At 42.9% G+C, this 56,683-nt stretch carries 62 protein-coding genes and 16 pseudogenes (2 of these 78 running past the window's edge); 2 read left to right on the top strand and 76 right to left on the bottom strand.

The genetic code is table 11. The features are described 5' to 3' along the window. On the top strand, positions 1-583 hold the 3' portion of the coding sequence (locus JCM19055_RS27215; protein WP_052366047.1) for a hypothetical protein. 47 nt of this gene lie to the left of the window's left edge; only the last 583 of its 630 coding nucleotides appear in the window; its start codon lies off the left edge, out of view; it ends in the stop codon at positions 581-583. Between the two features lie 200 nt (positions 584-783). Here the strand turns inward: JCM19055_RS27215 and JCM19055_RS07345 are convergent, their stop codons facing one another. The 24 genes and pseudogenes from JCM19055_RS07345 to JCM19055_RS25255 form a co-directional block, all read right to left on the bottom strand. Then, on the bottom strand, positions 784-1,170 hold the full coding sequence (locus JCM19055_RS07345) for a hypothetical protein (protein WP_042359216.1): 387 nt from the start codon (positions 1,168-1,170) through the stop codon (positions 784-786). Between the two features lie 233 nt (positions 1,171-1,403). After that, positions 1,404-1,976 carry a dynamin family protein gene (locus tag JCM19055_RS07340; RefSeq protein ID WP_081833520.1) on the bottom strand — a complete coding sequence of 191 codons (573 nt, stop codon included), beginning with the start codon at positions 1,974-1,976 and terminating at the stop codon, positions 1,404-1,406. A gap of 10 nt (positions 1,977-1,986) precedes the next feature. Next, positions 1,987-2,937 (bottom strand): dynamin family protein, encoded by a 951-nt coding sequence (locus JCM19055_RS07335; RefSeq protein WP_042359211.1) that lies wholly within the window; start codon positions 2,935-2,937, stop codon positions 1,987-1,989. A 37-nt stretch (positions 2,938-2,974) separates the two neighbouring features. After that, positions 2,975-3,157, bottom strand: coding sequence for a hypothetical protein (locus tag JCM19055_RS07330; RefSeq protein WP_042359210.1), 183 nt, complete (start codon positions 3,155-3,157; stop codon positions 2,975-2,977). Positions 3,158-3,194: 37 nt separating this feature from the next. Beyond that, positions 3,195-3,449 carry a hypothetical protein gene (locus tag JCM19055_RS07325; protein WP_042359209.1) on the bottom strand — a complete coding sequence of 85 codons (255 nt, stop codon included), beginning with the start codon at positions 3,447-3,449 and terminating at the stop codon, positions 3,195-3,197. Between the two features lie 29 nt (positions 3,450-3,478). Further along, positions 3,479-4,210, bottom strand: a complete 732-nt coding sequence (locus JCM19055_RS25265; protein WP_081833523.1) for a dynamin family protein — start codon at positions 4,208-4,210, stop codon at positions 3,479-3,481. 9 nt (positions 4,211-4,219) lie between these two features. Next, positions 4,220-4,814 (bottom strand): annotated as a pseudogene (gene nth, locus JCM19055_RS07320) (endonuclease III); the annotation flags it as partial. A 71-nt stretch (positions 4,815-4,885) separates the two neighbouring features. Further along, the gene (locus tag JCM19055_RS26280) at positions 4,886-5,281 is read right to left on the bottom strand and encodes a DnaD domain-containing protein (protein WP_052366046.1); all 396 of its coding nucleotides are present in this window, start codon (positions 5,279-5,281) and stop codon (positions 4,886-4,888) included. After that, positions 5,250-5,585 carry a MarR family transcriptional regulator gene (locus JCM19055_RS26275; RefSeq protein ID WP_052366045.1) on the bottom strand — a complete coding sequence of 112 codons (336 nt, stop codon included), beginning with the start codon at positions 5,583-5,585 and terminating at the stop codon, positions 5,250-5,252. Before JCM19055_RS26275 ends, JCM19055_RS26280 begins: the two co-directional genes overlap by 32 nt. A gap of 74 nt (positions 5,586-5,659) precedes the next feature. Then, positions 5,660-6,948 (bottom strand): annotated as a pseudogene (asnS, locus tag JCM19055_RS07310) (asparagine--tRNA ligase). Positions 6,949-7,039: 91 nt separating this feature from the next. Next, positions 7,040-7,516: a hypothetical protein gene (locus JCM19055_RS07305; RefSeq protein ID WP_042359208.1), complete on the bottom strand. Its 477-nt coding sequence runs from the start codon at positions 7,514-7,516 to the stop codon at positions 7,040-7,042. A 15-nt stretch (positions 7,517-7,531) separates the two neighbouring features. Further along, the gene (locus tag JCM19055_RS07300) at positions 7,532-8,848 is read right to left on the bottom strand and encodes an amidohydrolase (RefSeq protein ID WP_042359206.1); all 1,317 of its coding nucleotides are present in this window, start codon (positions 8,846-8,848) and stop codon (positions 7,532-7,534) included. A gap of 13 nt (positions 8,849-8,861) precedes the next feature. Further along, positions 8,862-9,998 (bottom strand): helicase C-terminal domain-containing protein, encoded by a 1,137-nt coding sequence (locus JCM19055_RS07295; RefSeq protein ID WP_193745347.1) that lies wholly within the window; start codon positions 9,996-9,998, stop codon positions 8,862-8,864. Beyond that, on the bottom strand, positions 9,946-10,980 hold the full coding sequence (locus JCM19055_RS23120; protein WP_052366043.1) for a DEAD/DEAH box helicase: 1,035 nt from the start codon (positions 10,978-10,980) through the stop codon (positions 9,946-9,948). The genes JCM19055_RS07295 and JCM19055_RS23120 overlap by 53 nt, the downstream gene beginning before the upstream one ends. Beyond that, positions 10,952-11,641, bottom strand: a complete 690-nt coding sequence (locus JCM19055_RS23115; RefSeq protein WP_052366042.1) for an exonuclease domain-containing protein — start codon at positions 11,639-11,641, stop codon at positions 10,952-10,954. Before JCM19055_RS23115 ends, JCM19055_RS23120 begins: the two co-directional genes overlap by 29 nt. Before the next feature lie 15 nt (positions 11,642-11,656). Then, positions 11,657-11,875, bottom strand: a complete 219-nt coding sequence (locus tag JCM19055_RS26270) for a pantoate--beta-alanine ligase (RefSeq protein ID WP_152549795.1) — start codon at positions 11,873-11,875, stop codon at positions 11,657-11,659. Further along, positions 11,808-12,506: a pantoate--beta-alanine ligase gene (panC, locus tag JCM19055_RS07285; protein WP_052366041.1), complete on the bottom strand. Its 699-nt coding sequence runs from the start codon at positions 12,504-12,506 to the stop codon at positions 11,808-11,810. Before panC ends, JCM19055_RS26270 begins: the two co-directional genes overlap by 68 nt. Further along, positions 12,503-13,326, bottom strand: a pseudogene (gene panB, locus JCM19055_RS07280) (3-methyl-2-oxobutanoate hydroxymethyltransferase). The gene panC and the pseudogene panB overlap by 4 nt, the downstream one beginning before the upstream one ends. Before the next feature lie 201 nt (positions 13,327-13,527). Further along, the gene (locus tag JCM19055_RS07275) at positions 13,528-14,490 is read right to left on the bottom strand and encodes a biotin--[acetyl-CoA-carboxylase] ligase (protein ID WP_042359204.1); all 963 of its coding nucleotides are present in this window, start codon (positions 14,488-14,490) and stop codon (positions 13,528-13,530) included. Further along, on the bottom strand, positions 14,471-15,598 hold the full coding sequence (locus JCM19055_RS07270) for a hypothetical protein (RefSeq protein WP_042359202.1): 1,128 nt from the start codon (positions 15,596-15,598) through the stop codon (positions 14,471-14,473). Before JCM19055_RS07270 ends, JCM19055_RS07275 begins: the two co-directional genes overlap by 20 nt. Further along, a pseudogene (bshA, locus tag JCM19055_RS07265) lies at positions 15,595-16,727 on the bottom strand (N-acetyl-alpha-D-glucosaminyl L-malate synthase BshA). Before bshA ends, JCM19055_RS07270 begins: the two are co-directional and overlap by 4 nt. Further along, positions 16,727-17,135, bottom strand: a pseudogene (mgsA, locus tag JCM19055_RS07260) (methylglyoxal synthase). The pseudogenes bshA and mgsA overlap by 1 nt, the downstream one beginning before the upstream one ends. Before the next feature lie 12 nt (positions 17,136-17,147). Beyond that, entirely contained in the window at positions 17,148-17,930 is a 783-nt protein-coding gene (gene dapB, locus JCM19055_RS07255; RefSeq protein WP_042359200.1) for a 4-hydroxy-tetrahydrodipicolinate reductase, read from the bottom strand. Further along, positions 17,930-18,258, bottom strand: a pseudogene (locus tag JCM19055_RS25255) (nucleotide pyrophosphohydrolase). Before JCM19055_RS25255 ends, dapB begins: the two are co-directional and overlap by 1 nt. 138 nt (positions 18,259-18,396) lie before the next feature. On the opposite strand from JCM19055_RS25255, the pseudogene JCM19055_RS07245 reads away from it, so the two are divergent. Next, positions 18,397-19,255: pseudogene (locus JCM19055_RS07245) on the top strand (YitT family protein). A 38-nt stretch (positions 19,256-19,293) separates the two neighbouring features. Here the strand turns inward: JCM19055_RS07245 and JCM19055_RS07240 are convergent. The 52 genes and pseudogenes from JCM19055_RS07240 to JCM19055_RS07030 form a co-directional block, all read right to left on the bottom strand. Beyond that, on the bottom strand, positions 19,294-19,983 hold the full coding sequence (locus JCM19055_RS07240) for a zinc metallopeptidase (RefSeq protein WP_042359196.1): 690 nt from the start codon (positions 19,981-19,983) through the stop codon (positions 19,294-19,296). A 65-nt stretch (positions 19,984-20,048) separates the two neighbouring features. Continuing rightward, positions 20,049-20,177, bottom strand: a complete 129-nt coding sequence (locus JCM19055_RS25250; RefSeq protein WP_265181916.1) for a sporulation protein YpjB — start codon at positions 20,175-20,177, stop codon at positions 20,049-20,051. Positions 20,178-20,196: 19 nt separating this feature from the next. After that, positions 20,197-20,838: a sporulation protein YpjB gene (locus JCM19055_RS07235; protein ID WP_152549794.1), complete on the bottom strand. Its 642-nt coding sequence runs from the start codon at positions 20,836-20,838 to the stop codon at positions 20,197-20,199. A gap of 69 nt (positions 20,839-20,907) precedes the next feature. Next, a pseudogene (locus JCM19055_RS07230) lies at positions 20,908-21,512 on the bottom strand (DUF1405 domain-containing protein). Between the two features lie 73 nt (positions 21,513-21,585). Continuing rightward, complete coding sequence (locus tag JCM19055_RS07225) at positions 21,586-22,452, bottom strand: menaquinol-cytochrome c reductase cytochrome b/c subunit (RefSeq protein ID WP_042359192.1); 867 nt, start codon at positions 22,450-22,452, stop codon at positions 21,586-21,588. Positions 22,453-22,498: 46 nt separating this feature from the next. Next, positions 22,499-23,171 (bottom strand): annotated as a pseudogene (gene qcrB / locus JCM19055_RS07220) (menaquinol-cytochrome c reductase cytochrome b subunit). A 14-nt stretch (positions 23,172-23,185) separates the two neighbouring features. After that, a complete protein-coding gene (locus JCM19055_RS07215; protein ID WP_042359260.1) occupies positions 23,186-23,632 on the bottom strand; it encodes a ubiquinol-cytochrome c reductase iron-sulfur subunit in 447 nt (148 codons plus the stop codon). A gap of 249 nt (positions 23,633-23,881) precedes the next feature. Then, positions 23,882-24,061 (bottom strand): DUF2487 family protein, encoded by a 180-nt coding sequence (locus JCM19055_RS23110; protein WP_052366040.1) that lies wholly within the window; start codon positions 24,059-24,061, stop codon positions 23,882-23,884. Next, positions 24,051-24,353 carry a DUF2487 family protein gene (locus tag JCM19055_RS23105; protein ID WP_052366039.1) on the bottom strand — a complete coding sequence of 101 codons (303 nt, stop codon included), beginning with the start codon at positions 24,351-24,353 and terminating at the stop codon, positions 24,051-24,053. Before JCM19055_RS23105 ends, JCM19055_RS23110 begins: the two co-directional genes overlap by 11 nt. 1 nt (position 24,354) lies before the next feature. Continuing rightward, positions 24,355-24,951, bottom strand: a complete 597-nt coding sequence (locus JCM19055_RS07205) for a lipopolysaccharide assembly protein LapB (protein ID WP_042359191.1) — start codon at positions 24,949-24,951, stop codon at positions 24,355-24,357. Next, complete coding sequence (locus JCM19055_RS07200; RefSeq protein ID WP_042359189.1) at positions 24,887-25,459, bottom strand: lipopolysaccharide assembly protein LapB; 573 nt, start codon at positions 25,457-25,459, stop codon at positions 24,887-24,889. Before JCM19055_RS07200 ends, JCM19055_RS07205 begins: the two co-directional genes overlap by 65 nt. Beyond that, positions 25,452-25,622 (bottom strand): hypothetical protein, encoded by a 171-nt coding sequence (locus tag JCM19055_RS27210; RefSeq protein WP_193745345.1) that lies wholly within the window; start codon positions 25,620-25,622, stop codon positions 25,452-25,454. Before JCM19055_RS27210 ends, JCM19055_RS07200 begins: the two co-directional genes overlap by 8 nt. Before the next feature lie 342 nt (positions 25,623-25,964). Beyond that, the gene (gene aroA / locus JCM19055_RS07195; protein WP_042359187.1) at positions 25,965-27,299 is read right to left on the bottom strand and encodes a 3-phosphoshikimate 1-carboxyvinyltransferase; all 1,335 of its coding nucleotides are present in this window, start codon (positions 27,297-27,299) and stop codon (positions 25,965-25,967) included. A gap of 12 nt (positions 27,300-27,311) precedes the next feature. Next, positions 27,312-28,421, bottom strand: coding sequence for a prephenate dehydrogenase (locus JCM19055_RS07190; protein ID WP_081833512.1), 1,110 nt, complete (start codon positions 28,419-28,421; stop codon positions 27,312-27,314). A gap of 51 nt (positions 28,422-28,472) precedes the next feature. Then, positions 28,473-29,554 (bottom strand): annotated as a pseudogene (gene hisC / locus JCM19055_RS07185) (histidinol-phosphate transaminase). Between the two features lie 81 nt (positions 29,555-29,635). Next, complete coding sequence (gene trpA / locus JCM19055_RS07180) at positions 29,636-30,436, bottom strand: tryptophan synthase subunit alpha (protein ID WP_265181915.1); 801 nt, start codon at positions 30,434-30,436, stop codon at positions 29,636-29,638. Beyond that, a pseudogene (gene trpB / locus JCM19055_RS07175) lies at positions 30,433-31,626 on the bottom strand (tryptophan synthase subunit beta). The gene trpA and the pseudogene trpB overlap by 4 nt, the downstream one beginning before the upstream one ends. Before the next feature lie 35 nt (positions 31,627-31,661). After that, positions 31,662-31,913: a hypothetical protein gene (locus JCM19055_RS23100; protein ID WP_052366038.1), complete on the bottom strand. Its 252-nt coding sequence runs from the start codon at positions 31,911-31,913 to the stop codon at positions 31,662-31,664. Continuing rightward, positions 31,888-32,154: pseudogene (locus tag JCM19055_RS23095) on the bottom strand (hypothetical protein); the annotation flags it as partial. The pseudogene JCM19055_RS23095 and the gene JCM19055_RS23100, both read right to left, overlap by 26 nt. A 90-nt stretch (positions 32,155-32,244) precedes the next feature. Next, positions 32,245-32,715, bottom strand: a complete 471-nt coding sequence (locus tag JCM19055_RS28885; RefSeq protein WP_265181922.1) for an indole-3-glycerol-phosphate synthase — start codon at positions 32,713-32,715, stop codon at positions 32,245-32,247. A 43-nt stretch (positions 32,716-32,758) separates the two neighbouring features. Continuing rightward, positions 32,759-33,028, bottom strand: a complete 270-nt coding sequence (locus JCM19055_RS28880) for a hypothetical protein (protein ID WP_052366035.1) — start codon at positions 33,026-33,028, stop codon at positions 32,759-32,761. Continuing rightward, positions 33,021-34,040 (bottom strand): anthranilate phosphoribosyltransferase, encoded by a 1,020-nt coding sequence (trpD, locus tag JCM19055_RS07160; RefSeq protein ID WP_042359185.1) that lies wholly within the window; start codon positions 34,038-34,040, stop codon positions 33,021-33,023. Before trpD ends, JCM19055_RS28880 begins: the two co-directional genes overlap by 8 nt. Next, positions 34,033-35,529 carry an anthranilate synthase component I gene (trpE, locus tag JCM19055_RS07155; protein WP_042359183.1) on the bottom strand — a complete coding sequence of 499 codons (1,497 nt, stop codon included), beginning with the start codon at positions 35,527-35,529 and terminating at the stop codon, positions 34,033-34,035. Before trpE ends, trpD begins: the two co-directional genes overlap by 8 nt. Before the next feature lie 248 nt (positions 35,530-35,777). Beyond that, complete coding sequence (aroH, locus tag JCM19055_RS07150) at positions 35,778-36,149, bottom strand: chorismate mutase (RefSeq protein ID WP_042359256.1); 372 nt, start codon at positions 36,147-36,149, stop codon at positions 35,778-35,780. Next, positions 36,149-36,301: a hypothetical protein gene (locus tag JCM19055_RS28875; protein WP_265181914.1), complete on the bottom strand. Its 153-nt coding sequence runs from the start codon at positions 36,299-36,301 to the stop codon at positions 36,149-36,151. The genes aroH and JCM19055_RS28875 overlap by 1 nt, the downstream gene beginning before the upstream one ends. Then, positions 36,276-37,076, bottom strand: a complete 801-nt coding sequence (aroB, locus tag JCM19055_RS07145) for a 3-dehydroquinate synthase (RefSeq protein WP_052366034.1) — start codon at positions 37,074-37,076, stop codon at positions 36,276-36,278. The genes JCM19055_RS28875 and aroB overlap by 26 nt, the downstream gene beginning before the upstream one ends. Next, entirely contained in the window at positions 37,058-37,225 is a 168-nt protein-coding gene (locus tag JCM19055_RS27205) for a hypothetical protein (RefSeq protein ID WP_193745344.1), read from the bottom strand. The genes aroB and JCM19055_RS27205 overlap by 19 nt, the downstream gene beginning before the upstream one ends. Continuing rightward, entirely contained in the window at positions 37,225-38,397 is a 1,173-nt protein-coding gene (gene aroC / locus JCM19055_RS07140) for a chorismate synthase (RefSeq protein WP_042359181.1), read from the bottom strand. The genes JCM19055_RS27205 and aroC overlap by 1 nt, the downstream gene beginning before the upstream one ends. A 121-nt stretch (positions 38,398-38,518) precedes the next feature. Then, the gene (locus JCM19055_RS07135; protein WP_370543042.1) at positions 38,519-39,259 is read right to left on the bottom strand and encodes a protein-glutamate O-methyltransferase CheR; all 741 of its coding nucleotides are present in this window, start codon (positions 39,257-39,259) and stop codon (positions 38,519-38,521) included. A 53-nt stretch (positions 39,260-39,312) separates the two neighbouring features. Then, positions 39,313-39,714 (bottom strand): nucleoside-diphosphate kinase, encoded by a 402-nt coding sequence (gene ndk / locus JCM19055_RS07130; protein WP_042359179.1) that lies wholly within the window; start codon positions 39,712-39,714, stop codon positions 39,313-39,315. A gap of 92 nt (positions 39,715-39,806) precedes the next feature. Continuing rightward, entirely contained in the window at positions 39,807-40,778 is a 972-nt protein-coding gene (hepT, locus tag JCM19055_RS07125; protein ID WP_042359253.1) for a heptaprenyl diphosphate synthase component II, read from the bottom strand. 16 nt (positions 40,779-40,794) lie between these two features. After that, positions 40,795-41,484, bottom strand: coding sequence for a menaquinone biosynthetic enzyme MqnA/MqnD family protein (locus tag JCM19055_RS07120; protein WP_081833511.1), 690 nt, complete (start codon positions 41,482-41,484; stop codon positions 40,795-40,797). After that, the gene (locus JCM19055_RS31490; RefSeq protein ID WP_052366032.1) at positions 41,384-41,653 is read right to left on the bottom strand and encodes an MqnA/MqnD/SBP family protein; all 270 of its coding nucleotides are present in this window, start codon (positions 41,651-41,653) and stop codon (positions 41,384-41,386) included. The genes JCM19055_RS07120 and JCM19055_RS31490 overlap by 101 nt, the downstream gene beginning before the upstream one ends. Beyond that, on the bottom strand, positions 41,650-42,252 hold the full coding sequence (locus JCM19055_RS07115; RefSeq protein ID WP_042359177.1) for a UbiX family flavin prenyltransferase: 603 nt from the start codon (positions 42,250-42,252) through the stop codon (positions 41,650-41,652). Before JCM19055_RS07115 ends, JCM19055_RS31490 begins: the two co-directional genes overlap by 4 nt. Continuing rightward, positions 42,249-43,111, bottom strand: a pseudogene (locus JCM19055_RS07110) (UbiA-like polyprenyltransferase). Before JCM19055_RS07110 ends, JCM19055_RS07115 begins: the two are co-directional and overlap by 4 nt. Beyond that, entirely contained in the window at positions 43,108-43,833 is a 726-nt protein-coding gene (locus JCM19055_RS07105; RefSeq protein ID WP_042359175.1) for a demethylmenaquinone methyltransferase, read from the bottom strand. Before JCM19055_RS07105 ends, JCM19055_RS07110 begins: the two are co-directional and overlap by 4 nt. Before the next feature lie 29 nt (positions 43,834-43,862). After that, a complete protein-coding gene (locus tag JCM19055_RS07100) occupies positions 43,863-44,630 on the bottom strand; it encodes a heptaprenyl diphosphate synthase component 1 (RefSeq protein ID WP_265181913.1) in 768 nt (255 codons plus the stop codon). Positions 44,631-44,752: 122 nt separating this feature from the next. Continuing rightward, a complete protein-coding gene (gene mtrB / locus JCM19055_RS07095; RefSeq protein ID WP_042359171.1) occupies positions 44,753-44,974 on the bottom strand; it encodes a trp RNA-binding attenuation protein MtrB in 222 nt (73 codons plus the stop codon). A 13-nt stretch (positions 44,975-44,987) separates the two neighbouring features. Next, positions 44,988-45,553 (bottom strand): annotated as a pseudogene (folE, locus tag JCM19055_RS07090) (GTP cyclohydrolase I FolE). A 306-nt stretch (positions 45,554-45,859) separates the two neighbouring features. Beyond that, a pseudogene (gene spoIVA, locus JCM19055_RS07085) lies at positions 45,860-47,341 on the bottom strand (stage IV sporulation protein A). A gap of 183 nt (positions 47,342-47,524) precedes the next feature. Further along, positions 47,525-48,220, bottom strand: coding sequence for a hypothetical protein (locus tag JCM19055_RS07080; RefSeq protein WP_052366031.1), 696 nt, complete (start codon positions 48,218-48,220; stop codon positions 47,525-47,527). 55 nt (positions 48,221-48,275) lie between these two features. Beyond that, on the bottom strand, positions 48,276-48,476 hold the full coding sequence (locus JCM19055_RS07075) for a DUF2768 domain-containing protein (RefSeq protein WP_042359168.1): 201 nt from the start codon (positions 48,474-48,476) through the stop codon (positions 48,276-48,278). 233 nt (positions 48,477-48,709) lie between these two features. Next, positions 48,710-48,967: a stage VI sporulation protein F gene (locus JCM19055_RS07070; protein WP_042359167.1), complete on the bottom strand. Its 258-nt coding sequence runs from the start codon at positions 48,965-48,967 to the stop codon at positions 48,710-48,712. Positions 48,968-49,032: 65 nt separating this feature from the next. Then, entirely contained in the window at positions 49,033-50,064 is a 1,032-nt protein-coding gene (locus tag JCM19055_RS07065) for an NAD(P)H-dependent glycerol-3-phosphate dehydrogenase (RefSeq protein WP_042359166.1), read from the bottom strand. An 11-nt stretch (positions 50,065-50,075) separates the two neighbouring features. After that, positions 50,076-50,720, bottom strand: coding sequence for a glycerol-3-phosphate 1-O-acyltransferase PlsY (plsY, locus tag JCM19055_RS07060; RefSeq protein ID WP_042359165.1), 645 nt, complete (start codon positions 50,718-50,720; stop codon positions 50,076-50,078). Between the two features lie 40 nt (positions 50,721-50,760). Further along, complete coding sequence (gene der, locus JCM19055_RS07055) at positions 50,761-52,077, bottom strand: ribosome biogenesis GTPase Der (protein WP_042359164.1); 1,317 nt, start codon at positions 52,075-52,077, stop codon at positions 50,761-50,763. A gap of 99 nt (positions 52,078-52,176) precedes the next feature. Beyond that, a complete protein-coding gene (locus JCM19055_RS07050; RefSeq protein WP_042359163.1) occupies positions 52,177-52,725 on the bottom strand; it encodes a hypothetical protein in 549 nt (182 codons plus the stop codon). 111 nt (positions 52,726-52,836) lie between these two features. Next, complete coding sequence (rpsA, locus tag JCM19055_RS07045) at positions 52,837-53,991, bottom strand: 30S ribosomal protein S1 (protein WP_042359161.1); 1,155 nt, start codon at positions 53,989-53,991, stop codon at positions 52,837-52,839. 115 nt (positions 53,992-54,106) lie between these two features. Next, the gene (locus tag JCM19055_RS31485) at positions 54,107-54,259 is read right to left on the bottom strand and encodes a hypothetical protein (protein ID WP_370543041.1); all 153 of its coding nucleotides are present in this window, start codon (positions 54,257-54,259) and stop codon (positions 54,107-54,109) included. 28 nt (positions 54,260-54,287) lie between these two features. Further along, on the bottom strand, positions 54,288-54,674 hold the full coding sequence (locus tag JCM19055_RS07040; protein WP_370543040.1) for a lysophospholipid acyltransferase family protein: 387 nt from the start codon (positions 54,672-54,674) through the stop codon (positions 54,288-54,290). Positions 54,675-54,676: 2 nt separating this feature from the next. Further along, positions 54,677-55,354, bottom strand: coding sequence for a (d)CMP kinase (gene cmk, locus JCM19055_RS07035; protein WP_370543039.1), 678 nt, complete (start codon positions 55,352-55,354; stop codon positions 54,677-54,679). A 162-nt stretch (positions 55,355-55,516) separates the two neighbouring features. Then, a pseudogene (locus JCM19055_RS07030) lies at positions 55,517-56,683 on the bottom strand (YeeE/YedE family protein) (it continues 82 nt past the right edge of the window).

The raw sequence follows: 56,683 nt of genomic DNA, 5'->3' as shown, positions 1-56,683 counted from the left end.
TGGCGAACTCTACATTTGTGGTAACACACCAGATACACCACCTGAGCCTGAAGTAGAAGCAGCGATCTCAGACTTAACAGCAGGATTTGATGAAGACAACAATCAAATCATCGTAAGCTGGAGCTTCCCTGAAGAAGAAATGGAAGGTGTTACCTTCACAGTACGTCACGGCGTTAACGGTGAACAAATGAGCGAAGTTCAATCGAGCAGTGATCAACAATTCATTCTCGCAGATCCCGCTCGTGAAAGCACCCATAATTTCGAAGTCGTCGCGACTCGCAACGGTCAACCGCTCGACACCGCACAAACGAGCGTCGAAATAGCCGAAGCCGTTGAAGAAGAAGAGCCTGAGGAAGAGGAAGAAGAGGAAGAGGAAATCGATGAAGACCTTGTCGATGAAGAAGATTCTACCTCCCCTGAAGATGGCGATTCTGACTCACCAGACGAACCATCTCCACCAACAGACGGCGATGAGTCCGGTGATGGTAATGATGGTGATGGCAACGATAGTGATGATGACGAAACAGACGATACACCTGAACCACCAGAAGATGATGATTCAGACGATGATAATGACGAATAAAAGTTAAAATGACAACGCCACTCTCCAAAGTAACTTTTTTTGGAGAGTGGCTTTTTTATTTTCGTGAATATAAAAAAGCAGCATAGACATCGCCTACGCTGCTGTTCACTTATTTATTTACGTGCGTTAGAATGGCACTTCGTTCTTGTTCGATACTTTCTGTTGGTGGTGTATCGAGCAGCCATTTTTGAAGTTGCTGTTCATTTTCTTGCTTTTTTTCTCTTGATTTCGTTTTCTGATGTTTCTACATAACTCGTAACGAGGGTGTTCCATTCGCCACGTACTCGTTCACTATACGCTTCTAGTGTAGCTTTTAATTGCTTAGAAAGCGCTTCGGTCAGTTGACTTAACCATTGGCTTGATTTCTCATCCGTTAAGAAGTTCTTTTTCACTTTAACTTCTTTTAAGCGATTGGTTAACTTTAACGTTTTTGCTGCTTGTAACTCGACAGTCGTGTTAACAGTTACGTTTTGTAGCTGTGTCACGTGCTCATGGAAGAGTGATTGTAGACGTTTGTTCTCTTGTACGATGTTTTCTTGCCAAGACTTTGACACGTCTTCTAGCCACTTCTCAAGCTCCTCTCGCAAGCTTTCTTCACGTTCTTGAGCTTGATCGCTTTGAAAGACTGCTGGTGTAAGTCGTTTTTTTCAATTCATCCGTCCATTGTAGTACGAGACGTTTGTGACTATAAATGGCGAACGAACGAATATTCATATCTTCTGCTTCAAGCGTAGCCTTTACTGTTTGTAATTCCTCTTGCTTTTGTGCAGCAGGATACGTTAATGTCGCTTTCCGCTTTTCACGAACTTCTTTAGGAAGCTCAAAAAAATTGCATCCATTTCGTCAAATGGTTAGCATGATCTTCAAGAAGTTCGTCAAGCTCTTTTTGAGCACGGTATTGAAGCTTCGGTTCCATACGCTCATCAAAGTCTCGTAAAAACGAAGCGATGCCTTCTTCATTATTACTCATTCTCGCTCGTTTACTTGAAATTGAGACGACGACTGATTCGTGATGTTCATTCGTTTTAAGCTGCTCTACGACGTGGCTTTCAACAGCTTCTCGTTCAGCTTCATCATGTGCAAGATCACTTGCATTGATGAGCACATAATCTGGGGACTGGATTTGTTTAATTTTCTCCATGAACTTAGCATCAGCATCTGAGTATGCATGGTGATAGTACATCAAATACAAGAACGCATCTGCCTTGGCAATTTCATTCATGGCCAGTTGGGTATGACGTTCGTGAACACTTTGTACTCCTGGAGTATCAATGAGGTCAAAGCCAGCGTCAGTCCACGTTGAATGATAATACACGTGTGAAAAATCAATAAGACATGCTTCTGATTCATCTACTGCCATTTCCTGCCAATCGCTAAGCGATAATTGTAGCATACTCCCAGGCTCAAGATGGTCTTTTTTTCACACCCATCTGTAGCGCTCGTAAATACTCAACCCACTGCTTTTCAGCAAGCGTATCGGTTTTGTGAATGGAGAGACCTTCGGCATTCTTTAACGATTCAAGTGTATGTGTCATTCCACACAAATAAGCAACATGCTCGACTTCTTCTTCTAATTCTTTTTGTGATTTCAGTTGTACGGTCACCGTTTCATTCGGCAGCTCTTTTGTTGGCGCTTTAACGACAGTAAGTGATGCGGTCGTTGGGTGCGGTGAACTTGGCATTAAGTCTGCTTCTAGTAAAGCGTTTAAGAACGTTGATTTTCCCGCACTAAAAGCACCTGCGACGACGACTGAGTACGTACGGTCTGAAAAGGCATCTAAACGCTCAATAAGTGCCTTACGGTTCTCATGCTCCACTTCTTCATTACGATGAGCAACTAACGTTTCCTTGATCGCTTCGTAATCGCTTTGGTCACGAACCGTATAACGTGGAGCCAAAACGTCAGCTGTCGCTTGTTCTTCTGCCTTGTCTGCTTTCTTCAAAGGAGTAGCTTCAGTAACTTGAATATCCTCACTAACGCCGGCTAACCCTGTTGTTTTCTGGAACGCCATTTGAATCTGCTCTTCAAAGTCGCTCGTATCTTCAAGCGTTGCTGCTTTTTGTTCAACGACTTCTAGCTGCTCTTTGACTTCAAGCTTTCGTTGCTCGAACGTTGTTTCAATCTGTTCAAGTTCTTCATAACTTGCGAGTTCTTTTTCAATCGTTTCAATGGCTCGCTCTTTACGTTCATCAAGCTGATCAAGCAACGCTTCATACACCGCTTCGGTATCGCGTTTAACCGTCGTTAAAATGCTCTGATTTAACTGTTTTGCCAATTGATAGACGTATTGATCATTTTTCTCACCAGAACTGATAAAGCTTTCATACCACGAAGAATCGCTCGGCAGTTCCATTCGCTCGAAACGGTCGATTGCAATTTTTTCTACATTTTCAGGCAGACGCTCTTTTTTTAATGCGCTGCAAAAGGTAGAGGCGAATTTCTGCTTCAAAACGGTCCTTTATGAGTTCGTAGTACGCTGTGAAATGCTCATCTTGAAGTTCTTTCTTTTTCTTCTTTGATCCGAAAAAGCCAACTTTAAATGACGGGTCCATCACGCGTAACCATTCTTTCATTCGCTCGGTTACGTCATGTGGGAACAAGTTCGTTTGTTTATAGAAAACGGTAAAAAAATTGTTTTACGTTTTCCAATTCTTTTTGGAGCTTACCTTCAACTTCTGCACGCTCTTTTTGTAAATGGTTGTAGCGTTTTTGATTGTCTTCACTATAGCCCGCTCGTTCCATTTCTTTGGCAATATCATCATCGAGTTCACTACGATCTTGAAACAGTCGATCGCGTAAAGATTCAACAGCGCTCTCTAGCATACGCTTTTGGGATTGGTCAATGAGTGCTTCACTATGAAACAACCACGAACGCGTTTCATTGATAAACGACTCTAGCTCGTTGTACGGGTGGTTTTTTTTGCTCTTGCACTCGTTGTGAATACTTTAACTGGCTTTATACCGTAACGTTGAAGCATATCGAGCAATCCGTGTTTAAAAATTGAAAACGATAGCTCATCGTCGTTATGTTTATCGATTTGATTGACAACAATCACAAACGGTTTGTTTTCACGTTGCAACTGCTTCAAAAATTGTAAATTCGTTTGTGAGCGAACGTGATTGTAATCGGTCACATAAATGATTGCATCAGTCGTTAACAGCTGATTTGCTGTGTAACGACCGTGCGTTGGATCGGTTGAATCCATTCCTGGCGTATCTGCCAAGGTCACCTTCCGTTTTAAAAACGGTAAAGGTAAGGTGAGAACAATTTCTTTCACACCATCTCCATCAAGAGCCAGTTGCTGAAGTTTTTCCCACGGAATATGACCTTGAAACTGTTCTTCTTGACCGTTGTTTTTAATCGCTCGAATTGCGGTTTCTTCCCCGCCTTGAATCGTCATAATGTTAGCAGTTGTAGGAACTGGACTAGACGGTAAAAGATTTGCGCCGAGCAATTGGTTTATGAGCGTTGATTTCCCTGCTGAAAAATGCCCACAAATCGCAACAGAAAAAACATCTTCACCTTTGAGCTTGTTCTCTAGCTGCTGAAGACGCCATGACTCTTGCTCACCAAAAGGTAAAGACTGCTTTAATTCATCGAGCTTGTGTAGTTCGGCTGTCATCATCGTTGTTCCTCCGGCACGCGTTTTTTTTCCTTCACGACAAATGTCTAATAGTGGACATGATTCGCATTGAGGGTTTCTTGCTTTACAAAAGTATCGACCAAAAAAGATCAATTGATGGTGAGCTTGTGACCAACGATCTTCTGGAAGTTTTACCATGAGTGTTTTCTCTACTTCTAGTACAGAGTCTTTCCATCGACAAATACCAAGTCGCTTTGACACTCGCTCTACGTGGGTATCGACCGCAATTGCAGGTAAATCAAAGGCAACCGAAGCGACCACATTTGCTGTTTTACGCCCGACGCCTGCAAGTTTCATTAATTCATCGCGGTCTTGTGGAACTTCACCACCATAATGAACGAGTAACGATTCACTCATCTTCCGTAAGTTTTTTTGCTTTGTTACGAAACAGACCGATTCGACGAATGTCTTCTTCCACCTCTTCTTGCGTGGCATTGACGTAGTCTTCAGGCTGTCTGTATTTATCGAACAACCCTGGCGTCACTTTATTAACGAGCGCATCGGTACACTGTGCTGACAAAATGACGGCAACTAACAATTCAAATGCATTGCTATGGGTTAATTCGCATTCTGCTTCTGGATACATGTGTGCGATCGTATCGAGCGCATGCGTCGTTAGTTTTTTTTGCTAAGCATAATTGTTACCTCTTCTACTGTTTAATCCGATTCAAGCCAGTTGTAGTTCGGATATGGCTCTCGATTTTGTTTGCCAGCACCTGTTAATTCAGGTTTTCGTTGATTTTTACGGAAGTTCATACTTTCTTGAAGCGCGGCTTCCGGTGTTGTGATCCCCTTCTTTTGCCATTCAAAGAGAATGCGATCAATGTAACGTAAATTCAACTTCCCAGATATAACCGCTTCTTTTAGGGCTGCTTTAATCAGCTCGTATGAGTAATTGTCTTTATCGATCCACAGTCCGAGTGTTTCAATTTCCATCGGTGATAATGGTCTACCGAATTCATTTTCAAAAAGTGAATACAGTTCGCCACCTAACGAGTCATTTTTTTGCTCGTCTTTTTGTTCAGCTTCTAAATAAAGAATAATTTTTTTCATAGAATGGACGTAAACTATATGATTCATAGACAATTCCATGATCTTGTCGTTGCTCAATTGAAAGGACGCCTCGCTGCATTAATCGTTTTAATCCATCTTGACAACTGTCAATCGTTAGTGACATTTTCCGTGCAAGTTGCTCTGGCGTCGGAAAGTGTTGCCCTTTTGAAATCTCACGATGTAAATGCAACAGTAACATCATATCGCGCTCATGAATGCCAAGTGCATCATAATAATCTAGAAATACAACCGGGATGGAGATGTGCCCTTCTTCTAACAAGTCGATGATTCGATTCTTATCCATCCGTTTCACCTCAATCATTGTTTTGCTGTAAAAAACCCATCTCCAACATAACGTGAGGAGATGGGTACACCCTCTTATGGATACAAACGATTCAAAAGACGTGGGAATGGAATCGTTTCACGAACGTGCTCAGTTCCTGATAACCAAGCAACCGTACGCTCTAAACCGAGTCCAAATCCTGAATGAGGAACACTTCCATATTCACGAAGTTGCAAATACCAACGATACGCATCATCGGACAAGTCGTGTTCTTTAAATCGTTCTTCCATAAGCGAATAGTCGTCAATTCTCTGGCTTCCCCCGATAATTTCACCATAACCTTCTGGTGCAATTAAATCCGCACAGAGGACGACGTCTTCGTTTTCTGGGTCTGGCTTCATATAAAACGCCTTAATGTCTTTTGGCCAGTGCGTAATAAATACAGGTGTATCAAATTGATTAGCAAGTTCAGTTTCATGCGGAGCACCTAAGTCTTCGCCCCACTTTATCTCGTAATCCTTCGCTTGCAAACGTTCAATTGCTTCTTTGTACGTAATTCGTGCAAACGGTGCTTTAATCTTCTCAAGTTGTTCAGTATCACGTCCGAGCACTTTTAACTCTGCTTTCGCTTCGTTTAACACCGCTTGAGCGAGATACGACACGTATTCTTCTTGGATTTCTAAGCTTTCTTCATGGTCAACAAACGCCATTTCCGGTCAATCATCCAAAACTCAATCAGGTGACGTCTCGTTTTTGATTTTTCAGCACGGAACGTCGGTCCAAAAGAGTACACCCGTTGGAATGCCATCGCTGCAGCTTCCATATACAATTGACCAGATTGCGAAAGAAATGCATCTTCATCAAAGTATTTCGTATGGAAAAGCTCCGTCGTTCCTTCAGCTGAATTCGCTGTTAAAATTGGTGGGTCTACTTTCGTAAAGCCACGTTCATGATAGAAACGGTATGTTGCATTAATAATCACATCACGAATGCGCAGAACAGCATGTTGCTTACTTGAACGGATCCACAAATGACGGTGGTCCATAAGGAATTCTGTTCCGTGTTCTTTCGGTGTAATCGGATAGTCTTCAGCATGTTGAATAACTTCAACGTTCTTTACCGTTAACTCGTAACCAGATGGTGCACGGTCATCCGCTTGCACAACTCCTGTTACGTACAACGAGCTTTCTTGACCTAAGCCTTTCACTTGTTGAAATAACTCTTCTCCTACTTCTGCTTTTACGACGACGCCTTGAATAAAGCCTGTCCCATCGCGTAACTGCATAAAAGCAATCTTACCGCTTGAACGTTTATTCGCTAGCCAGCAACCGATGGTCACTTCTTCACCAGCATGGTTTCCAATCGTATGAATGGTCGGTTTCAATTCTAGGTAACTCCCTTCAAACTTCCTGCATATCTTACTTATCTAGTTTACGAAAGTGCCACGTGAACTTCAAGCTCTAAACGAAGATCAATCACGGCAAACGATAAACATACGAGGTTTCACCTGAATAGGCATCAACAACATGATACACGTGCGCACCTGTTTCGTCCTCATAAATCACCTCAAATATCGGTGTCTCAGCTTCAAGTCCGAGTGCTACCCGACGAAGTGACGATGCGTCATCTGCCCCTGCCATTGCACTGTTAATCGCTTCTTCTTCGGTAATCAGCGAATCTGTTGCGATCACATCAAAGCGTGCTTGTTCATCATTAAAAAACCAATATTCCTCTTGTTCATCAACCATAACGGTCGCAACTGTGATTACGTCGTCTCCTCGGTAATGGTACCAATTCCCTACACTTGTTACGCCTTCTTCCCGGAGGATTTGTCCACCGAGCCGCTCTTCAACATCTGAATGCTCAGCATACGCCGATTGATACAACCAGACGAGAAGACTGGTGATTACAATGCCAATGAAAAAGATCCCAATGGCAATCCACTTCTTCATCAAAGTTCCTCCCAATCACACCTGGATTCCTAAAAGCTCCTGTTGGGCACGATTTGCTTCATACAACAACTTCTCTTCATCTAGCGTTACGATGACTCGGTTTTGCATGACGGCTTGACCGTTCACATACACGTCAGTTACGTCATTTTTGTTCGCTGCATACACAACGGTCCCAACTCGGTTACGGTACGGTTGAAGATGCGGAGCAGATACGTCCAGCAAAATAAAATCTGCATCATAGCCTTCTTTAATTAAACCACTCCTATGAAAGCCGATACTTTTGCTACCATTTACAGTCGCCATCTTAAACGCATCATTTGCGGTGATTGCTTCTGCACGTTTAGACGTCCCTTTATGAAGCATTGCTGCTTGTCGCATTTCAGTAAACACATCCAGAGTATTGTTTGACGCTGCACTGTCTGTACCTAAACTAACGACAATCCCCTGGTCTACCATTTTTTCAACTGGTGCAATCCCCGAACCGAGCTTTAAGTTACTTTGTGGATTGTGTGAGACGTTCACGCTTGCCTCACGCATTTGTTCCAGTTCATCATCATTAACATGAACAGAATGAACGAGCAGTGAGCCTTTACCGATTATTTCTTCAGCGAGCAAATGCTCAACTGGACGTTTTCCAAATTGCTGCACGTGCTCCTTAACTTCTTTGTCCGTTTCAGCGATATGAATTTGGACATCTAGTCGCTCGCTCTCAGCAACGTCTCGAACACGATGTAAAAACGAAAGAGAATTCGTGTACGGGGCGTGCGGAAATAATGCACCCCGAAGCCGCCCTGTTGAATCATCATTCATCGCTTTAGCAAACTCAGACGCTTGGTGTAATTTCTGTTCATTTTCTTGTTCGTTACTAAAAGCAGTGATCATTCCTCGTGTAAGCTGTGCTTTTAAGCCACTTGCAACTGCTAATTCATGTGCATCTTCTCTTGCTAGATGATACATATCAGAAAAAGCGGTTGTCCCTGAGCGGATGCTTTCAATTAACGATAAGCCAATGCCTGCACGAGCCATTTCTCTCGTCATTTTCCCTTCAAGCGGCCAAATGACTTCTTTTAACCAACGGTCGAGTGGAAGGTCATCACTCACGCCCCGCAAAATCGACATTGGCATATGCATGTGCGTATTAACGAGACCCGGCATGAGCAATTTGCCTTCGTAATTGTGCACAACATCTTGTTCCTCAAGGAATGATTGCGCTACAAAAGGTTCGTCACTCACTTCAGTGATTGTTCCATTACTAATCTTCAAATGCCCGCGTGTAATTGTTTGTTCATGATCAAGAATCGCGACGTTATTGATAATGGTTCGTTGTTGCATACGAGCCCTCTCCTTACTCCTCAAAAAAATCACTCGTAATCGACAAAATTTCGTCTGTGGAAGTATACGTATGTGGAATTTCTGGTAATGAACGAATGAAACTATTGCCATACCTTGCTTCTACTAACCGCTTATCGAGTACATAGACGAGTCCGCGATCGTCTTTCGTACGAATCAATCGACCAAAGCCTTGCTTAAAGCGTAAAACGGCCTTAGGGATGGCAAGCTTTTGAAATGAATTTTCATTTCGCATCGTTAGTTCATTTGCTTTTGCTTGATACACTGGATCATTTGGGGGTGTAAACGGAAGACGTACGATAATTAACGCACGAACATCTTCTCCCGGCAAGTCAATACCTTCCCAAAATGTACTCGTACCAAACAAAATCGCCCGTTCATACTTGCGGAAGTTTTTCACAAGTCGTGTTCGTTGTTCTCCTTTAACCCCTTGTGCAAGCAACGCATAATTCAAATCTTCAAGTTGCGGTTTCACTTGATTGTACGTTTTCTTCAACATGTCATATGACGTAAATAAGACGAGCATCTTTCCATTCACATGGGACGTTAGCATACTAATGAACTCTGAAAGTGCGTCAATGTATTCCTCTTCTTGCTTAATATCAGGAAAATCACTCGGAACGAGCAACTGCGCTTGCTTTGAATAAGAAAATGGTGACTCTACTTTTAGTTCATTCACATTTTCTTTTGGTAGCCCTAACGTGTTTTTAATAAACGAGAATGAATCTTTCACTGTGAGAGTTGCAGAAGTCATGATGACACTTTTCACTTCATCAAAAAAGTACGACTGCATGCTACTCGCAATGGAAATTGGACGGCGATACAACGTTAATCGATCAAACGCATTCGTTTTACCTGCTTCCATCCAGTACACGTGCTCTTCCACTTCATGAACGAGCAATTGCCTTAGCGTTTCATTTTCATCGGTAAAGTCATCGATTAACTGGCTTACCTTTCGCCATAACGTAGATTCTTCAGGGTGTTGGTCTTCAAGTTGAGCAATGCAATTCAACCACTCTTTTTGCAGCGTATCAATCATATAACTGATTCGCTCAACAACTTCCATGACAAACTTACCTTCATACTGCGATGGTCGATAATGAATCGTTCCTGAAGGTTTTTTTGTTGGCAATGTTTTGCAACGTTTGGAACAGCTGTAACCATTCGCTTTGCAAATGATAAAGCTCTTGTTTTCGATTTCTAACCCATTCCATATCATATCGGGTGATTGATTTCCCTTTTAGAGAACGTTCAATTTCAAACAACAGCCCATCTGAATCTTGCAACCCAAACCGACTAATTAAACGAACGAGTTGTTGGTAGTTGCTTTCATACCCTAAATACTTCCCGGCTGTGTCTTCCATCTGATGAGCCTCATCAAAGATGACGGTATCGTACTTCGGTAAGATTCCACTTGATGAGAATCGATCGGTAAATAACAGAGAGTGGTTCGTAATGATAAGTTGCGCGTGTTTAGCGCGTTCTTTAGCACGATGATAATAACAACGATTATAGTAAGAACAACCTGCGTGTGAACACGTGTAAGAATCACTCTTAAGCTCTTCCCAAAGCGTATAGCCACCACTAGGCAAGTTCAATTCCTCAATGTCCCCGTCAATCGTTTCAACGAGCCAGACGAGCAATTGCGCTGCAAATAAATGCTCATCATACGAAGATGGCATTCGATCTAGAAAGTGCTCGAACTTCTGCAAACATAAATAATGACTTCGACCTTTAAGAATCGCGACGTTAATGTCTTCATTTAACGCTTCGTTTAGCTTAACAATCTCACGGTCTACAATTTGTTGTTGGAGTGCAATCGTTTCAGTCGCAATGACCGTCGGACGATTTGCTTCAAGGCTTTTCATGAGTGCAGGGTACAAATACGCAAGCGTTTTTCCCGTACCCGTTGCCGCTTCACATAGAAGATGTTCCTCATTATTCATTGCCTTCCAAACTGCTGTACTCATTGTACTTTGTCCAGCACGTTCTTCGTAATTCCTCGTCGTTTTACTGAGCAATCCTTCCTCACCAAAAAAAAGAGCCGCATCAAATGATTGTGCCGATGCTGCCTGAGTCGATTCACTATGTTGTTGACGTTTTTTTAATCGCAAAACCTCGGTAAATCTCAACATCGTTTGGTAGTGATCGGTCAGCCTGTTCAAAATTGTACACTTCGATTTCGTGTATGATTCGATGCAAGCCATTGCACATCTGTTCTGTATAAGGCTTCATTCGATGAACCGTCTCTCGCGGCAATGCCGAGAGCTTAGTAAACATCTCAATCAGCAACTTCGCCGTAACATAAGCGTCGCTTCCTGCACGGTGTGGTTGCTCGTGGCTAAACTCGAAAATATCGGATAGCGTTTGAAGACGATAGCTTTCAAACGTTGGATACAGCATTCTAGCCATCTCTACTGTATCTAACAGTTCCCCTTCGAACTGGGCGTAGCCCGCACGATCTAATTCTGCATTAATAAACGATAAGTCAAAGTCAACATGATGAGCGACAAAACAAGCTCCATCAAGTGCTTGAAGTATTCTTGGCGCAATTTCATCAAACGTAGGGGCATTCTCTACATCTTCTTCAGAAATCCCGGTTAGTTGTTCAATAAACAATGGAATGTCTCGATTTGGATTCACAAAAGAAGAAAACGAATCGACAATTTCCAATCCTTCAATGACCGTCATGCCGACTTCTATGACTCGATCACTTGTTGTTGGACGGTTTCCCGTCGTTTCTACGTCTATGACGACATAACGGTCACCTTTCATAACTTCCTCCTGAAACTACGACATCGTAAATATGATGTTATCAATCAATCTCGCACGTTCATATTGAACTGCCGCTGCTAACAAATAACGATTTCCCTCTTCTAATGAATGAACAGTTTCTAAGTTCGGAAACGTTACGAGCTCTACGTATTCAATTGATGCGAGACTATCTTCTAGTTGATCGATGGCTTTTTTTTGTAATGAGCTGTGCGTTGGACGTATGCGCGGTTTCATTAACGCCTGACGTTAGCGCCTTATAAAGAATTGGCGCATCGATCCGTTCTCGCTCATTTAAATGAACATTACGCGAAGACAACGCAAGTCCGTCATCGTCTCTTACAGTGTTAACACCAACAATTGTCGTTTGTATATGAAAATCTTGAACCATCTTTTTTATAATTGCGAGCTGTTGAGCATCTTTTTTTCCAAAGTAAGCGGCATCAGGTGCAACGAGTTGAAGAAACTTCATGACGACCGTTGCCATTCCATCAAAATGACCGACACGTTTGCTGCCACAAAGTTGGTCTCCTAGTGGCGATGTGTTCATCGTAATCATTTGCTTTTCTTTGTATAAATCCTGAACGCCTGGTAACCAGACAACATCTGCTCCCTCTCTTTGCAACAGCTTAAGATCTTGATCTTCTGTACGTGGATACGAATCAAAATCTTCATTAGCCCCAAATTGTAGAGGGTTTATAAAGATCGTCACAACAACTCGTGCGTGGTGCTGCTTCGCTTCTCGAATGAGGGTTAAATGTCCTTCATGAAGCGCTCCCATCGTCGGAACGAGGGCAAACGTTCCGGGTTGGTCTTGAAGCAACTGTTGTTCTTTCTTCCACTCGGACTGCGTACGACATATGATCATACGCTTGTGCTCCGCTCTTTCTTCGCATCTTTAAACGTATACCGCTCATCTGGGAACGACTCGCGCTTTACATCGTCGCGGTATTGTTCCACAGCCTGCAACATCACGTCGTGGACATTTGCATACGTTTTAGCGAATTTCGGAATGTACCTGTCGTTAAGCCAACAAGGTCATGGAAGACGAGTACTTGACCGTCTGCTTTGCCAGCACCAATTCCAATGACCGGAATTGCTAAAATGTCTTTAAGCTCTTTCGTTAATGATTCTGGGATGCATTCAACAACGAGGGCAAACGCACCTGAAGCTTCAATGCGTTTCGCATCTTCAATTAACTTTGTTCGCTCTTGTTCTCCACGACCTTGAACTTTAAATCCACCTAACACTGTGCTAGATTGTGGCGTTAATCCGAGATGCCCCATAACTGCAATCCCACCACTCGTTAGTCGCTCAATGCTGTCTAAAATAAGTCCTGTGCAACCTTCAAGCTTAACCGCATGTGCGCCACCCGTTTGGACGAGCGTTGTTGCATTAGTTACCGTATCTTCAATGGAACGATGGTACGTCATAAATGGCAGGTCGCTCACGATAAAGGTCTGCTTTGCTCCTCTTGCTACGGCTTTCGTATGAAGTAGCATATCGTCGAGTGTTACCGGCTGTGTCCCTTGATGACCGTGCACGACCATACCGAGAGAATCCCCGACTAAAATGAGGTCAATCGCTGCGTCTTCTACGATTTTAGCTGTCGGTGCATCATAAGCTGTAACCATCGTAATCATTTCTTGATTTCGTTTCATTTTTAAAAAGTCTACGGTCTGTTTCAAAACATCATCTCCTCCAATAAAATGTGGAGGGACCGTGACTCTGTCTATTTGTTTTTATTGTGAGTAACATGTGATCCCTCCGTCCCTGTCTTTTCAGATCAAGGCGAATTAGTACTCAAGCAAAGCGTTCTTCCTTTCGAGTACGACTCCATATGGATATCGTCTCTACAGACTTAGTATAGCAAAATTCCATGTATAGCACTAATGTAAATCTCCACTATACACGAGGTGTACGTCACCGTTTTCATCTTGCAACTTTAAGACACCTTCATCGGTAATGCCAACCATCGTACCGACTTGCTCTCGGTCAACATTTTTCACGGTTACACGTTTTTGATAAAGATGTGCTCGCTCTTCCCATTCCGTTTTCATTGATGCGAACCCAACCGATAGCCAACGTTCGTACTCATTCTCAAAGTTGATGAGTAATTGTTGCAAAACGTCACGACGGTTGTACATTCTATTTGTCTCAATAGAAAGCGATGTTGCTTTCTCGCTTAGATCGTTCTCTTCGATGCTCTGTTTAGACTCATTCACATTCATGCCAATCCCAATGACCATCATCTCAACACAGTTCGCTTCTGCTTGTACTTCTGTTAAAATTCCAGCGATCTTTTTACCATTCAAATAAATGTCATTTGGCCATTTAATACTCACTTGTTCGCCCGTAACTGCCTCTACCGTTTTTGCGACAGCGATGCTTGCAACGAGTGTCATTTGTGGAGCAAGCTGCAATGAAATATCCGGTTTAACGAGTGTCGAGAACATAATATTTTGACCCATTTCTGTTTGCCATGGGCGGTTTAAACGTCCTCGTCCTTTTGTTTGCTGTTCACAGACAGCAATCGTTCCGTGCGCGGCTTTGTTACGGTGTAAATCTTTAATGATACGTTGCGTACTATCAACGACTTTCTCATAATGCACAGATTGACCAAAAGCTTTTGATGTAAGACCTGAGCGAATTTCAGCTTCATTTAACGCATCTGGTCTGGAAATTAAGCGATAACCCTTTCTTGAGACAGCTTCAATGACATAACCTTCTTTTCGAAGCTCTTCAATTTGCTTCCAAACAGCGGTGCGACTTACGTGCAACTGTTCACTCATCTGTTGACCCGACACAAAGGTTGTTTCTCCATTTAATACATCAAGTAATTGACGTTTCATTGTATAGCTCCCTTGCTTTATGGAGTAGTAGTTTCTTGTCATTTACAATTTCCTTGTTGATCACGCACACAGCGAGCGTATGTAACAGACGTTGAATCCAAGGACCAGGCTTACCATGTAACTCATCAATCATTTGTGTTGGTGTAATTGCAAGATCACGTAGCGATTGAATCGGTAACTGATTAAAACGCTTCACCAATTCCTTATGCCTTGATCTACCTTGAGCTGTCATTGCTTGATGGACATTTTCAGCAGTAAGGTGGTTCACAAGCCCTTCGTAGAATAGCTCAACATCTGTTGGCATTCGTTCTATTCTTCTGTTCACTACTTGAAGCAATTGAGTTACTTTTTTTGTGATATCCTTTGCCGTAACCCCAGGCTTATATGGAAAACCCACTTCCTCAGTGCCTAGAAGCTGATGCACGACGAGCCAGCGTTCCATTTGAGAAAGTGGGTTGTTAAGATCTACAGTGGCAACCTCTAGCTTAGAACACGTGGCAAAAGCAGGTAGAATTTGTTCCTCACATAATTGTTCAAAAATGGTGAGCCAACGGTCGCTCATAATGGCACGTTCTACTTCTTTGCCAATACGTTCGTTTGCTACTTGTTGAACCGATGCCTTCGCACCGTCCATTTCTTGTCTTATCGTTGTTCGCGTTAGATCGTATTCTACAGAAAATCGAACGGCACGCAACACTCTTAACGGATCCTCACGAAGACTCGTCGATCTGACCGTTTGCAATTGCCCCTTTTCTAAAGCGGCTCTACCGTGAAAAGGATCAATAACAACGCCATTCGCATCAAGGGCACACGCATTCATCGTAAAATCTCGAGCCGACAAGTTATCGTAAAGCCGACCGTTTAGAGCGGATACTTCAAACACACCATACGGTGAGTTAATTGTTACGAGCGGTTGGTTCGTATCAATGTAGGTAGCGTGTTTTACTCGTGTATGAAGCTCGTCTAGCGGTTCTGTCGTCACAAAGTCAAAATCTGCACTCTCTTTTTGAAGGAACAGATCGCGAATGGCGCCACCAACAAGATACACCTCAACATCCGCGGTTAACAATTGTTCAAAGCCATACTGGATGGCACGTGATACGATCATGGCAAATGCAACATCCGTTCATATAACCGCTCATATTCTGGCACGATCGATTGTTTGCCGAACCGTTTGAGTGCTCGATGTTGACTTTGTTCTCGGTATTGTTCATGGACCGTTGCATTTGAGAGGATGTCTAGTGTCGCCTCAGCAGCTTTTTCATAATCATAAACAGGAACAACACGACCCGTTACGCCGTCTTCAATGACTTCTTGAATCCCGCCAATATTCGATCCGACAACAGGAACGCCAACAGCCATCGCCTCAAGTGCTGCTAGACCGAAACTTCTTTTTCGGATAATAACATTTTCACATCGCCCATTGATAACAATTGAAACACTTGCATCTGGTTTCCAAGAAAGAAAACGCGTTCCGATAAACCGAGCTGTTGCACAAGCTTCTCCATTGTATTCCGCTCAGGTCCATCCCCGATAAAATACAAGCGACTTGGAATATGACCTTGGACGATTTGGAATGCACGAATCACATCTTCGACCCGCTTTACGCCTCGAAAATTACTCATATGTACGATTACTTTTTCGTCTTGCTGGATTCCGAACTTCTGACGGATGCTTTGACGGTCAATGTCTTGAATTTCTTTCTCATCAACGAAGTTATACACCGTTTCAATTTCTTTTGTCACATCAAGCTGTTCTTTCGTTTGTTTGGACAGAAACTTCGAAACAGCTGTCACACAATCTGAGCGTTCAATCCCAAGTTGGATAATGTTTGCAAGTGAAGGGTCTTCGCCTAGAACAGTAATGTCAGTTCCGTGCAACGTTGTCATCACTTTGATATCGCCTTTTAACATGTCTTTTGCAAGCGCTGCTGACACAGCGTGAGGAACGGCATAATGGACGTGCAATAAATCAAGCTCGTGTTTTTTTAGCCACTTCAGCCATTTTACTTGCGAGCGTTAAATCGTATGGCGGATAACGAAACACTTGGTATTGATTTACGACAACTTCATGAAAAAAAATATTCGGATGCACTTCTTGCAAACGAAAAGGCAAGCTAGATGTAATAAAATGAATTTCATGACCACGCTCAGCAAGTGAGATCCCAAGCTCGGTTGCAACAACTCCAGACCCACCCACTGAGGATAACATGTAATCCCAATTTTTAGTGGCTCCATTACTCGACATTTCCTTGTCGTACTTCTTTTGAAAGGAGCTTTCCTTTTTCTAAGCCGAACACGAGAATTTCTGCGGTGCCCATGTTCGTTGCAACCGGTACGTGATGAACATCGCATAATCGGATAAGCGCTGTAATGTCTGGTTCATGTGGTTGTGCGGTGAGTGGATCACGAAAAAACAACACAAGGTCTAATTGATCGGTTGCAACGAGTGCACCGAGCTGTTGGTCGCCGCCGAGTGGACCGGATTGGACACATTGGATTGAAAGGCCCGTCGCCTCAATAATGCGACGACCTGTCGTTCCTGTTGCGTACAACGTATGGCCATCAAAAACGTCTCGATAAGCGACTGCAAAGTTTACTAGGTCATCTTTTTTTCTTGTCGTGAGCAATCAGTGCGATGTTCATCCTATAACCCCTCTAGTCGATGATATTTTCTAAACCGTAAATTAACGTAGACGACTTCATGACTGTCTCTACAGCTAACTTCACTCCAGGCATAAAAGAATCACGGTTCATGGAATCGTGACGAATCGTTAACGTCTCTCCATGTCCACCAAATATGACCTCTTGGTGAGCAACAGAACCTGGTAGACGAACGCTATGAATGCGCATGCCTTCCACATCGCCACCCCGAGCTCCTCGTAACGTTTCCGTTTCATTTGGGTGTCCTTGTACTTTCTCATTACGCACTTCTGAAATCAATGTAGCCGTTTTTAGTGCAGTCCCAGACGGTGCATCAAGCTTATTGTCATGATGACGTTCAATAATCTCTACGTCACTGTAGAACTTCGCAGCAATTTGCGAGAACTTCATCATCAACACAGCGCCTAATGCGAAATTCGGAACGATCATAGCCCCTAATTGTTTATCTTCTGTAAGGTTTCGTAGTTGGTCAATCTCTTCATCGGTAAAGCCGGTTGTGCCGATGACTGGACGAATGCTATGTTCAATCGCTAGCTTCAAATGTTCTTTCGCTGTTTCCGGTGTTGTTAAGTCAATGAGAACGTCTGCTTGATGCATAGAGAAGCATTCCGTTGCATCAGTATAAACCGGAATTCCTTCTTGCAAGCCACTTTCTTCTGCTGATTTGCGATCAAGGTAGGCGATCGTTTCAAACGCCTCAGTCGCTGCAATCATTCTTCGTGCAGCCATTCCCATTTGACCTCTTGGTCCTGCAAGGATCACTTTTACTGTTGCCATTATTCATTCCCACTTTCATCAATTCTCGTCCAGCGATCACGATCTCGTGTTGCAAATTTATTCATAACGGTATCAAAACTCTCGGTTAAGTCAATGTCGAGAGAGTTTGCAAAGCAAATAAGGACAAAGAGTAAATCTCCTAGTTCTTCTTCTACTTTTTTTGTCGTCTTCTTCTACTTTTTTTAGGTTTTTCACCATAAGAATGATTCACTTCTCTCGCAAGCTCTCCTACTTCCTCTGTCATTCGAGCAAGCATGGAAAGTGGGGAAAAGTAACCTTCTTTAAATTGGCCGATGTATTGATCCACTTCTTGTTGCATCGTTTGCATATCTTTTTTTGGTCGTCATTACGTCAACTCCTTTGCCTCAATACTTGATGGTATTTGATACCATGTCTAATTTCAACTATAATGTGGAAGTTATCATTATCTAGATCAAAAGGAGGAGTGGGCGTGTCTTATTGGTTAATGCATGCGAAACGCATTTTCTTTATTCTTCTCGGATGTGCGCTCGTTTCCTTCGGACTTGTCTATTTTAACATGGAAAACAGCTTAGCTGATGGCGGTTTTACAGGGATTACGCTAATTCTCTATTTTGTTTGGTCAATTGACCCTGCCATTTCAAACATCGTTTTGAATATCCCTATGTTTATTTTAGGCTACCGCATACTCGGGCGTACCTTGTTCGTCTACACAATTATTGGAACTCTTGGTATTTCATTATTTCTATGGATTTTTCAAGAATTCCCTGTCATTTACTTACCACTACAAGATGACTTAGCACTCGCAGCGCTTTTCTCTGGTGTTTTTATCGGCACTGGACTTGGCATCGTGTTTCGAGTCGGCGGAACGACTGGTGGTGCCGATATTATTGCCAAACTCGGATTTAAGTACTTTGGCTTGAGTATGGGCCGTACACTGTTTATGGTCGACGCAGTCGTAATCGCCAGTTCACTCGTTTACTTAGACTATCGTCAAGCGATGTACACACTCGTTGCCGTGTTTGTAGCCGCAAGAGTCATTGATTTCATTCAACAAGGTGCCTATTCAGGTAAAGCCGCCTTTATTATTTCTGAGAACACAGGCGCAATTGCAGATGCCATTCTTATGGAAATGGACCGAGGGGCAACGATTTTAACCGGACGTGGTTCATTTACGGGTAAAGAAAAAGAAGTGCTTTATTGTGTTATTGCAAGAAATGAGACGGTTCGCTTAAAAAATCTCGTTGAAAAAAACAGACCCCCACGCATTTATTACAATTTCTAACGTGCAAGATGTGATGGGTGAAGGATTTACACTTGATGACAAAAAGCAGCCATTGCCTTAAAAGAAGAGCCCAATCTGTTGAGATTGGGCTCTTTCTTCTTAATCATTGTTTGCCATCACGTACATTAGAATGAAACGAACGAGTTCTAATACCGCAACGAGTGCACCTGCAACGTACGTTAACGCTGCAGCGTTTAAAACTTTCTTCGAGCTTTTCTCTTCGTCATTACGGATGATTCCACTTGCAACCATCTGCCCCATCGCCCGGTTTGATGCATCAAACTCAACAGGCAACGTGACGAGTTGGAAGACAACTGCTGCAGCCATGAAAATAATACCGGCTAAGAGCAGTTGCGACATGCCTAGAAGCATACCTGCAATGATGAAAATAAACGAGAAATTCGAACCGAAACTCGCAAACGGTACGAGTCTAGAACGCAGACGCATAAAGCTGTAGTCTTGTGCATCTTGAATAACGTGTCCCACTTCGTGGGCTGCTACGGCATTTCCAGCAATCGATGTACCGTAATAGTTATCTTCAGATAAACGAACCGCTTTCTTTGACGGGTCGTAATGGTCCGTTAACTTCCCTTTAACAGGCTCTACTGTTACATCGTAAATCCCATTGTCTTGCATGATTTTCTGTGCGACTTGAGCACCTGTCATGCCCGAGCTGCTCTGTTTTTGAGAAAATTTATTAAACGTTGATTTCACTCGCATTTGCGCATAGATTGGAATGATTAAAATCAAAGCAAAATAAATTAAAAATGCTCCTAAACTACCAAACATGTTTGCACCTCCACACACTTCCTTATTGACTAGTTTACAAAACCTAGTCGTTCATCGTCAACAAATCAGCCTCGTTCTCGATCTTTTTGACCTTTGTACTTTCTGACGCCAACATACGTTAAAGATGCAACAATTGCTGAACCGACCATAATAATAACACTGATTAGTGAAGGGTCATTTTCTTTCTCTTCCATGTTGTACAATCGTGTAATCTCAAAAACGAGCGCCTTGAAAAAAAGGTTCCGCTTCATCCCCTTCTACGAGGCGGTGTCTGTGGTCTGTCATAAACTGTAACAATGACCGCAACTCTTCTTGTTCTGAAGGCGTTTTCCTTAGCATCATGGCAGCTTGGACTTTATGAAATTCTAACGTCCACTCGTTCCACAAACGTTGAAACAATACCGAATCATCGCGCTCTACCGCTTTTCGCACGTCTTCAAGTTGTCCGAGCACATCATCTCGTGTTTCTAACCACTTCGGCTCTTCTGGGTGAATGACGGCATTGATTAAGTAAAAGAACCGATGTGCTTCGCGTACTCGTTCTTCATGAGGCAAGCTTGTACTCGTTAATGCTTGTTCCATTCTCTCATAGCTTGTCACTAGAATGCTCAGATCATGTATGTCTAAAGAGACCGCACTATAGTCTGCATCCGTTATCGGCTTTGACATTTCCTTTAAGGTCTTTCGAGCTTGTTCATACTGCTTTTCAGTAACGTCTCGCAAGACGTCTTCGGCTTGGACGTGTAGATGCACCCACTCCTCGCGATCATCTTCTGCCGCAATGGTCGCATCTGTTGTCATCGCAAAGCTTAGTAAGAACAACGCACCGAATAGAAACATTATCCTTCTATGCACTGCAAAGCCCCCTCTCTTGTCCCATTACAAAATCTTATGTAGAAAAGGACAAGAGTAGACCTGCATTCATTATCGAGGCAACTTCAAATGATAACGATCACTGCGAATATTAAACCAGTAGACGATGAACACACCGAGTAAACCTAACCAAAATGTGAAATACCCAATCACATCGATGTGTGGCATGAGTACACTATGCACGCCCGGGTGCATACCAAACACGTAATCAATAATATCGTTGTGTACCGTCCATACAGCAGCTGCGATTAAATGCCACGGCTTAATCCGATAATACGGTAAAAACAACAGCGCTTGTATCGCCATTCCCGCGTGTGATGCGATGAGCATGTAATTCTGCCACGTAAGTGTCGCCCCCATCGCACCTGCACCCACATTCATAAACACAGCCCAAATGCCGTATTTAAAAAGTGTAACAGCCGCAAGCGCCTCTAATAAGCCTGAGTTTTTACGTAGCAATAACACCGCTAAAACCGCTGTAAAAAAAACAGGCTAGCAGTCGGGCTATCTGGTACAAACGGTATGAAGATCGTTGGTGTAACGAGCAATTGACTTTCATACCAAACAAAGCCATATAACGTTCCGAGCGCATTTATAATAAACAACGCCCATAATCCGAACGGGTGACCTACGACATGAATTAATGTGCGAATCATATTTACGGCCTCACTTTACTAACATAATGCAGAAAGAGCTGACATACATGTCAGCTCTTTCTTAGTAGATCGCTTAAGCGTCTGCTTCTTCGTCTTCTTCAGCATCCTCGCCGTTTTCTTCTTCTGCACCTTCTTCAGATTCTTCATCATCTGTTTCAGCGCCTTCTTCTGAACTTCCTTCTTCAAGTACGTATTCTGCAAGAATCAATAATTCTTCTTCAGAACCGTCTTCAAGGTCGTAAATCGGTGGCATTTCACCAATACCTTCAACTGCAATTTGTGCAATACCTTCAGCATCGTAGCCGAGGTCATAAAGGTCTGGTCCCATGGCTGTACCTTCCATGTTATCACCGTGACACGATATACAGGATTCTTCTACGTACATGTCATACCCTTGATGACTCGTATCGATCTCTCGTACGTCGTCATCGATTGATGCAGCGCCACCCCATTCGTGTTGGTCGCCTGCTTCCCAAGTTAAGTATGCTACAGACATGAAACCGAGGAGCATCATCCCTGTTGCAATTGGACGCTTAGAAAGACGTCGCTCTGGTCCTTTATCAAGCCAAGGTGCAAGTAATAACGCACCAAACGCAAGACCAGGAATAACAACAGTTCCGAGGATCGTTAAGTTACCAGCTGCTGCAGGATACTTTAAGAGTTGGTATAGAAATAAGAAGAACCAGTCCGGAACAGGAATATATCCAGTCGCATTCGGATCGGCAGGCTGCTCAAGCGGAGCCGGGTGGGCAACCGTTAAGCAGAGAAAGCCGATGAGGAATACAGCACCGACGAGCCATTCTTTCAATAAGTAGTTCGGAAAGAATGCCTCAGTTTTGCCGGGGTACTCCGAATAATCTTTAGGTGTATTATTCATCCGATGTTCGCGAGCAGGAATTCTCGAGTCTCCGACAAACTTCATACCTTTACCGCGTTTCATCTGTTCCCCTCCTTTGATGTTAATTGAGGGGCAATCTCACTAATTCCTATAGTGGACCGGAGATGCCCTGTCTACGAATCATAATAAAGTGAACAGCTATTAATCCAAGTAAAGCCCCTGGCAAGAAGAATACGTGAATCGCAAAGAATCGTGTTAACGTTTGCGCACCAATGACTTCCCCACCGGCAATTAATGTTTCTAGCGTATCCCCGATAACGGGAACGCTGGCGACAATTTCAAGCGTTACTTGAGTTGCGAAATAAGCTTTCATATCCCAAGGAAGTAAATACCCTGTTAAACCTAATGCTAAAATCACGAAAAAGATAAGTACACCGACAACCCAGTTGATTTCTCTAGGTTTCTTGTATGAGCCGGTAAAGAAAACACGTAAAGTATGCAGGAACATCATGACAATAACGACGCTGGCACCCCAATGGTGCATCCCGCGAACGATCATACCAAATGCTACTTCACTCTGTAAGTATTCTACCGACGCGTGTGCATTAACAATGTCCGGAACGTAATACATTGTAAGGAACATTCCGGAAAGAATTTGAATAACGACAGTAAAAAAACGTCAAGCCACCAAAGCAGTAGACAAACGCCGAGAAATGATGTCCCGGGTTTACATGCTCAGGCACTTCATGATCGGCGATGTCACGCCAAATTGGCGTAATATCGATACGGTCGTCGATCCAATCGTAGATACGTTGTAACATCCTTCGTGCCCCTCCTACTGTTGTGGTTGTGGCCGCCCAACATAAATTACGCCATCACGAATTTCGGTATCATAACGATGTAGCGGCTCTGTTGGCGGTGTGCCTGGCACATTCGTTCCGTCGATCTCAAACCGTCCGAAGTGGCACGGGCAGAAAAATTGATCTGGATTGTTCTCATCGCCACCAAAGTTAACTGTACAACCAAGGTGTGTACATGTTGGAGACAATGCAATAACTTCATCGCCGCTCAAATATGCCCAAACCGTGTCTTCCATCGTTTGTGTAACCCAGCCATCTTCTACTTCATACGTTAAAGAAAAGGCTTGTGGCTCTTCTGTTAGATCGGAAAGCGCTGTTAACTCATTCATGTCGCCGGCAGCATCGGCTTGCAGAATTGGATCTACCGCAAAACGAACCATAGGCATGACCATTGCAGCACCCATGAAACCGCCTACACCCATGAGCGTATACGTTAGAAATTGACGTCTTGATACGTTGTGATTTTTCTCACTCACTTAAGTTCCCCCCCTACGTTGCAAAATCAATGCAAATTTTGCACTGCGCAAGAGCTGATCAAGGGTAGTTGTGAAACCATTCACGCGTAAAACCATGACTCGCTCTCTTTCCATTTACAAGACTAAGACATATACATGATAGCGTAGGCGTTTTGGACATGTCAATCTTTTCACAAAGCTATTTTGAGAAATATATTAAAGACTGTCCTCTTTACGCCATTCTGCCATCACATCTGGAAGTAATTGCTGCATTTGGTCACGAATTGTTTTACTACGATAATTCGGGTCCAAGTGCTCAATTGGCAAATGTGGAATCCATAACAATAAGCCTGGTACTTGGTTTTCTAGTTGCTTTAATGCAGGGTCACTCGTCATCCAGATCACATGGTTTTTGCCATCTTTTTTTGAAAGCATCCGCCCACATGCCTAAGCGTTCCCCAATCTCTGTTACCGATTCACTAGACAAATACATAAGTGGAGGCAGTTGCATGAGCCTTCCTCTAAATTGCTTTTCCATTTCCATCGTTACGAGAGAAATGTATTCTCCCATGGCAACCTTCTGTCTTAAGTCATCGTCTAGCGCTACAGGTAACAACGGGACGAGCATCGTATCAACATAGGCTTTTGACTGTTGATACGTATCGATATCACTCGTTTGAAAACGCATCTTACCACTCCTCTTCTTGCAACGAATGTACGTACATTCTTAGTTGTTGATTATCTTCTTGTAAAGCTAATGCGCGTTTAAATGCAATCATTGCTTCTTCACGTTTACCATTTTCAAGTAACAAGTACCCGTACTCTTCCATCGCTAGTCCATCCGAAGAAAGGTATTCCTGTACTTGTTCAAACAAAACTAGCGCACCTTCTACATCATCATCTAATTGCTTTGCTTTGCCTTCGTAATATAAAAACAGCGGATCTTCTTCTCCACTCGTTTTCAAACGATCAATCAACGTCATAATTCCTTCGGCATCTTCTTGTTCATAATACAGTTCTAGAAGTTGCGAAGCGGCTTTATGGTTCGCTGGATTTAAATCAAGCACACGTAGATAAGCACGTGTCGCTTCGTCAGTTGCACCTGTTGTTTGGTTTAGATGTCCTTCTTTTAAATACAACTGTTCATTTTCTTCATCTTGAATGAGACCTGCTCGTGTGAGTTCTAATGCCTTGTCAGCGTTCCCTTCTTGCTCATACGCTTCAATTAACGGTACGTAAAGACTCGTAAAGGCAGGGTCTCGCTCGGAGTGCTTCCAACTGTTCAATGGCAGTCTCCGTCATTCCAGCTTGAAGGGCAGTAAACCCATAACCGAACAACGCTCTCGGCTCAGCACGTTCATCAACCGCATCTTCGTAGTAATTGAGAGAGGTCTCCCATTCACCTGTATTGCTATAACTTTCTGCTAGCAACAAGTTCATGTTCGCTTCCTCAGAGGAAAACCCATGTTCAATCGCTTGCTTCAAATACGGGATTGCCTTCTGGTAGCTCCCTTGTTCAACATAGTAACTTCCGATACCTGCAAGTAGAACCGGCTCTTTTGGAGCAACTTCCATCGCTTTGAATAGCTTTTGTTCAGCTACTTCTTCTAATCCTTGCAATTGATACAAGTCTGCAAGTAACATTTGTGCTTCTACATAAGCATGGTCTCTTTGGTCAATGTTCTCTAGACTCGTAATTGCCGTCTCTTCTTCATCAAGGTCAATCGCAGCCTCTGCTTTTAACGTAAGTAAGCTTCCTTCGTTCGGAAACTTCACGAGTAGTTCATCAATCATCGCCATGCTTTTTTTGTGCATGTCCAAGTTCTTGATAAATCGCGGCTACTTGAAACTGTGTATCGTCATCTTCATGATTTTCAAGCGTGCTAAGAATCGTTAAGCCTTTCTCAACATCGCCTTCTTCAATGAGTTGTACAGCTTCCATTAGCTGCTCTTGCATACAACCCCTCCATTACCGATCTAAATTCCTTCTTAATTATAGCAAAAACCTACGAACAATGGCTACGTTTGAACGTTACAAGGAAGTGAACAATTGGTCATTCTTCCATATTTTTTTGCTATAAGTAAAATGATAATGAGCATCGTAGCAAAACTTGTTCACAAAATCAAAAAAAACAACAAAAAAAAGCCCGAATCACAAAGCGTAAACGCTTACAATTCGGACCGAGCAAAATAGCGCTCTAGATTATGGATAGGAGTGGAGAGAAACCATACGCTAACTATTAGTATACGCAACTTCTTAAAAAGGTCAAGGGGTTTTCAGAAAAATTATTATTTTATTTTATAAAGCCCTCCGCCGTGTTGTGTGGAGGGCTTTCATTCTAGCGTGACAAGTCTTTGAGCATATCAAAAAAAAGTTCGGGTAAGAAACAGCAACCGCCTCTTTACGCAAGATTGTCGTCTCTCCTTCTGCAATGAGGTTTGCAATCGCAAACGCCATCCCGATCCGATGATCGCCAAATGAATCTACACGAGCCGCATGAAGAGGCGTCGGACCGTTGATGATCATGCCGTCATTCGTAGACGTCACATCTGCACCCATCTTCACGAGTTGGTCGACAACCGTATCAATACGATTCGTTTCTTTGTATTTTAGCTCTTCTGCATCTTTAATAATCGTTTTACCTTGTGCTTGTGTGGCAAGCACTGCAAGAACTGGAATTTCGTCAATCAAACGTGGGATGAGTTCCCCATCGATTGTCGTAGCGCTTAACTTCTTATATTGTATCGTCAAATCCGCGACAGGTTCGCCGCTCTGTTCACGTTCATTAGATACCGTCAATTGAGCACCCATCTTTTTAAGTACATCAAGAATACCTGCTCGCGTCGGATTAATTCCTACATTTTGAATCGTGACTTCGCTGTTAGGAACAATCGCTGCTGCAACGAGCGGAAATGCCGCTGAAGAAATGTCTCCTGGGACGTTCACAACTCTGCCCCCTTGAAGTGATTGACCACCCTCAATTGAGACACCTGTCTCTGTTATAGTTAAGTTTACACCAAAGGCTTGTAACATACGTTCAGTATGGTCTCGAGATCGATGAGGCTCAAGCACGGTTGTGACCCCTTTTGCCTGAAGGCCAGCTAACAAAATACTACTTTTCACTTGGGCACTCGCAACCGGCGACGTATGCGTAATGCCTGTTAAGTTTCCTCCTCGTACAGAAAGAGGAGTTAAGTTCGCTTCATCACGTCCATCAATCGTCGCGCCCATCGACTTTAAAGGCTTCGTAACCCGCCTCATCGGTCGTTTCGCAATCGATTCATCTCCTATAACGGTTTGGTAAAAAGGAAGACCTGAAAGAATGCCTAGCATTAAACGGATCGTTGTGCCTGAATTCCCAACATCTAGCACTTCACTTGGCTCAGTAAGTCCATCAATCCCTTTTCCGTGAACGATAATCTCATCGTCAACTTGCTCAATGTGAACACCAAGTTGCTTGAAACACTGAATCGTACTTAAACAATCTTCTCCCATTAAAAAACCACGAATCGTTGTCGTTCCTTTTGCAATACTTCCAAACATCACGGCGCGATGTGAAATCGACTTATCGCCGGGCACAGTAATCGTACCGCTTAAGCTTCTTACATCAGTTTGATTTTGTTCTACACTCACTCGTCTCAACTCCTATTCGCCAACGTATGTCGTAAATTTATGACTTTGCAAACACGCTTCTGCACGCGATCGTTCTTCAACCGAGCGGAATGACAATCGTAAAACACCCATAATGTCTTCTCTCGCTTCAATAATTCGGATGTTCGTAATGCTAATCTCGCATTCTGCTAAATAACCGGTAACGTCAGAGATGACACCAGGGTGGTCAGGAACGTCAACATATAAGTCATTTAACGTTGGGATTGCGCCTGCCTTCTTCACCGGCAGTCCATCGCGGTGACGCTTTGCATCGGCAAAGAATGCATGCAGACCATTAGCATCCGCAGCTTTAATCAGCTCGGTTACACGCTCCATATCGTCTCGCCATTCTTCCATCATCGTTTGCAATACGTCTTTGTTGTGCAATAAAATGTCTCGCCACATAATTGGATTTGCAGAAGCAATACGGGTAATATCTTTAAACCCACCTGCTGCTAAGTTCGTAATCATCGGGTGCTCTTCTTCTAACCCTTTTAATTGATGCACGAGAGCTGATGCAACGATATGTGGCAAGTGACTAACACTTCCCGCCATCACGTCATGGCTTTTTGCGTCCATTGTCACAAACTTCGCATTTGAACCTTCTAATAGCTGTTTTAAGTGCTCAGTTGCGTCCTCACTCTCTTGATTTTCAGATGGAACGAGAACATAAAATGCATTTTCGAACAAATCTGCTCTAGAACCGTGAACACCACTTTTGTGAGAACCTGCCATCGGGTGTCCACCGATAAAGACAACCCCTCGCTCAACCAACTTCTCTGCGGCTTTCATAACCGTTAACTTCGTACTACCAACGTCAGTAATCACGACGTTGTCTTTAAGTTCGACATCGAGTAATTGATTACTGATGATCTCAACGGTTTTCGATACAGGCGTTGCAATCACGATTGTATCTGCGACTTCTGCCGCCTCTTTAATTGATGTCGATTGCTCATCAATTACATCAAGCAACTTCGCATGTTCCAATGTTCGTTCGTCCAAATCAACACCAATCACTTTATGCTGTTGATTGCTCTTTTTAATGGCTTGTGCAATGGAGCCTCCAATTAGCCCCATCCCAATAACCACGACTGTTTGACTCAAAGTGATTATCCCCTTAATTGCCCTACGTAAACGTAGGGCATCTTGATTGGTTTATACGATAACGTCCTCAAAAGCTGTAATAAACTGATCATTCTCCTCTTTCGTTCCAAGAGAAACACGAATGCACGAAGGAAAACCGAGTGGTACTCCAGAACGAATGATGATCCCTTTTTGCATGAGCGCTTGAAAAACGTCATTGCCGTTCTTTTTCAGGTCCACGAGTAAAAAGTTCGTTTGACTCGGGAACACGTAATATCCTTTGTCTTCAAAAAACGTTCGAATTCGATCCCGTTCAACTTTGTTCTTCTCAAAACATGATTGAACAAATGCTTGATCAGAAAGCGCACGAACAGCTGCTTCTTGAGCAAATGTTGTCGTATTGAACGGCGGACGAATCGGTTCAACTTGACGAATAAAGTCTGCTTGACCGACAGCAAATCCAAGTCGAAGGTTCGCTAATCCATACATTTTAGAAAACGTACGTAAGAGCAGTAAGTTTGAAAAGCGATCAAGTAGTGGAAGCGTATTTGGATAATCAGACGCTTCTACATACTCTAAATAAGCTTCATCACTTACGACAAGTACATTCTCTGGAACGCGCTCTAAAAAGCTAACGAACTCCTCTTCGTTTATGTAGTTCCCTGTCGGGTTATTCGGATTACACACCCACACAATCCGTGTATCTTCGTTGATTGCAGCGAGCATCCGCTCCAAATCGTGATCGCCTTCTGCTGTTACTGGTACTTCGATCACTTCAGAGCCTTCAACCGTCGCATTGTGTTTATATTGTGAAAATGAAGCGTTGCCATGACACTATTCGTCCCAGATCCAAGCATTGCACGACATAAAAATAAAATGACTTCATCAGATCCTGCACCGAACAGCAGTTGATCCTCGCCAACTTGTAAATGCTCAGAAACCGCTTTACGAATCGTCGCTGCATGTCCATCTGGATAAATTTGCGTCATTTTTGGCGCTGCCAAAAACTCAGAAACTTTCTCTGAAACCCCATAAGGATTTTCATTGGATGCGAGCTTAATGACTTCAGTTAAACCATATTGCTCTTTTACAGCTTCAATTGGTCTTCCTGGCTCATACGGCGTCAACTCATTCATCGATTGCTTTAATGTAATCTTCAACGGTTCATCACCTTCCACGTACCTAAGAATTAAAAAGTGAGAAGAAATTCTCCTCACTTTTGTATTTGTTCTATTTTACGATGAAACGAGCGATTGAACAAATGTTTTTATTTGTAAAAGCGCTTTTGATCGTTGATGAGGATCACGTAACATCGTTTCATATTTTTCAATTTCCTTAACAATTCTCGAACCGACAACGGCTCCGTACCCTTGTGTATGCAAGCGAGCAACATGTTCTCGTTTAGAAACACCAAATCCAACTGCAAGGGGCACGCTACTTGACTCACTCGCGGCCGTAATAAACGTATCTAGCCTATGATCGAACTCTTCTCGTACTCCCGTGACTCCTAAGCTTGAAACACAGTACAAAAAGCCTTGTGCTTCTTTCGCGATCCGTTTGACACGTTCATTCGATGTTGGAGCGACGAGTGAAATCAAGACATTGCCATATTCATTGCACGTTTTCTTCATTTCATCATTTTCTTCATATGGAAGGTCAGGGACGAGCCAACCGTCGACCCCTGCCTCACTCGCGGCTTTCACTGCATCGTGCAGGCCATACTTTAAAATTGGATTAACGTAACAAAACAATACGATTGGAATTTGAATTCCCGCTGCTCGGATTTGCCGTACTGTATCGATGACCGTCTGCAACGACGTGCCTTCTTGTAACGAACGATTTGCTGCCGCTTGAATAACAGGACCGTCCGCTAATGGATCTGAATACGGTACACCTAATTCGAGAATATGCGCACCTGACTCTTCAAGCACTCGGGCGAGATCAATCGTCACTTCAATCGTAGGGTCACCTGCAACGATATAGGGGATAAACAATTGGTCATTGTTGTTCGCTGCTGCCTCAACTCGGTTCATCATGACTCTCCCCCTTTATCATCACTCAATACGCTACGAATCGTATCAACGTCTTTGTCACCACGACCTGATAAACAAATAAGAACCGATTGATCACTATTCATCGTACTCGCTTTCTTCAACGCTAACGCAACGGCGTGCGCACTTTCAATCGCGGGTAAGATCCCCTCAGTTTGCGTTAACTTCACTAACGCATCAATCGCTTCAGCATCAGTAATCGCTTCGTAATGTACCCGCTCTTCATCTTTCAAGTAAGCGTGCTCAGGACCGATACCTGGATAATCTAAGCCGGCAGAGATGGAATACGGTTCTATAATTTGACCGTGTTCATCTTGAATCAAATACGTTAACGACCCATGGATGACCCACGATCGCCTTTTGATAGGGTTGCCGCATGTTCAGGCGTCTCAATTCCTTTTCCTCCAGCTTCAGCACCATACAACTGAACAGTCGGTTCATCAAGGAAACTTGTAAACATACCAATCGCATTGCTACCTCCACCAACACACGCAACGACGGCATCTGGTAATTGTTCCATTTGTCGTTTTGCTTCGTCACCAATTACCCGTTGAAATTCTCGTACCATATAAGGATACGGGTGTGGTCCAACGACCGAGCCGATTAAATACATCGTGTCATCAACGTGAGACACCCAATAGCGAATGGCTTCGTTCGTCGCATCTTTTAGCGTCTTTGATCCGCTTGTTGCTGGAACGACTTCTGCTCCTAGCAATTCCATACGAAAGACATTTAGCTTTTGGCGCTCCATGTCTTTCTCACCCATAAAGATCTTGCACTCAAGGCCATATTTCGCAGCGACAGTTGCTGTAGCCACACCGTGCTGACCAGCTCCAGTTTCTGCGACGATCTTTGTTTTGCCCATTCGCTTTGCGAGTAGCGCTTGTCCGATGGCATTGTTAATTTTGTGCGCACCAGTGTGGAGCAAATCTTCACGCTTCAAATAAATCTTCGCGCCTCCAACTGTTTCTGAAAGTCGTTTCGCATACGTTAGAGGCGTTTCTCGTCCTGCATATTCTCTTAAAACCTCTTCATATTCTGCTAAAAAAGCGTCATCTACAAGCGCTTCTTTAAGACCTGCTTCTAGTTCTTCAAGAGCTGCCATCACTGTTTCTGGAACGTACTTCCCCCCGAAGGCCGTATCTTCCTTTATGATCCGGATAAGACTGTTGCATAATCTCCCACCTGCCTCATGATGCTTTTCATTTTACTATCGTCTTTTTTTACCTTCAGTTTCAATACCACTCGACACGTCGATGCCATCTGGTTGCATTTCTAGCAATTGTTGTACGTTGTGTTCATGAACACCACCTGCGATATACAGGGGTACGTTTAATTGTTTTGCAAAGTGAATATACGTGGGTGCCTTTTTCCAATCAAACGTTTGCCCAGTACCACCTCGCTCGGTTTTCGTGCCTGCATCTACGATAAAACCATCAACTATAGGCGCATATGCACTCATTAAATCTAGTGTATTCCGATCGTGACGAAGTGCTTTTACGACGTGTTTCTCTGTTTTTTTTCTGAATGTCTTTAATGAAACTTACAGTTTCTTCACCGTGAAATTGTAAAACATCAAAATCAACCGTCTCAAGTAGCTCATGCACGTCTTCCTCTGTAGGGTTCACAAGCACTGCGAACGTTTCACAAAAGGCGTACGGACCGTCTTTCATCCATTCAGCAACGTCTATCGCTTGCACTTGACGTTGCTGCTTGCAAACACAAACCCTAACCCATTCGCACCGGACAAATAAGCATTTTTCACATCTTCACTCGAGCGTAACCCGCAATATTTAACGTAAGTTTGCATGAATGGCACCTTCTTTTAATTGAGGGATTGTCTCTGTTGGTGAACCGTTCGTGACGAGATGCTCACCGACTAACATTGCATCTGCACCTGCTTGCACAATTTGCTCTACATCTTGCTTTTTATGAATACCGCTCTCACTAACAACAAAACAGTCTTTCGGAATATGCTTGACTAACTGCTCTGTTACGTCCAGTGATGTTTGAAATGTCTTCAAATCACGGTTGTTAATGCCAAGTAAACGAGGATTGCTATAGGCCAACACGTTCTCTAGCTCTTCCAAATTATGAACCTCAACTAAAACGTCAAGTCCGAGGTCATTTGCAATTTTCGTATACGCTTCAATTTGTTTGCCGTCTAAGACCGCTGCAATTAATAAAATCGCATCGGCCCCAATCGAAGCACTTTCAAAAATTTGCCGCTCATCGATGATGAAGTCTTTTCGAAGAACAGGAATGTTCGTGACCGCTTTTACGACTTGTAAGTCTTGATTTGTTCCTTTAAAAAAAAGGCGTGTCTGTTAATACCGAAATTGTATCTGCCCCACCTGATTCATACAGCTTCGCTTGAGACAAAATGTCCATTCCTAATGCTAAATCACCTTTGGAAGGAGACGCACGTTTTATTTCAGCAATTAAACCGACACCCGTCTGTTCCTTACCGTCTTTTAACGCTTGATAAAATCCACGTGTCGGTTTTTCTTGCCGTTCAAATTGTGCGGGTAGCGTTTTGATCGATTCACGTTTCTTTGCGATAATTTGTTCAAGCATGTGCTTTCTCCTCCTCACGTAATTGTTGTAATTGGGCGAGTGCTGATTTACTATTTATCGCTTCATTTGCAATCAATACACCTTCTTGTATGCTTTTCGCTTCACCCGTTACGTAAAGTCCTGCAGCCATATTCAAAACGAGAATGTCGTGTGCTCCGGTTGTTGACGTGCCGTTAAAGATGCTTTGAATGATCTGTGCACTATCATCGATTGTTTTTGCTTCAATCGCTTCTAAAGATGCACGCTTCAACCCGAACATTTCAGGTGTTACAGTATAAGACGTAATGTTCCCCTCATTTAACTCCGTGACATAGGTAGCACCTGTGATCGTCATTTCGTCCATACCGTCTTCACCGGTTACAAACAATGCCCGTTTCGTACCGAGTCGCTTTAGTACGTGAGCCATTTTCTTTCCGTATTCAGCGTCCCATACACCGACAACTTGATAGTTTGCACGTGCTGGATTTGTTAACGGACCTAACACATTAAATACGGTACGAAAACCAAGGTTTTTACGGATCGGCGCAACATGTTTCATTGCCGTATGAAATAAAGGTGCGAACAAGAATACGAGCTGTTGTGATGAAAGAATGTGTTTTGCGTCACTATGATCATTGACAATCGGGACGTTTAATTTCTCAAGCACATCTGCACTTCCGCTTTTCGATGAAACGAAGCGGTTGCCGTGTTTGGCGACTTGAATGCCACACGAACTAAGTCCAATGGCAGCCGCAGTTGAAATGTTAAACGTAGAATGACCATCTCCACCCGTCCCACACGTATCAAGAACGTTGTGCGTTCCTAAATCTACGTGCTTGCTTAAACCCCTCATCGCTTTCGCAAACCCTGTTAATTCTTCAACCGTTTCACCACGTAAACGCATCATCGTGAGTAAGCTGGCGACTTGAGTCGGCTCTGCTTCTCCACCCATCACCTCTTGCATCACGTCTTCAGATTCCTGTTCTGATAACGTTTCGCCTTCAATCATTTTATTTAGCATACGTTTAATCACCAGTGATCGCCCCTTTTTCCAACATCGTCTCCGCAGTTTGAATCGCGCTGAATAAAGCTGATGCTTTGTTAATTGACTCTTCATATTCCTCTTCAGGAATTGAATCAGCAACAACACCGGCACCCGCTTGGACAGTTGCCACTCCCTCTTCAAAAACAACCGTTCGAATCGCAATGCAAGAATCGATTTCTTCGTTGTAACTCATGTACAAGATTCCACCGGCGTATAGTCCTCGATTCGTGGGCTCTAACTCATTTAAAATCTCCATTGCCCTTACTTTCGGAGCACCAGACAACGTTCCAGCAGGATAGCCTGCAATGAGAGCTTCCATCGGATGAATGTCGTTACGTAACTTCCCTTTGACAATTGAAACTAAGTGCATGACGTGAGAGTACATTCCAACTTCCATCATCTTCGGTACGTGGACACTGCCGTATTGAGCGACACGTCCAACATCATTGCGAGCGAGATCAATCAACATTTGATGTTCGGCACGCTCTTTCTCAGAATTAAGCATTTCTACTTTTAAGGCATCGTCTTCACTATCTGTTGAGCCTCGTTTTCTCGTTCCTGCAATTGGATGGATTTCTACTCCTTCTGCGCTTACTCCGACTAACTTCTCTGGTGAACTACCGACCACGGTCTTAGTACCAAGACGGATAAAAAATAGATACGGAGAAGGATTCATCTGACGCAACACACGGTAAACGAGAAATGGTGAAATGTCAGTTTCATATTGGAACCTTTGTGAGATCACCGCTTGAAACACGTCACCTGCAACGATGTAATCTTTCACTTTGTTAACAGCTGTTAGAAACTGCTCTTTCTCGAAGTTTGAAGAAATGGTCGACCAATTCGGTTTCACGCGTACGGGAAAATCAGGTTGGAAATCCGCTTTCTTCGGCTCACTCAGCTGTTTAACTAAACGTTCAATATACTCATTCGCTTCATCATATCGACCTTCTAGTGAATCGGAGTTCTCGCAATCCACGTAATGTACGATCATTAATTCCGCGGTTTTATGATCATACGCTAGAAGCGTTTGACAAAATAAAAAGTGAATCGGTTCATTCGCATCTGCTCGTTTTGTTGTTTTCTCAAAATGGCCAATGCTGTCGTAAGGTAAAACGCCAACCGCACCGCCTGGGAAGGGTAAGTTCGTATTTGTTGCTGGTGAAGGGTTTAAATAACGAAAAACATCTTTCCATACAGAAACAAAGTCGTCGCTACTCGAAATGACTTCATCATTACTTTGGAAATAAAACTGCTCTTCTTTTTCGATTAGCTCGTAATTGACGTTTAATCCGACAAAGGAGTAACGTGACCATTTCGATGTTTCTGCATTGCTTTCAAGAAGAAAAACCGCTTCTTCTTGCAATCTTTGAAAGATTTGGATAGGAGTAGTTGTGTCTGCGAACATTCGCTTCACAACAGGGACGAGACGATAACGGTCACATTCTTCTAGAAAATCCGTTAACGTACTATTCATTTGGCTGCACCTCTCTTAGAGAAGTGACGGAGGGGTTTGAAAAAAAACAAGAGGGGAAAAAAAGAAAAAGCTCATCCAATCAAATCGACGGATGAGCAGCATGTAATCATCATCTACCTCTGCTCTACTCAACTAAACTCCGCTCAACTCTTCTCGGCTCTTTGATCAAACATTATGCGTCTCTACGCATTATCAACTAAAACTCAATCTAAACTTAGTACCTAGCGTATGTGTTTCACACATTTTTGTCAATCTTTTTGTGCTAAATCAGGGCGAAGTTGAATCGCTTCATTATGAAACACGTGAACGATTTCACTCGCAGGAACGTCCGTATTTACGGTCATCATAATGCGAATGCAACGCTTTAACCCACTCGGGACGGGAATTTCAGTCGCACACATAACCGGTACATACGTCCACTCTTCACCTTCAAGCATACGTGTTGCTTTTGCTGGAAACGCTGCATTGATCTCTTCGGTAACTGTAAACCAAATGTGAGCAACATCGCTTGGCAACACATGATTTTCAGTCACCATTTCTTCTAAACACTTTCTCGTCTCTTCCCAAATGCTCTCTGCATCATTTTCCTTTACGGTCGTAGCCCCGCGAATTCCTCTCATCACGAAAAATGCTCCCCTTTGAATTGGTTTAAGTAGGTTTCAAACTCTTCTTTCGCTAACAAAATGACACTCGGTTTTTGAGATTCTACCAAGATCACGTCCGCAATTTGAGAATCTGTATTTTTCTTATCGGTTAACATCGATTGGATCATGAGCCACGTCCATCGTTTGCAAGGGCAAAAATGAGTACCCTAGCTTTTGCAACTGATGTAACTCATCGTCCACATGAATTGGCAGTGATGGATGAAGTTGTTTTGACAAGTACAATGAAAAAGCCATACCATTTACGACTGCTTCACCGTGTGTTAATGCGCCGTATCCACTCACCTGTTCGAGTGCATGAGCAATGGTGTGACCAAAGTTCAAATGCGCACGTACGCCTTTTTCACGCTCGTCAGCTTCAACAATCTTCGCCTTTACAGCAATGCTTTTACGAAGCACACTTGCTGTGATGTTCGTAACACCTGTGCTTTGCACATGATCAAGTAGTTGTTGATCTCCGATATAGCCATGCTTTAATACTTCCCCAAAGCCTGATAACCACTCTCGCTTCGGTAATGAATCAAGTAATGACAAATCATAAATAACAGCATCTGGCTGATGGAATGAACCGATCAAGTTCTTCCCGAGAGGATGATTGATTCCTGTTTTGCCACCAACACTGCTGTCGTGTGCTAAAAGCGTCGTAGGCATTTGCACAAATGAAATCCCACGCATATACGTACTCGCTAGAAAACCAGCAAGATCACCAACTACTCCCCCACCGAGCGCAATCACTACGCTACTTCGATCTAATTTCGCTTCAAGCATGGCAGTCATTGCTTGACTATACATCTCGAAACTTTTAGAAGCTTCTCCAGAAGGAATCACAAATGTTCCGACAATCTGATGTGCTGTAAGGTTTCTTTTTAATTGATCGAGATACAAGGGAGCGACGTCGTGTCAGTAATGACAAACAGTCGCTTCTTTTGTGACCCATAAATACGTTCTAAAATCGGTTCAGCTTCTTGTAAAAGCTGTTCACCCAGAAAAATTGGATAGCTTTGGTGCGTCGTTTTTACCGTGAGCGTTTCCATTAGAAACGGCTCGCTTCTTCAATGTGTGCATCTATTTGCTCTTTCAAGCGATCAAACCGGTCAGCACTAAACATTTCTAATAGACTGTTTGCTAATTCAAACGCCACGACATTTTCGCAAACGACCGCCGCTGCAGGAACTGCACAACTATCTGAACGCTCAATTGACGCTTCAAACGTTTCTTTAGAGTCGATATCGACACTTTTTAATGGTTTGTAAAGTGTTGGAATTGGTTTCATCACACCGTTAATCACAATCGGCATCCCCGTCGTCATTCCACCTTCAAAACCACCGAGACGATTCGTCGAACGCTTATAGCCTTCATCCTCATTCCAGTAGATCTCATCGTGCACTTGGCTACCTGGTAAGTTGGCCGCTTCAAAGCCGATCCCTACTTCGACTCCTTTAAACGCGTTAATGCTCATTACAGCTCCGGCAATTTTGCCATCAAGCTTGCGATCGTAATGAACATGACTACCAACACCTTGTGGCATACCCGTTGCAACGACTTGTACGACACCGCCGATCGAATCACCATTTTTCTTCGCTTCATCAATCGCTGTCTTCATTTGTTCAGAAGCTTCTTCATCAATGCAACGAACGGCTGAAGCTTCCGCACGCTCGATGAGTTCATCGATGGATTGATACGTTCCGCTCGCCTTCACACCACCGATGTTTACAACATGAACGCCAACCGTAATCCCAAGCTCTTTAAGAAGCTTCTTAGCAACACTACCAACCGCCACGCGCATCGTTGTCTCACGAGCTGAAGAACGCTCAAGAATGTTTCTCATATCACGATGATTGTATTTAATGGCACCGTTTAAATCCGCATGCCCAGGTCTTGGGCGCGTAATCGTTTTCGTTTGCACACGGTGCTCATCTTCTGCTTTTAAAGGTTCTGCACTCATCACTTGTTCCCAATGGACGTAATCGTCATTTGTGACGGTGAGTGCAATTGGAGCTCCTGTTGTCATGCCGTGACGCACACCGCTTGTGATCGTTACTAAATCCTTTTCAATCTTCATTCTTCTTCCACGACCATGTCCGCCCTGACGTCGTTTTAATTCAACGTTAATGTCTTCTTGTGTTAGCGGCAAGTGTGCTGGTACACCTTCAATAATCGTTGTCAATCCAGGTCCGTGTGACTCTCCAGCTGTTAAAAAGCGCATTTTCCTACCCCCGTTACGTTCGCACATTCTTTTTCTTTAATGCTTTTATGTATTAAATTATAGCATAGCGATTATTTCTCGTGAAGTGGTGTTTTCCGATAGATAAATGAACCGTATGTTTCTAATCCATAACGCTCTGGTGAAAAAAAATCTGCTCTGTACTACCAACAAACAGAAACCCTCCGTCTGTTAACGATGACACAAAACGTTTTAGAATGCGATCTTTCGCCTCTTCAGTGAAATAGATCAAGACATTTCGGCAAGTGATTAAGTGTACGCCCTTCATGTACGGATCATTTAGAAGATCGTGCTTTGAAAACGTGATCGACGTGCGATAACGGTCTTTGACCGTATAATTATCACCCTCATTATTAAAATACTCTGTCACTTCATGGGGCAACAGTTCGCGTAGCGATTTAGACGCATAGGTCGCACGTTTTGCTTTTAACAAAACCAACTCATCAATATCTGTTGCTATGATCTTTACATCTCGTTTAGGTTGGTCACTGAAAAGTGTACGTAACGTGTACGCTTCTTCACCAGTAGAACAGGCTGCACTCCAAATCGTTAACGCTTTGTTTTGAGCTACTAATTCAGGCAATACGAGGCGGCGAAGATCCATCCAGCGTTCGCGATTTCGGTAAAATTCAGATACGTTAATGGTGATTCGATCAATGAAACGTTTCTCCATCTCACCGTCCACAGTTAATCCTAACGTAAAGAAATCCTCATACGATAAAAATCCATACCGTTCATAAAATGAACGAGTTCTTCTCATCATTTGTTTTTGTTTGTACAACGACAAATCAATTCCGTACTTATGATGTACACGTTTTACAAAGAGGTTGTAATCTTCATGCATGAAGGTCTCCTTATAGTAAAAACCGGCCAACGTTAATTGACCGGTTTACTTCTTTATTTACCGAAGAATAGTGAAATCTCACGCTCAGCGCTCTCAGGAGAGTCAGAACCGTGAATTACGTTTTGACCAAGGTTTGTCGCGAAATCTCCGCGAATTGTTCCTGGAGTTGCATCTTTCGGGTTTGTTGAACCCATCATCGTACGAGCGTTAGAGATCACGTTCTCGCCTTCCCAGATCATTGCGAATGCAGGACCAGAAGTGATGAAGTCAACAAGCTCACCGAAGAAAGGCTTGTCGCTATGCTCACCGTAATGAGCTTCAGCAGTTTCTTTAGGGATTGTCATTAGTTTTGCTTCTTTAAGTGTGTAACCACGCGCTTCAAAACGGCTTACAATTTCTCCGATTAACTGACGCTTTACGCCGTCAGGTTTTACCATAATAAATGATTGTTCCATGTACAGTGCACTCCTCTATTGTTCGATCTCGTAAAAGTCGGGTAAACTACCCGCATTATAGTATATCATCTCTTTAAAAGAGTTTAAACCTATTAAAAATGTCTTGTCCCGATATACGTCGCAATTTCAGACAATGATTTCACCGCTGGAATTTGTGGTAACGTATCAAGCGTTTCATAAGCCTTCTTTAAATAGCGTTCACTAAGTGCTTTTGAGTACTCAATCCCGCCACTCTCTTTAATCAATTGAAGAAGTTCAGTGAGTTCTTCTTGATTAGGAAGCTCTCCTTGGAACGCTAATTCAATCTTCGCTTTGATCTCTGGATTATGATGCATCGCGTACAATGCTGGTAGCGTCACGTTCCCTTGCAAAAGATCGCCGCCTGCAGGCTTTCCTAATTCTTCTTCTGTCCCTGTAAAGTCAAGAACATCATCAATAATTTGATACGCCATGCCTACTTGATAGCCGTAGCGATAGAGCGCACGTTGTTCTTCGCGACTTGCACCAACTGCCATTGCTCCAAGTTCGCAGCTGCCTGCAATAAGCAATGCCGTTTTCCGTTTAATACGTCTAAAGTACGTTTTAATGTCTTGGTCCCAAACGTATTGATAACGAATTTGTTCAATTTCGCCGATGACCATTTCATGAATAACTTTAGACATCGCTTGATGAATTCGCTCATCATCGAAAAACGTCGCACTTTCAACCGCTTTCGCAAATATGTAGTCTCCTGTATACATCGCTACGCGGTTATCGTACTTCGCTTTAACCGTCTCTTGTCCGCGGCGAAGTTCCGCATCATCAATCACATCATCATGCACGAGAGAAGCCATATGAATAAGCTCAAGTGATACACCGATGTGCTTTAAGCGATGAATATCATAGTCTCCGAACTTCCCAGCTAGAAGAACAAATACGGGTCGAATTCGTTTACCGCCTGCTTGTAAAAGTTGTAACGTTGCATCCTTTAGAACAGGGTGGGCATTGGAAACCGCAGTTGCCATCTCTTGTTCGATTTTATGAATGTCAGCACGTAAATACATATATAGGTCTGCTAGTTTCATGACCATCTAGTCCCCTTCAAGTAATAGAGTGAATGCCGGTTTTAATGTCCCATACATTCAAATGATCGATTTTTTGATCTAAAAAGCCTTCTTCGTGCAGCAATTGGTAAAAGTAAAGCAACCCTCGTTGGTCTTCTTCTAAGAAGTGATAACGTAAGTTTGTAAAATATTGCTGCCAAAAACGTTCTGTTCCACCGTAATCGTTTGTCACCGTTTTTGCAAGCTCAGCATAATGGTCTTTTTCATTCTTATGTTGGCTTTCTTTCCATTCGGTATAAAGTTCATGCATACCACTTGGATCGTCTAGCAATTTCTCTTTACGCATTGCAAACACGGCAAACGTCATCGGCCAGTCCGTAAATGCTGTCCAACGTTCTGCTAAATCGTAAACATAAAACGAATCTCCATGGTGACGTTTCGCCTCAATTGCATCATCACCAATTAACAGACACGCATCAAAAGAAGCCATCATGTCGTCAAACACCGGTGGTACCGTTTCATATCGAACATTCTCATGTTTATAAAAACGTTTTAATAACAATTTCAAAAGATTAATCGACGTCGCTGAACTATGCGTTAACGCCACATCACACTCGTTTAATTCTTCAATTGGCTTCTTTGAAAATAGAAAGATTGAACGGACTTCGCCTTTTGCAGAAACTGCGAGGTTCGGCATTAACACATATTGCTCGTGATTTTTTTGCATAACTAAACGATGAAATGGCACCGACGTCAATCTCACCTTTGGCCATTGCATCATTTAACTTCGCTGGGATGCTTGGAATGAAAGACACTTGATGTTCTAGTTTTTCACGATTTAAATGATAGAAAAACGGGTGTACGTTCGTATAGAGAATTTCACCAACTGTAATCATGACATTTCTCCCCATCTTTTAAATAGTTCATGTTCTACATTCAAACGATCAAGAACTTTACCAACGACGAAATTAATCAGATCATCCATCGATTGTGGCTGATGATAAAACCCAGGCATCGCAGGAATAATCGCTGCTCCTAAATCGGCAAGTCGTTTCATATTCTCTAAGTGAATGCTATGAAGCGGTGTTTCTCTTGGTACAATGATTAAAGGTCTTCCTTCTTTCAACGTGACATCTGCTGAACGCTCTAATAGAGATCCAGAATTCCCATGTGCCATTTTTGATAGCGTCCCCATTGAACACGGAACAACGATCATGCCGTCATGCTTATATGACCCACTTGCAATCGGTGCAGAGAAATCTTGTTTTCCGTGAACGTGTAAATCTCCAGACGGAAATAGCTTTTTCAAGCAAGCCTCTTTATCTGAAATATCTAGGCCAACTTCTTGGTCGAACACTTGCCAAGCTGCACTGGACATAAGGAAATGAATTCGATGTCCTTCCTCTAACAACGTCTGAACGAGGCGAATTCCATAAACGGCTCCGCTCGCTCCTGTCATTGCGACTGCAAACGTGCGCTGATCTTTGTTCGTCATAACATAAAATCTCCAATCGTAAAGGCGAGCATGAGCATGCTAATAATGCCATTCATCGTAAAGAACGCGACATTCACCTTCGATAAATCGTTATGGGACACTAAACTATGCTCATAAATCATAATTCCAGCACAAATCATTGCGCCGAGGAAGAAGATCCATCCAAGTGGCGATGTTAATGATAAGAGAACGAGTGCAATGATACTAATTACGTGACTCCCTCTTGCAATCATTAATGCTTTTTTGATTCCAAAACGAGCGGGTACAGAATGCAATCCGTTTTTGCGATCATAGTCCGCATCTTGTGTCGCATAAATAATATCAAACCCTGCAGTCCAAAACATCACAACTAAGAACAAAAGAATTGCAACCGGACTAATCGTTCCCGTTGCACCGACCAGCCTCCAAGAGGAGCCAGTGCAATTGTCATTCCGAGAATAAAGTGACATGCCCACGTAAACCGCTTCGTATAGGAATACAAGACAAGAAAGAAAACAGCAAGTGGCAATAAATACACCGCGAGCATATTTAACTGGAACGCCGCGATAAAGAGCATCGCAAACGAAACGACGATAAATATAGTCACTTCAGTATACGAAAGTAATCCTGCCGGTATCGCCCTGTCCTTCGTTCTTGGATTTCGTTTGTCAATGACCGCATCAATAACACGATTCAAGCTCATCGCAGCACTTCTTGCACCGACCATCGCTACTGTAATCCAAATCCATTGCCACAGTGTAGGCCAAGCCCCGTTTTCAACGAAACTTCCTAAAATCGCTCCTAAAAAGGCAAAAGGAAGTGCGAAAACGGTATGCTCAAACTTGATCATCTCAAGAATAACCTTAAGTTTCCTCATCATACAGTTTCCCCTTGTTCTGACGGTTTAAAACCCCAGTGCCCCGCTGCTGCACCACCAGCATAGCTTTTAAAATTCACATCAATAAACCCTTCGTTTAAAAACCATGTAGAAAGGACATCTTTCTTAGGAAACGTTGTCGTAGAATCATGTAACCACTGATATTCCTCTTTACTCTTTGCGAAAAATTTACCAAGTCGTGGCATTACTTGTTTAAAGTACACCGAATAAAACGGACGGAACAATGGATTTTCTGGATGAGATGTCTCTAGACAGACGACTTGTCCTCCTGGTTTTAAAACACGGTACATCTCTTGAATCGCAACCTGCGGATCCGGTACGTTTCTTAATCCAAATCCAATCGTCACAACGTGAAAGGAATTGTCCTCAAACGGTAACTCCATTGCATTCCCATGAACGAGTTCCACGTTCTCTAAACCGTGGGTTTTCACTTTTTCTTTTCCGACCTCTAACATGTTTTTGCTAAAGTCAAGACCCGTAACTTGCCCTTTTCCTTCAAGGTCCTCTGAAATTGCGATTGTCCAATCGGCTGTTCCGCAACAAACGTCCAACACTTTGCCTTCTACCGGAATTGACATCTTTCCCATAATATCTTTACGCCAAGATTTGTGCATGTTTAAACTAATAACACCATTCATCTTGTCGTATTGTGTTGAAATCGACTCAAACACTTCGTGAACGTGTTTTTCTTTCGCATTCACCACGTAGGTTTCCCCTTCCCTTTTAAAGCGCTTTACTTATTCACAAGTTCCATAAATCGTTTTTTCAATTGCGTTGAGAGTGCTGCTTCATTGTCTTGATACGAAGCGAGCAGTCGATCTTTCACATTGGCTGCAACGACTTCTAAATTAGAAATCATTTCTTGAATGTAGTCCTCACGATCGCGATCTGTCGGCTCAATTGCAAAGAGTGGTGACAAGCGCGCAGAACCAAACGGCTCTTTATCTTGTCCTGCATGTTCTATTAAATCTAGCAATCGACGATAAGTTAAGAAGTGGCCTGCAAAATCAGCAATCGAGCGTTGATTAAAGTAGATGCCTACGTTTTGAATGAGAGTGGCTTCCATCGTCGTAATGAGTTCTTCTAATTCCTCTAAGTCTTTCCACCCGCGCTCATGTAGACGAATCTTCGCATTATTCGTCTTCTGAATCGACCTTGAGAACACACGAACGAGGCCTACATCACCAAGCTTTGAAAGCTCACTGTAATATAAGCTACTATACCAATCGCCTGCTAGTACGACGAGTTGCTTTTCTTTTTCACGTTGTTCGTTTTCATTATGTAAAGGTACATATTGATGAGTCGTAAGCGCAGCATCTACGAGTAAACCTGCTGTCACACGCTTAACTTCCTCTTCTTCTCGAAGATTATCATCTTGAATGCTGTTAATTAGCAAATACGTCTTATCTTCATCAATAGAAACTCTCGTAATGTGATCGTGTAGATAACGGTGATCACTTAGCTTTAAAAAAACGATCGTGTACGTAATCATATCGCTCATTTTCATTCATCATACGTCTCATCCTCTTCTTCCTTAGATGCAACCTCGCTGCTCAATTCATCGAAAAGCCAGCATGCAATCACGACCTCGACGCATACTGGCTGTTACAAGAACTTCAAAGCTTAGTTTCCTTCTGTGTACATCTCACCATGGCCCGTCTGAATGAAGGCTTTCCCTCTTATCTTAACGGCAGAGGTGTGTTCCGTAAACTGCCCGATCATCACTTCACCTTTATCCAGTTTTTCAGAATGATGAAACCGAGTCGTATTGCCTCTCGTTAAACCGATAACATTCACACCATCTTCTTCAGCACGAACTACAAAAAAATCATTCGATTGCCCCAAAAGTACCGCTCCTTTATCCTTTAATCAACGATAGTACTTCTTGTCTTGACGACTCATCGTTTGCAAAAACGCCACGTACTGCAGATGTTACCGTTGAACTTCCAGGCTTTTGTATTCCACGCATCGTCATGCACATATGTTCTGCTTCAACGATCACCATGACACCATGTGGCTCAAGTGTCTCAAGCATTGCGTCAGCACCGTAGATGTAATTCTTTCTTGGAGTTGAGGTCTTCTCGTTACCGTTTCAACAACACGTGCTAGCTTACTAAGCCCCGTTACAGTTCCATTTTTAGGAATATAACCGACGTGTACTTTTCCGAAAAACGGCAATAAATGGTGCTCACACATACTATAGAATGTAATATCTTTCACGAGAACGAGTTCTTCGTGTTCTTCTCCAAACACCGTCTGCAAATGTGTTGTTGGATCTTCATCTATACCACTAAACACTTCCTCGTACATGCGCGCAACGCGAGCAGGTGTATCTTTAATTCCTTCACGATCTGGATTGTCACCGATCGCTTCTAAAATATGACGGACCGCTGTTTCAATTTTATCTTTATCGAACTTTGTCATGTATTGGCCCCTCCTCGTCTTTAATCGCTAGAAATTTTAGCATAGGGCCTACTAGAAAGCAATTCCCTTTAGACTCTATTGTAACATCATCGCGTAAAAGAGCAAAAAAAATACCCCTTAAACATGACTAAAATCATAAATTGCGTAAACTGATCGTTCCCATTGACGTAACACGATTAGAAAAACCACTTTCTTCCATATTATTACTGTTATAGAGACTATGAAATTATCGAACACAAAAAAATAAAGAACCCCGCATTTCGGGATCCTTTATTCATCAGGTATAGAGATTCAGTAAAGTCGGTTTTACAAGATGATGGCAATCAATCCACCAGAGCCTTCATTAATGATACGCTCTAACGTTTCTTTTAGTTTATAGCGTGCATTTTCCGGCATTAATGATAATTTCGCTTGAATTCCTTCGCGAACAATGGAGTTCAACGACCTTCCGAAAATATCTGAATTCCAGATGGAAAGTGGATTTTCTTCGAAATCTTGCATCAAGTAACGAATCAATTCTTCACTTTGTTTCTCAGTGCCGATAATTGGTGCGAATTCACTCTCGACATCGACTTTAATCATATGAATGGACGGTGCAACTGCGCGTAAGCGAACGCCGAACCTTGAACCTTGGCGAATGAGTTCAGGTTCATCTAAACTCATATCCGTCGTTGCAGGTGCAGCAATACCGTAACCGGTTTGTTTTACCATTTTCAGTGCTTCTGACACTTGATCGTATTCTGATTTTGCATGTGAGAAATCTTGCATTAGTTGTAAGAGATGGTCTTTGCCTCGGATTTCAACACCAACGACTTCTTTTAGAATCTCATCATACAAGTCATCTGGTGCATAAAGATCAATATCCGCAATTCCTTGCCCCATCTCAATCCCAGCAAGCGATGCATTGTCAATGAATTCGAAATCACCAGCGAAGTTTCCGACGACTCGATCAACATCACGTAAGCGCTTAATGTCTTGAACGGTTTCTTTTACAGAGCGCTCATAGTCTTTTCGAAGCCAATGGTCGTCTCTTAAAACCATTACCCAGCTCGGTAAATTCACATTCACTTCATGGACTGGGAATTCAAAAAGAACTTCTCTTAATACGCGATGGATATCATGTTCAGTCATACTTTCCACACTCATTGATAACACAGGTACGTCATGCAATTGTTCAAGATTTGTTCGAAGTTGTTCCGTCTCAGCAGCATAAGGCCGTACGGAGTTTACAATTACGATAAACGGTTTACCCACTTCTTTTAACTCATCAATCACTCGCTCTTCAGCTTCCAAGTACTCGTGACGAGGCAACTCACCGATGCTTCCATCAGATGTGACGACAACACCGAGTGTTGAATGTTCTTGAATGACTTTTCTCGTTCCAATTTCAGCTGCTTCTTGGAATGGGATCGGTTCTTCATACCAAGGGGTGTTAATCATCCTCGGTCCATGCTCATCTTCATACCCTTTTGCTCCAGCAACTGCATACCCGACACAGTCTACGAGACGGATGTTGACGTCTAAGCCTTCATCCACGTGGAGTTCGACAGCAGTGTTTGGACGAATTTTGGTTCTGTTGTCATAATCGTTTTACCAGCGGCACTTTGAGGCAATTCATCTTGTGTACGTGCGCGCTCGACTTCACTATCCATGTACGGAAGAACGACAAGTTCCATAAACTTTTTTTATAAAGGTTGACTTACCTGTTCGTACGGCTCCGACAACCCCTAAGTAAATATCGCCTCCTGTACGTTCTGCGATATCTTTAAAGATATCCACTTTTTCCACGAGATCCCCTCCGTTCTAAAATTAACTCCACCGTTTCATAAATTCTGTGTCAAAACATTCTATGATGTTGTCCACCTCTTTATGACAGTCTTTGAAAAGGTGGCAGTTTAGTTTTAAAAAATAAACAAAAAACCTCTTCTTCTCTATATATAGATAGAGTGAAGAGGTTTAGAACTACTTTCATCAGTTGACATCGCCAATCATATTCGGTTCCCCATCTTCAATTGAGTAAGGAACAGAGTATACCGGAGCTACAGGAAATTCATCCGTTAATATAGAACGAATATCTTCTTCATCTTCTGGCTCGACGTCATACTCTTGAAGCAAGCGATTAAGATCAATTGCATAATCGATAATCGCACGACCTTCACGATCAACATAAATAGGCAAGTTCGTCGCAAAGTATGGACTTTGAACCGTAGGCGGCTCATCTAGGCCAAGCGCCTCAAAATCAAGTTCGAACACACCCGGTGCAACCATCTCTTCGATCGGCGGGTAGCCGTGGGTTCTTGTATACTGATGAACCGTCCGTTCGAATTGATTGGCTTCATGCATGACAAGTACTGGAATGACACGAACTTCAGGCTCTTCTTCAACGTTAATTAACGTATAGTAGAAGTCGCCTCCATTTTCATAGGCACTTGCAGGGGCATCGTTCATAAATCCTGGAATTAACTGTGAAAAGTCAACGCGATACCGTTCATACAGCCCCGTATCGCTCTCGAAATTCTGTATAGGCGGCACACCACGTTGTTCTTGAAATTCATCGACCGCTGCCTGAACAGACTGCAGCTGTTCGTTATGTGGGAACGCGGGAACCTGTACCGTCACCTTGAACGTTTGATTGGCATCCAATAAGTAGGCATGCAAAAAAAACAACACTAAGCCACTTGAACTTACGTTGATTCAAAAAAAACTCACTCCAAAGCACAGACTACAAATCTGCTCTTGAACCTGGTACGACGACGACGAGCACGATTAGTCCGGCAATAATGATACAAATAAATGAAAAACTAAGCACGATAAAACGGAGAAAACCCGACAACTTCTCTTTTCCAAGTAGTGCTGTGACTGCAGATACGAACATCAGCCCTAAGCCGATAAACGAAAGCCACATTGACTCTAATGGGGTCATCTTCCACCCTCCTTCAATTACACTTGTCTATTATAGCATAGCTACAAACACCGGCGCACTGCCTACAAACTCAAGTGTTGAAAAATGTTCAAACAAATAAAACCGGAGAACTCGGGTTCTCCGGTTGACTAAATCTCTCTTCCAAAAGGTGGCTTCCTTGTTGGATGTGGTTCACTGTTATCCTATGCGACACGTGCAGACATTGAACTATACGAACGCCCAACATATGAGAATTAACCTCTAAATAATTGGCTTAACGATTGAAAATCAAGAGGCATCTCATTATTCGTAATTGCGTGTACGAGCTGATCTTCCTTTTCGCGTGATACTCGTACGCCTGCCATACGAGCAACATCGTTAATTAACTGCCGTACTGTAGCTTCATCTTGAAAATTTGCACCGCTCACCGAATTAGCCATGTTATACACATCGTCTTGATTTACTTTTGACTCTTTGTTTAGGCGGTCAAAAATGGAATCAAAGTTGTTCATGACACACACCTTCTTTCTAGTTGATAATGCTTATGATATGTAGCTAGAAAAAAAGGTGTGATTTTTTAGTCGGTTACATTTGGGTAAAAATCTTCTTGTTCATTCTTCTTTAGTCGACCCATTAACTGTTCACTTGCACTCTCCGGCTTTTGATGATTAAACACGACATCATACAAAGCTGAAGTAATTGGCACTTCAATTCCTTCACGATCTGCAAGTTGTTGCATCGCTCGCGTCGTTTTAACGCCTTCAACGACCATACCCATTTCATGTAAAACCGTTTCTAACGCTTTGCCACGACCTAATTGGTAACCTGCTCGCCAGTTGCGGCTATGCTTACTCGTACATGTTGCAATCAAATCACCAAGACCTGACAAGCCCGAAAATGTAAGCGGCTTTGCACCAAGATGTGTACCTAATCGTGTAATCTCAGCTAAGCCTCTCGTCATAATTGCCGATTTCGCATTGTCACCAAACCCTAATCCTTCAGCAAGTCCAACAGCAAGTGCGATGACGTTCTTTAGCGAACCGCCAAATTCCACACCGACCATATCTTCATTGGTATACACGCGAAAATGTTGGTTGTTAAACAAGTCTTGTGCAGCCTTCGCATCGTCATATGTTTCTGAAGAGACGGTCACTGTCGTCGGTTGACGCTTTGCAACTTCCTCTGCATGACTAGGCCCTGATAAACAGACAATTCCGTTCGTAACTTGATCGATCCCTGCATCCATCATCACTTCTGATACTCGCAGTAAGGAATCTGGTTCAATTCCTTTTGAAGCGTGAACGACATATGGAAACGATTTGTTGATGTTCACAAGTGACGCAACAGTCTCTCGCATTGCAGAAGTCGGTACGCTAATTAACAAAGCATCGCCATGCTCAATCGCTTCCTCAAAGCTCGTCGTTGCTTCAAGGTTCTTTGGCAAGGTTACCGAAGGTAAATACTTGTTGTTTGTATGTTTATGATTGATCTCATCGACTTGTTCATTACGTCTTGCCCATAGTTTGACACGATGCCCATTATCTGCAAGTACCATCGCAAGTGCTGTACCCCAACTACCTGCACCTAGAACTGTCACATTCTGACTCATGCAATCTCTCCTTATTTAGACTTTTGACCGAGCTTGCTTTCTGTGCCTGATAACAATCGTTGGATATTCGTCCGATGCCGCCAAATCGACATAATCCCTACAACACATGTTAAAAAGAAATAGGAGATCGGATGATCATAATGATTCATCGTAAGAAAAACGAAAAACGGTGTGAAAAAGGCAAAAATCAACGAGCCAAGTGACACATACTTCGTCAAAACGATCGCTAAAATCGCGACAATTCCAACGTAAATCGCCGGAAAGAAAACGAGTGTTGCGATCACACCAATCGTTGTAGCAACACCTTTTCCCCCACGAAAACCGTAATAGATTGGATAATTATGACCAAGAATTGCTAACAAGCCGCTTAATGCTGGCGTCCAACCAGAATATTGCTCAAAAAAGGACAAACCTGTATTAATAAATACCATCTCTGCTAAAAAGCCAATGAAAACCGCGACCGCGCCTTTTAGTGCGTCTAGCAAAAGGACTAAAATTGCAGGCCCTTTCCCTAAGACGCGCAACGTGTTCGTTGCGCCGGCATTTCCACTACCAAGTTTACGAATATCTGCTTTTTTTATTTTTTTAACGAAGATATAGCTAAAGCTAATCGACCCGATTAAATACGCGATTATACCAGCAAGAATAATGTCCATCGTTTACCCCTCTCCCCAAAGCTTCAACGATTAATATGGATCACGATTCATTCTTTTTACGAGCTAGAATCCGAATTGGCGTCCCGACAAACGTAAACGCTTCACGGAGTTGATTCTCAAGATACCTGCGATATGAGAAATGAAACAGCTCTGGATCATTGACGAACACGACAAATGTTGGAGGTCCTGTAGCTACTTGTGTAGCATAATTAATTCGCAGTCGTTTCGTACCCGAAGTTGGTGCAGGGTTTCTCGCAACAGCATCCATAATGACATCGTTAATCACATGCGTTGGCATCCGCATCTTATGACTATCTACAACTTCATTTACGATTGGCAACAACTTTTGCACCCGTTGGTTTGTTTTTGCAGAAACGAACTGAATCGGTGCATACGAAAGGTAAGCAAACGTTTCTCGAACTTTATCGGTGTATTCTTTCATTGTACGGTCATCTTTTTCAACCGCATCCCACTTGTTCACAACGATAATAACGGCTCGTCCTGACTCATGAGCGTAACCGGCAATCTTTTTGTCTTGCTCGATAATGCCTTCTTCACCATCAACGACGACGAGAACGACATCCGCTCGTTCAAGAGCACGCATCGCACGAAGAACACTATATTTCTCTGTATTCTCATATACTTTCCCGCGCTTTCGCATCCCGGCTGTATCAATGATTCGGTACTCTTGTCCATCTTGTTCGAAATACGAATCAATCGCATCTCTCGTCGTACCAGCAATATTGCTCGTAATCACACGTTCTTCACCGAGAACTGAGTTCACGAGTGTTGATTTCCCTACATTCGGACGACCGATGACGGCAATATCAATCACTCCATCGTCTTCTTCGTCTTCTTCATTTACTGGGAAGTTTGCAAACACTTCATCTAACATATCTCCAATGCCAATTCCGTGAGAACCGGAAATCGGAAACGGTTGACCGAATCCAAACTGGTAAAAATCATAAATATGCTCTTGCATATCAGGGTTATCAACCTTGTTTACACCGATGACGACGGGCTTCTTCGAGCGTTGCAAAATGCTCGCCACGTCTTGGTCGCTAGATGTAATGCCGTCACGACCATTCACGATAAAGATAATAATGTCTGCTTCTTCAATGGCGATCTCCGCTTGCATGCGCATTTGATCTTGAAGCGGCTCATCTACGATATCAATTCCACCGGTATCAATGACATGAAACGTGCGGTTTAACCATTCCCCTTGTCCATACAAACGATCTCTCGTTACGCCTGGTTTATCTTCAACGATCGCCATACGCTCACCAACCATACGATTAAATATCGTTGATTTCCCTACATTTGGGCGACCTACAATTGCAACTACTGGCTTTGACATGTACTTACATGCCCCCTGTTCTCTTAAATCTATTCCTTCACATCGTTAATGATGTCTGGTGCTTCGCTGCACCTTTTTGAAGCTTGGAAAACTCATAAATCAATCGTTCAACGACGTGCCACACAACGAGTAATATGACCATGGCTGACACATCATTAAAAAAAAGTGATTAAAACCTAAATGCAAACCGGATGTTAACGGAGAAACAACGACCGCTTGCCAAAAATTCCCGATGCAACATGCGACAATCAACCAAGGAATCCGGTTATGTGGCTTGCTTACGACCAAAAGCGTCACAAAAACCATGATAACTGCGACGAGCCACGTTTCATGAATTAAAAAGATCACTGGACTAAACCAATACGATAGCTGCAAAGCAGCATAAAGAAAGGCTAAGCTTGTCATCGTTATCATCGATAGAAAATGATGCCACTTGATCGTCTGCCCGACCCAAATCATCGCACCGAGCGTTAAGAATATATAGGCTAACGAAATATCGCCTTGTATACCAGGAATCGTTAATGGTTTTACAATCATGACTATGAGAATCCAAACAGCAAGATAAAACCTTGCTCGTGTCTTCTTAAAGAAGAAGGTAACAATTACCCAAAGTATCCACGAAAACCAATAAAATAACAAGTCCTCCAAGAGAAACTCTCCTTTTTTCTTATCCAGTATAGACAAGAATCAAGAAAAGCAATCCGTCACAAAACAATCGGCGAATCCTAAAAGGTATCCGCCGATTTCCGCGATTTACAATTAATTACGATATTTCTTTAGTTGGTCACCAATCATATCACCGAGGGAAAAACCAGAATGTTCTTCTTCAGGTGCTTCATATTCACGTTGAACTTTTTGACTAGACGTTGTGCTCTCTTCGAGTTCACGTATGCTTAATGAGATGCGTTGGTCTGAAGGGCTAATCTCAAGGATCTTCACTTGAACAGCTTGTCCTTCTTCTAACACTTCACTTGGCGTTCCGATGTGACGGTTCGCAATTTGTGAAATGTGAACGAGACCTTCAACACCCGGTGCAACTTCAACAAATGCCCCGAAAGATACGAGACGCTTCACGTGTCCGTCAATAACGTCTCCTGGCTGGAACTGACCTTCAATCGTTGTCCAAGGTCCTGGTAGCGTATCTTTAATTGACAGTGAGACACGCTCTTTGTCAGCATCAACTGCGAGGATCTTCACTTCAATTTCTTCGCCTTCTTTGACGATTTCACCCGGAGACTCAACACGGTGGTGAGCCATTTGTGAAATGTGAACAAGTCCGTCAACTCCGCCTACATCAACAAATGCACCAAAGTCTGTTAAACGTTGAACAGTCCCTTTAACCGTATCGCCAACCGTTAAGTTATCAAGGATGTCTTTCTTCTTCGCTTCTACTTCGTTGTCAAGTACAGCTCTCCTTGACAAGATTAATTTATTATCACTCGGATCGATTTCAGCGATCTTTAACTCTAATGTTTTCCCTTTATAATCAGAGAAATCTTCAACGAAATGACGTTCTACAAGTGAAGCAGGAATAAATCCTCGAACCCCAACGTCAACGACCAATCCGCCTTTTACAATCTCAGCAACTTCTGCTTCGATCGTTTCATTGTTGTTAAACTTTGCTTGCAACTGATCCCATGCTTTGTCAGCACGAGCGCCGCGTACACTTAGAATAAGTTCGTCATCTTCTGCTTTAATGACTTTAAGTTCAAGTTCATCTCCCTCAGAAATTACGTCACTTACTTTTTCTACATGTAAGCTAGACAGTTCGCTAATTGGGATGATGCCATCCACCTTATATCCCGCATCAACAAATGCTTGCTTTTCTTCGACCTTCGTTACCTTACCGGTTACAATGTCATTGACATTGAAATCCTTCATTTCGTTTAGTTCGTTGTTCATTTCTTCAACCATGTCATTTGCCTCCTTACTTCCCTTTAAAAACATCTTTCGTAGTCATCAAGAACTTTATATATACAAAATTCTTCATTTGTTTAGAAGAATGTTGCAGACAATCGATTCGTGCTACTTACTCAATGTCATCTCTGAGTTGCCGGATGTGCTCCATGATTCGTTCAGTGGCTTCCCTTGAACTGGCTTTCGACTCACGAAGGTCATCCATCGGAATAGGCTTGCCGTAAGTTAATTGTACACCTTTAAATGGCTTGTACCAGCCTTTCACATATGCAGGTACGACGACCGCCTCTGTTCTAAGTGCAAAAAAAACCAGCGCCTGCTAATCCTTCACCAAGTTGATCGTCTTTACTTCGGTTCCCTTCTGGAAACAAAAGCATCATTTCGCCATTTTTCAGGTGGTTAATACCTGTTTTTAATGACTGACGATCTCCAGAACCACGCTTCACTGGAAATGCTCCAAGCCTTCTTAAAAGACCACCGATAAACTTCTTTTCAAACAGTTCTTCTTTGGCCATAAAACGTAGTGGACGCTTAATGTAAGAACCTAGAAATGGTGGGTCCCAATTGCTTTTATGGTTGGAACATATAATAACTGGTCCATCGCTCGGTATATGTTCCTTTCCCTGTATCTTCGCGAAAAAAAACCCCTGAAAGTATAATTCGACAAAGAAATTGACCAATTCTATAAATCATTCGTCTCGCTCTCCTTCAGTCGGGCGCGATTAACAATCGTCTCAATTACTTCTGTTATCGTAAGATTTGTAGTATCAAGAGGCTCTGCATCATCTGCTTGCTTTAGTGGTGCATAAGCTCTAGATGTATCATAGCGATCTCGTTCGATAAGATCGTTATATATCTCTTCATAACTTGATTCAATACCTTTTTGGACATTTTCTTGATGTCTACGATTCGCTCGCTCAGTTGCTGTAGCGAATAAGTAGATCTTCAATTCGGCATCTGGTAAAACGAACGTTCCGATGTCGCGACCATCCAATACGACACCTTTTTCCGTAGCTAACTGCTGTTGTTTCTTAACCATCGCTTCACGAATTAATCGATGTGCTGATACTTCGGACACGTGACTCGTCACTTCCCTTGTCCGAATTTCTTCACCGAGTTGCTCTTCGTTAACAAGCATTTGGTTGCCCTCGTCCGACAGCTTAAAGTCCATACGGTTTAGTAATTGCATTAAGCTTCCTTCTTCAGACGGCTTAATTTCATGAGTTATTGCTTGATACGTAAGCGCCCTGTACATTGCTCCTGTATCAATATATAAATAGCCTAGCTTCTCAGCAACTAGCGACGCTACTGTGCTTTTTCCAGAACCTGCTGGTCCATCGATTGCAATGTTGATTTTCAAAGTTATTCTCTCCGTATGTAAGGTCATTTTACTCGAATATCAGTGCCTAAATCTTATCATAATAAAGAACTGAAAACAATTCTAGTCAAGAAATCAAATGGAAAGTTTTCCTACAAAAAAACAGTGGTTTGCTTCGACATGTCGTGAAGCAAACCACTGTAATTAGCAGAAACTATCGTTTTGTTTTGGAACACTTAGACCAAATAACGGCCGTAGATAGAGTGCAAGAAACGTTCCGCCTAGCGCCATAATTCCCCAAATGTAACCGTGAGCACTAAACGAAGCAATACCACTGAAATAAGCACCGATGTTACATCCAAATGCTAAACGTGCACCGTAGCCCATCATTAAACCACCAATAACAGACGCAAGCGCGTTTCCTTTTGTAATCTTACTAAACTTAAACAAACCACCAGCAGCTGATGCTAAAAATGCACCAAGAATAACGCCAAAGTTAAGCACAGACGTTGTGTCCGCAAAAATTGAAGCATTTAATGCTGCAGTATCTCCTTGCCAAAAACCCCAACTCTCAACATCGAAACCTAAAAATTGAGCAGCTTTAGATCCCCACAACGTAAAAGCATACGTGACACCCCAAGGTGTTTCACGGACGAGAAGTGTAATTGCGTTTAGTACCGCTAACACGATTGCTGCCGCAAACAGCGGCCAAGACCCTCTAAAAATTCGTTTCCAACCTCGTTCGGAAGGAACGTCCGCAAGCTTCGGTGGGTTTTTCTTCTTTTCGATCAAAACTGTAATTAATGCAATCACCGCGAAAATGATCAGTGAGACCATCCACGCGCCTCCGTAACCTAGCCCAGTAGATGTGGCTAATGAAAATGGTTCAAACGCAGGCATGTCTTCCATCCAAAAGTTAAAGTGTGCAGCACCAATCGTAGATCCGATAATGAAAAAGAGCAATGTAATGAACATTACAGAACGTCCACCACCAACGGCGTAAAGTGTTCCTGACGCACACCCACCACCGAGTTGCATACCAATTCCAAACATAAATGCCCCGATAATTAAGCTAACACCGACTGGTGAAATGTTACCTGTTGCTTCGCCTCCAAAAAAAGGTAAAGCCTGTCGCTAAAATCGGCGCAAAGAATGTGACCGCAACTGCCAACATGAGCATGTGCGCTCGTACGGCCTGACCGTTCCCAACAGACGCTAACCTTCGAAAGGCGCTCGTAAAGCCGAAGCGGGCGTGAAATAATGTATAGCCTAGTAAAATACCGATAATGAGTAGAATAGGCTGGACAAAATGTTGTGTAAAGAGTAAATAAATGGCTAATAAAATTGAAGCTATAAGTCCAACGGTTACTA

It is taken from the genome of Geomicrobium sp. JCM 19055 (genome assembly GCF_000698185.1).
In the GTDB taxonomy this organism is placed as follows: domain Bacteria; phylum Bacillota; class Bacilli; order Bacillales; family Marinococcaceae; genus Geomicrobium_A; species Geomicrobium_A sediminis.
The sequence above is the reverse complement of the archived record's forward strand: the minus strand, read 5'-3'. Positions and strand labels throughout refer to the sequence as shown.

Excerpts from the sequence above, each read along its gene's own strand:
- JCM19055_RS07270 (WP_042359202.1), bottom strand. The coding sequence starts at position 15,598 with ATGATCGTATCACGTGCCATCCAGTATGGCTTTGAACAATTGTTAACC.
- dapB (WP_042359200.1), bottom strand. The coding sequence starts at position 17,930 with ATGGCAACAGTAAAAGTGATCCTTGCAGGACCAAGAGGTCAAATGGGA.
- JCM19055_RS07100 (WP_265181913.1), bottom strand. The coding sequence starts at position 44,630 with ATGAGCGATATGATTACGTACACGATCGTTTTTTTAAAGCTAAGTGAT.
- JCM19055_RS07200 (WP_042359189.1), bottom strand. The coding sequence starts at position 25,459 with ATGATTGATGAACTACTCGTGAAGTTTCCGAACGAAGGAAGCTTACTT.
- JCM19055_RS27205 (WP_193745344.1), bottom strand. The coding sequence starts at position 37,225 with ATGGAAACGCTCACGGTAAAAACGACGCACCAAAGCTATCCAATTTTT.
- trpA (WP_265181915.1), bottom strand. The coding sequence starts at position 30,436 with ATGATGAACCGAGTTGAGGCAGCAGCGAACAACAATGACCAATTGTTT.
- ndk (WP_042359179.1), bottom strand. The coding sequence starts at position 39,714 with ATGGAACAATCATTTATTATGGTAAAACCTGACGGCGTAAAGCGTCAG.
- JCM19055_RS07340 (WP_081833520.1), bottom strand. The coding sequence starts at position 1,976 with ATGCTACAATTATCGCTTAGCGATTGGCAGGAAATGGCAGTAGATGAA.
- trpE (WP_042359183.1), bottom strand. The coding sequence starts at position 35,529 with ATGAATAGTACGTTAACGGATTTTCTAGAAGAATGTGACCGTTATCGT.
- JCM19055_RS31490 (WP_052366032.1), bottom strand. The coding sequence starts at position 41,653 with ATGATTACAGTTGGTGAAATTCTCTATACGAACGTACACCCGTTTTTC.
- JCM19055_RS07240 (WP_042359196.1), bottom strand. The coding sequence starts at position 19,983 with ATGTTTGGTAGTTTAGGAGCATTTTTAATTTATTTTGCTTTGATTTTA.
- JCM19055_RS07300 (WP_042359206.1), bottom strand. The coding sequence starts at position 8,848 with ATGCAACAACGAACCATTATCAATAACGTCGCGATTCTTGATCATGAA.
- JCM19055_RS25250 (WP_265181916.1), bottom strand. The coding sequence starts at position 20,177 with ATGGAAGAGAAAGAAAATGACCCTTCACTAATCAGTGTTATTATTATG.
- JCM19055_RS07330 (WP_042359210.1), bottom strand. The coding sequence starts at position 3,157 with ATGAAAGAATGGTTACGCGTGATGGACCCGTCATTTAAAGTTGGCTTT.
- JCM19055_RS26280 (WP_052366046.1), bottom strand. The coding sequence starts at position 5,281 with ATGAAAAAAATTATTCTTTATTTAGAAGCTGAACAAAAAGACGAGCAA.
- panC (WP_052366041.1), bottom strand. The coding sequence starts at position 12,506 with ATGATCATATGTCGTACGCAGTCCGAGTGGAAGAAAGAACAACAGTTG.
- JCM19055_RS23105 (WP_052366039.1), bottom strand. The coding sequence starts at position 24,353 with ATGCGTTTTCAAACGAGTGATATCGATACGTATCAACAGTCAAAAGCC.
- JCM19055_RS28880 (WP_052366035.1), bottom strand. The coding sequence starts at position 33,028 with ATGCTTGAACAAATTATCGCAAAGAAACGTGAATCGATCAAAACGCTA.
- JCM19055_RS25265 (WP_081833523.1), bottom strand. The coding sequence starts at position 4,210 with ATGATGACAGCCGAACTACACAAGCTCGATGAATTAAAGCAGTCTTTA.
- JCM19055_RS07275 (WP_042359204.1), bottom strand. The coding sequence starts at position 14,490 with ATGAAACGTCAATTACTTGATGTATTAAATGGAGAAACAACCTTTGTG.
- rpsA (WP_042359161.1), bottom strand. The coding sequence starts at position 53,991 with ATGGTTGAAGAAATGAACAACGAACTAAACGAAATGAAGGATTTCAAT.
- aroH (WP_042359256.1), bottom strand. The coding sequence starts at position 36,149 with ATGAGAGGAATTCGCGGGGCTACGACCGTAAAGGAAAATGATGCAGAG.
- JCM19055_RS26270 (WP_152549795.1), bottom strand. The coding sequence starts at position 11,875 with ATGAAACCGCGCATACGTCCAACGCACAGCTCATTACAAAAAAAAGCC.
- JCM19055_RS27210 (WP_193745345.1), bottom strand. The coding sequence starts at position 25,622 with ATGCAAGAGCAGCTAATGGAAGCTGTACAACTCATTGAAGAAGGCGAT.
- JCM19055_RS07115 (WP_042359177.1), bottom strand. The coding sequence starts at position 42,252 with ATGACGAACAAAGATCAGCGCACGTTTGCAGTCGCAATGACAGGAGCG.
- der (WP_042359164.1), bottom strand. The coding sequence starts at position 52,077 with ATGTCAAAGCCAGTAGTTGCAATTGTAGGTCGCCCAAATGTAGGGAAA.
- JCM19055_RS23110 (WP_052366040.1), bottom strand. The coding sequence starts at position 24,061 with ATGACGAGTGACCCTGCATTAAAGCAACTAGAAAACCAAGTACCAGGC.
- JCM19055_RS07305 (WP_042359208.1), bottom strand. The coding sequence starts at position 7,516 with ATGAAGAAGTGGATTGCCATTGGGATCTTTTTCATTGGCATTGTAATC.
- hepT (WP_042359253.1), bottom strand. The coding sequence starts at position 40,778 with ATGAAACTAGCAGACCTATATATGTATTTACGTGCTGACATTCATAAA.
- JCM19055_RS07335 (WP_042359211.1), bottom strand. The coding sequence starts at position 2,937 with ATGGAACTGCCGAGCGATTCTTCGTGGTATGAAAGCTTTATCAGTTCT.
- JCM19055_RS07065 (WP_042359166.1), bottom strand. The coding sequence starts at position 50,064 with ATGAGTCAGAATGTGACAGTTCTAGGTGCAGGTAGTTGGGGTACAGCA.
- JCM19055_RS07215 (WP_042359260.1), bottom strand. The coding sequence starts at position 23,632 with ATGGGTGTAGGCGGTTTCATGGGTGCTGCAATGGTCATGCCTATGGTT.
- JCM19055_RS07070 (WP_042359167.1), bottom strand. The coding sequence starts at position 48,967 with ATGAACAACTTTGATTCCATTTTTGACCGCCTAAACAAAGAGTCAAAA.
- aroC (WP_042359181.1), bottom strand. The coding sequence starts at position 38,397 with ATGCGCTTTTTAACAGCTGGAGAGTCACACGGACCTGGATTGACAACG.
- JCM19055_RS23115 (WP_052366042.1), bottom strand. The coding sequence starts at position 11,641 with ATGAAAGGTGACCGTTATGTCGTCATAGACGTAGAAACGACGGGAAAC.
- JCM19055_RS26275 (WP_052366045.1), bottom strand. The coding sequence starts at position 5,585 with ATGGATAAGAATCGAATCATCGACTTGTTAGAAGAAGGGCACATCTCC.
- plsY (WP_042359165.1), bottom strand. The coding sequence starts at position 50,720 with ATGGACATTATTCTTGCTGGTATAATCGCGTATTTAATCGGGTCGATT.
- JCM19055_RS28875 (WP_265181914.1), bottom strand. The coding sequence starts at position 36,301 with ATGATCCAATCGATGTTAACCGATAAGAAAAATACAGATTCTCAAATT.
- JCM19055_RS07075 (WP_042359168.1), bottom strand. The coding sequence starts at position 48,476 with ATGACCCCATTAGAGTCAATGTGGCTTTCGTTTATCGGCTTAGGGCTG.
- JCM19055_RS07135 (WP_370543042.1), bottom strand. The coding sequence starts at position 39,259 with ATGCATGAAGATTACAACCTCTTTGTAAAACGTGTACATCATAAGTAC.
- JCM19055_RS07120 (WP_081833511.1), bottom strand. The coding sequence starts at position 41,484 with ATGCAAAAAAATCACGAGCAATATGTGTTAATGCCGAACCTCGCAGTT.
- JCM19055_RS07225 (WP_042359192.1), bottom strand. The coding sequence starts at position 22,452 with ATGAAACGCGGTAAAGGTATGAAGTTTGTCGGAGACTCGAGAATTCCT.
- JCM19055_RS23100 (WP_052366038.1), bottom strand. The coding sequence starts at position 31,913 with ATGAGTGCATATGCGCCTATAGTTGATGGTTTTATCGTAGATGCAGGC.